The 43,247-nt window shown below is 34.7% G+C and carries 50 protein-coding genes and 1 tRNA gene; 10 read left to right on the top strand and 41 right to left on the bottom strand.

Translation table 11 applies throughout. From position 1 onward, the window contains the following. Positions 1-182 precede the first annotated feature (182 nt). The 17 genes from Q4Q16_RS06930 to cbiM form a co-directional block, all read right to left on the bottom strand. A complete protein-coding gene (locus Q4Q16_RS06930) occupies positions 183-467 on the bottom strand; it encodes a DUF3194 domain-containing protein (protein WP_303346994.1) in 285 nt (94 codons plus the stop codon). A gap of 32 nt (positions 468-499) precedes the next feature. After that, positions 500-847 carry a prefoldin subunit beta gene (locus Q4Q16_RS06935; RefSeq protein WP_303346995.1) on the bottom strand — a complete coding sequence of 116 codons (348 nt, stop codon included), beginning with the start codon at positions 845-847 and terminating at the stop codon, positions 500-502. Between the two features lie 32 nt (positions 848-879). After that, on the bottom strand, positions 880-1,146 hold the full coding sequence (locus Q4Q16_RS06940; RefSeq protein WP_303346996.1) for a KEOPS complex subunit Pcc1: 267 nt from the start codon (positions 1,144-1,146) through the stop codon (positions 880-882). Further along, positions 1,136-1,624, bottom strand: a complete 489-nt coding sequence (locus Q4Q16_RS06945) for a ribonucleotide-diphosphate reductase subunit beta (RefSeq protein ID WP_303346997.1) — start codon at positions 1,622-1,624, stop codon at positions 1,136-1,138. Before Q4Q16_RS06945 ends, Q4Q16_RS06940 begins: the two co-directional genes overlap by 11 nt. 41 nt (positions 1,625-1,665) lie before the next feature. Continuing rightward, on the bottom strand, positions 1,666-1,797 hold the full coding sequence (locus Q4Q16_RS06950) for a DNA-directed RNA polymerase subunit P (RefSeq protein ID WP_303346998.1): 132 nt from the start codon (positions 1,795-1,797) through the stop codon (positions 1,666-1,668). A 3-nt stretch (positions 1,798-1,800) separates the two neighbouring features. Then, positions 1,801-2,070, bottom strand: coding sequence for a 50S ribosomal protein L37Ae (gene rpl37A, locus Q4Q16_RS06955; protein WP_303346999.1), 270 nt, complete (start codon positions 2,068-2,070; stop codon positions 1,801-1,803). 260 nt (positions 2,071-2,330) lie between these two features. Continuing rightward, the gene (guaB, locus tag Q4Q16_RS06960; RefSeq protein ID WP_303347000.1) at positions 2,331-3,815 is read right to left on the bottom strand and encodes an IMP dehydrogenase; all 1,485 of its coding nucleotides are present in this window, start codon (positions 3,813-3,815) and stop codon (positions 2,331-2,333) included. Positions 3,816-3,828: 13 nt separating this feature from the next. Next, entirely contained in the window at positions 3,829-4,542 is a 714-nt protein-coding gene (locus tag Q4Q16_RS06965) for a (5-formylfuran-3-yl)methyl phosphate synthase (RefSeq protein WP_303347001.1), read from the bottom strand. A 113-nt stretch (positions 4,543-4,655) separates the two neighbouring features. After that, a complete protein-coding gene (locus Q4Q16_RS06970) occupies positions 4,656-5,861 on the bottom strand; it encodes an LUD domain-containing protein (RefSeq protein ID WP_303347002.1) in 1,206 nt (401 codons plus the stop codon). Then, positions 5,848-6,519, bottom strand: coding sequence for a (Fe-S)-binding protein (locus tag Q4Q16_RS06975; RefSeq protein WP_303347003.1), 672 nt, complete (start codon positions 6,517-6,519; stop codon positions 5,848-5,850). Before Q4Q16_RS06975 ends, Q4Q16_RS06970 begins: the two co-directional genes overlap by 14 nt. 1 nt (position 6,520) lies before the next feature. Further along, positions 6,521-6,868: a DUF2304 domain-containing protein gene (locus tag Q4Q16_RS06980; RefSeq protein WP_303347004.1), complete on the bottom strand. Its 348-nt coding sequence runs from the start codon at positions 6,866-6,868 to the stop codon at positions 6,521-6,523. Positions 6,869-6,873: 5 nt separating this feature from the next. Then, complete coding sequence (locus Q4Q16_RS06985; RefSeq protein WP_303347005.1) at positions 6,874-7,581, bottom strand: glycosyltransferase family 2 protein; 708 nt, start codon at positions 7,579-7,581, stop codon at positions 6,874-6,876. Between the two features lie 11 nt (positions 7,582-7,592). Next, positions 7,593-8,051, bottom strand: a complete 459-nt coding sequence (ribC, locus tag Q4Q16_RS06990) for a riboflavin synthase (RefSeq protein ID WP_303347006.1) — start codon at positions 8,049-8,051, stop codon at positions 7,593-7,595. A 99-nt stretch (positions 8,052-8,150) separates the two neighbouring features. Then, complete coding sequence (locus Q4Q16_RS06995; protein WP_303347007.1) at positions 8,151-8,984, bottom strand: ATP-binding cassette domain-containing protein; 834 nt, start codon at positions 8,982-8,984, stop codon at positions 8,151-8,153. Continuing rightward, positions 8,985-9,680 (bottom strand): cobalt ECF transporter T component CbiQ, encoded by a 696-nt coding sequence (gene cbiQ, locus Q4Q16_RS07000; RefSeq protein WP_303347008.1) that lies wholly within the window; start codon positions 9,678-9,680, stop codon positions 8,985-8,987. It abuts the gene before it with no gap. 26 nt (positions 9,681-9,706) lie between these two features. Then, entirely contained in the window at positions 9,707-9,991 is a 285-nt protein-coding gene (locus Q4Q16_RS07005; protein WP_303347009.1) for an energy-coupling factor ABC transporter substrate-binding protein, read from the bottom strand. Positions 9,992-10,001: 10 nt separating this feature from the next. Continuing rightward, positions 10,002-10,667, bottom strand: a complete 666-nt coding sequence (gene cbiM / locus Q4Q16_RS07010; protein WP_303347010.1) for a cobalt ECF transporter S component CbiM — start codon at positions 10,665-10,667, stop codon at positions 10,002-10,004. A gap of 311 nt (positions 10,668-10,978) precedes the next feature. Here cbiM and pyrF point away from each other — a divergent pair, with 311 nt between their 5' ends. Next, positions 10,979-11,626, top strand: coding sequence for an orotidine-5'-phosphate decarboxylase (gene pyrF, locus Q4Q16_RS07015; protein WP_303347011.1), 648 nt, complete (start codon positions 10,979-10,981; stop codon positions 11,624-11,626). Between the two features lie 82 nt (positions 11,627-11,708). Then, on the top strand, positions 11,709-11,957 hold the full coding sequence (locus tag Q4Q16_RS07020) for a DUF5654 family protein (protein WP_303347012.1): 249 nt from the start codon (positions 11,709-11,711) through the stop codon (positions 11,955-11,957). Positions 11,958-11,993: 36 nt separating this feature from the next. On the opposite strand, the gene Q4Q16_RS07025 is transcribed toward Q4Q16_RS07020, so the two are convergent. The 9 genes from Q4Q16_RS07025 to Q4Q16_RS07065 all read right to left on the bottom strand — a co-directional run bounded on the left by Q4Q16_RS07025 (position 11,994) and on the right by Q4Q16_RS07065 (position 18,891). Continuing rightward, positions 11,994-12,521, bottom strand: coding sequence for a hypothetical protein (locus tag Q4Q16_RS07025; protein WP_303347013.1), 528 nt, complete (start codon positions 12,519-12,521; stop codon positions 11,994-11,996). Between the two features lie 7 nt (positions 12,522-12,528). Further along, complete coding sequence (locus tag Q4Q16_RS07030; RefSeq protein ID WP_303347014.1) at positions 12,529-13,446, bottom strand: deoxyhypusine synthase; 918 nt, start codon at positions 13,444-13,446, stop codon at positions 12,529-12,531. A 15-nt stretch (positions 13,447-13,461) separates the two neighbouring features. Then, a complete protein-coding gene (locus Q4Q16_RS07035) occupies positions 13,462-14,364 on the bottom strand; it encodes a CBS domain-containing protein (protein WP_303347015.1) in 903 nt (300 codons plus the stop codon). Between the two features lie 350 nt (positions 14,365-14,714). Continuing rightward, on the bottom strand, positions 14,715-15,842 hold the full coding sequence (locus Q4Q16_RS07040) for a TIGR04083 family peptide-modifying radical SAM enzyme (protein ID WP_368660217.1): 1,128 nt from the start codon (positions 15,840-15,842) through the stop codon (positions 14,715-14,717). Between the two features lies 1 nt (position 15,843). Beyond that, a complete protein-coding gene (locus Q4Q16_RS07045) occupies positions 15,844-16,053 on the bottom strand; it encodes a TIGR04165 family Cys-rich peptide (RefSeq protein WP_303347017.1) in 210 nt (69 codons plus the stop codon). A gap of 86 nt (positions 16,054-16,139) precedes the next feature. Beyond that, positions 16,140-17,348 carry an aldo/keto reductase gene (locus Q4Q16_RS07050; RefSeq protein ID WP_303347018.1) on the bottom strand — a complete coding sequence of 403 codons (1,209 nt, stop codon included), beginning with the start codon at positions 17,346-17,348 and terminating at the stop codon, positions 16,140-16,142. Between the two features lie 42 nt (positions 17,349-17,390). Next, entirely contained in the window at positions 17,391-18,242 is an 852-nt protein-coding gene (galU, locus tag Q4Q16_RS07055) for a UTP--glucose-1-phosphate uridylyltransferase GalU (protein ID WP_303347019.1), read from the bottom strand. 92 nt (positions 18,243-18,334) lie between these two features. Continuing rightward, a tRNA-Leu gene (locus tag Q4Q16_RS07060) sits at positions 18,335-18,418 on the bottom strand. 59 nt (positions 18,419-18,477) lie between these two features. Beyond that, positions 18,478-18,891 carry a DUF371 domain-containing protein gene (locus tag Q4Q16_RS07065; protein WP_303347020.1) on the bottom strand — a complete coding sequence of 138 codons (414 nt, stop codon included), beginning with the start codon at positions 18,889-18,891 and terminating at the stop codon, positions 18,478-18,480. Between the two features lie 107 nt (positions 18,892-18,998). On the opposite strand from Q4Q16_RS07065, the gene Q4Q16_RS07070 reads away from it, so the two are divergent. After that, the gene (locus Q4Q16_RS07070) at positions 18,999-19,421 is read left to right on the top strand and encodes a DUF123 domain-containing protein (protein WP_303347041.1); all 423 of its coding nucleotides are present in this window, start codon (positions 18,999-19,001) and stop codon (positions 19,419-19,421) included. Positions 19,422-19,455: 34 nt separating this feature from the next. Here Q4Q16_RS07070 and Q4Q16_RS07075 read toward each other — a convergent pair whose 3' ends face one another. The 4 genes from Q4Q16_RS07075 to Q4Q16_RS07090 all read right to left on the bottom strand — a co-directional run bounded on the left by Q4Q16_RS07075 (position 19,456) and on the right by Q4Q16_RS07090 (position 25,511). After that, positions 19,456-22,047, bottom strand: coding sequence for a DUF5814 domain-containing protein (locus Q4Q16_RS07075; RefSeq protein WP_303347021.1), 2,592 nt, complete (start codon positions 22,045-22,047; stop codon positions 19,456-19,458). 74 nt (positions 22,048-22,121) lie between these two features. Further along, positions 22,122-22,940: a DUF368 domain-containing protein gene (locus tag Q4Q16_RS07080; RefSeq protein WP_303347042.1), complete on the bottom strand. Its 819-nt coding sequence runs from the start codon at positions 22,938-22,940 to the stop codon at positions 22,122-22,124. A 289-nt stretch (positions 22,941-23,229) separates the two neighbouring features. Continuing rightward, the gene (locus Q4Q16_RS07085; protein ID WP_303347022.1) at positions 23,230-24,003 is read right to left on the bottom strand and encodes an MIP/aquaporin family protein; all 774 of its coding nucleotides are present in this window, start codon (positions 24,001-24,003) and stop codon (positions 23,230-23,232) included. Positions 24,004-24,011: 8 nt separating this feature from the next. Beyond that, entirely contained in the window at positions 24,012-25,511 is a 1,500-nt protein-coding gene (locus Q4Q16_RS07090; protein WP_303347023.1) for a DUF2193 domain-containing protein, read from the bottom strand. A gap of 538 nt (positions 25,512-26,049) precedes the next feature. Between Q4Q16_RS07090 and Q4Q16_RS07095 the strand changes: the two genes are divergently transcribed. Beyond that, positions 26,050-26,217 carry a rubredoxin gene (locus Q4Q16_RS07095; RefSeq protein WP_303347024.1) on the top strand — a complete coding sequence of 56 codons (168 nt, stop codon included), beginning with the start codon at positions 26,050-26,052 and terminating at the stop codon, positions 26,215-26,217. Positions 26,218-26,587: 370 nt separating this feature from the next. On the opposite strand, the gene uvrA is transcribed toward Q4Q16_RS07095, so the two are convergent. The 4 genes from uvrA to Q4Q16_RS07115 form a co-directional block, all read right to left on the bottom strand. Then, positions 26,588-29,470: an excinuclease ABC subunit UvrA gene (uvrA, locus tag Q4Q16_RS07100; protein ID WP_303347025.1), complete on the bottom strand. Its 2,883-nt coding sequence runs from the start codon at positions 29,468-29,470 to the stop codon at positions 26,588-26,590. A gap of 154 nt (positions 29,471-29,624) precedes the next feature. Further along, positions 29,625-31,589 carry an excinuclease ABC subunit UvrB gene (gene uvrB / locus Q4Q16_RS07105; RefSeq protein ID WP_303347026.1) on the bottom strand — a complete coding sequence of 655 codons (1,965 nt, stop codon included), beginning with the start codon at positions 31,587-31,589 and terminating at the stop codon, positions 29,625-29,627. 6 nt (positions 31,590-31,595) lie between these two features. Beyond that, on the bottom strand, positions 31,596-31,886 hold the full coding sequence (locus tag Q4Q16_RS07110; RefSeq protein ID WP_303347027.1) for a hypothetical protein: 291 nt from the start codon (positions 31,884-31,886) through the stop codon (positions 31,596-31,598). Positions 31,887-31,888: 2 nt separating this feature from the next. Further along, the gene (locus Q4Q16_RS07115; protein ID WP_303347028.1) at positions 31,889-32,803 is read right to left on the bottom strand and encodes a ribose-phosphate diphosphokinase; all 915 of its coding nucleotides are present in this window, start codon (positions 32,801-32,803) and stop codon (positions 31,889-31,891) included. A 91-nt stretch (positions 32,804-32,894) separates the two neighbouring features. Between Q4Q16_RS07115 and Q4Q16_RS07120 the strand changes: the two genes are divergently transcribed. After that, on the top strand, positions 32,895-33,407 hold the full coding sequence (locus Q4Q16_RS07120) for a hypothetical protein (RefSeq protein WP_303347029.1): 513 nt from the start codon (positions 32,895-32,897) through the stop codon (positions 33,405-33,407). A 19-nt stretch (positions 33,408-33,426) separates the two neighbouring features. On the opposite strand, the gene Q4Q16_RS07125 is transcribed toward Q4Q16_RS07120, so the two are convergent. Next, positions 33,427-33,795 carry a zinc ribbon domain-containing protein gene (locus Q4Q16_RS07125; RefSeq protein WP_303347030.1) on the bottom strand — a complete coding sequence of 123 codons (369 nt, stop codon included), beginning with the start codon at positions 33,793-33,795 and terminating at the stop codon, positions 33,427-33,429. A gap of 106 nt (positions 33,796-33,901) precedes the next feature. On the opposite strand from Q4Q16_RS07125, the gene Q4Q16_RS07130 reads away from it, so the two are divergent. Continuing rightward, on the top strand, positions 33,902-34,810 hold the full coding sequence (locus Q4Q16_RS07130; protein ID WP_303347031.1) for an ADP-ribosylglycohydrolase family protein: 909 nt from the start codon (positions 33,902-33,904) through the stop codon (positions 34,808-34,810). After that, positions 34,797-35,279, top strand: coding sequence for a hypothetical protein (locus Q4Q16_RS07135; RefSeq protein WP_303347032.1), 483 nt, complete (start codon positions 34,797-34,799; stop codon positions 35,277-35,279). The genes Q4Q16_RS07130 and Q4Q16_RS07135 overlap by 14 nt, the downstream gene beginning before the upstream one ends. 6 nt (positions 35,280-35,285) lie before the next feature. Here Q4Q16_RS07135 and lonB read toward each other — a convergent pair whose 3' ends face one another. Next, positions 35,286-37,166 (bottom strand): ATP-dependent protease LonB, encoded by a 1,881-nt coding sequence (gene lonB, locus Q4Q16_RS07140; protein ID WP_303347043.1) that lies wholly within the window; start codon positions 37,164-37,166, stop codon positions 35,286-35,288. 244 nt (positions 37,167-37,410) lie between these two features. Between lonB and Q4Q16_RS07145 the strand changes: the two genes are divergently transcribed. Together Q4Q16_RS07145 and cobQ are read left to right on the top strand one after the other, a co-directional pair. Further along, complete coding sequence (locus Q4Q16_RS07145; protein ID WP_303347033.1) at positions 37,411-37,599, top strand: hypothetical protein; 189 nt, start codon at positions 37,411-37,413, stop codon at positions 37,597-37,599. Between the two features lie 293 nt (positions 37,600-37,892). Further along, on the top strand, positions 37,893-39,419 hold the full coding sequence (gene cobQ, locus Q4Q16_RS07150) for a cobyric acid synthase CobQ (RefSeq protein WP_303347034.1): 1,527 nt from the start codon (positions 37,893-37,895) through the stop codon (positions 39,417-39,419). Between the two features lie 88 nt (positions 39,420-39,507). Here the strand turns inward: cobQ and Q4Q16_RS07155 are convergent, their stop codons facing one another. The 4 genes from Q4Q16_RS07155 to Q4Q16_RS07170 all read right to left on the bottom strand — a co-directional run bounded on the left by Q4Q16_RS07155 (position 39,508) and on the right by Q4Q16_RS07170 (position 41,569). Beyond that, a complete protein-coding gene (locus Q4Q16_RS07155) occupies positions 39,508-39,702 on the bottom strand; it encodes a hypothetical protein (RefSeq protein ID WP_303347035.1) in 195 nt (64 codons plus the stop codon). Positions 39,703-40,066: 364 nt separating this feature from the next. Then, positions 40,067-40,423 carry a zinc ribbon domain-containing protein gene (locus Q4Q16_RS07160; protein ID WP_303347036.1) on the bottom strand — a complete coding sequence of 119 codons (357 nt, stop codon included), beginning with the start codon at positions 40,421-40,423 and terminating at the stop codon, positions 40,067-40,069. 98 nt (positions 40,424-40,521) lie between these two features. Beyond that, on the bottom strand, positions 40,522-41,022 hold the full coding sequence (locus Q4Q16_RS07165) for a hypothetical protein (protein WP_303347037.1): 501 nt from the start codon (positions 41,020-41,022) through the stop codon (positions 40,522-40,524). A 397-nt stretch (positions 41,023-41,419) separates the two neighbouring features. After that, the gene (locus Q4Q16_RS07170) at positions 41,420-41,569 is read right to left on the bottom strand and encodes a hypothetical protein (RefSeq protein WP_303347038.1); all 150 of its coding nucleotides are present in this window, start codon (positions 41,567-41,569) and stop codon (positions 41,420-41,422) included. Positions 41,570-41,786: 217 nt separating this feature from the next. Between Q4Q16_RS07170 and rhuM the strand changes: the two genes are divergently transcribed. Continuing rightward, on the top strand, positions 41,787-42,830 hold the full coding sequence (gene rhuM / locus Q4Q16_RS07175) for a RhuM family protein (RefSeq protein WP_303347039.1): 1,044 nt from the start codon (positions 41,787-41,789) through the stop codon (positions 42,828-42,830). Positions 42,831-42,835: 5 nt separating this feature from the next. On the opposite strand, the gene Q4Q16_RS07180 is transcribed toward rhuM, so the two are convergent. Further along, a complete protein-coding gene (locus tag Q4Q16_RS07180; RefSeq protein WP_303347040.1) occupies positions 42,836-42,991 on the bottom strand; it encodes a hypothetical protein in 156 nt (51 codons plus the stop codon). Positions 42,992-43,247 lie beyond the last annotated feature (256 nt).

The following is a 43,247-nucleotide window of genomic DNA, read 5'->3' on the forward strand; positions in this document are numbered from 1 at the left end:
TTTGAAGTATATAGAAGAGGGAAATTTGAAAGATAATACTAAGTGTTTTTATAGTTATAAGTTTACTTCAAACTTTAAATAATAATTAGTTTTTTTAGTATAAATACTTTTTTATTAAAAAGTATTACACTATATAATAAAAAAAGCATAATTAGTAATACACCAAAAATAAAAAAAAATAATTAAACCCTGTAATTCTCATCAATGTAAGAATCAAACCTTAAATAAGCTTCATCAATAGCCTGCATTATTTGATCTTGAGTAATTTCAGAAAGCTCATCAAATAAAACTCCAACATCAACATCAACATCTAACTGTTCATTTTCATAGTTAAGAACAATGTCCAATTCTAAATCTTCCAATTCCTTCATTGAAATTGATTTGGAAACTTCACTTTCAAGAATCTCACCAAAATCATCTGAAATTGTGGCTAAATCTTCTTCGGATAAAATTTTTAATTTTGACATGAAAATCTAAAAAAAGAAAAAAGTATAAAGGTCTATTGACCCATACCCTGCATAGCTGCTTGAATAGTTGCTTGCATTTCTTCAAGTTTTTTCATTACTCTTTCTTCTTGACGTGACATAGTCTGTTTTCTCAATTCAAGAGTTTCCAATTTATCTTCCATGTCAGCTAATGCATCAGCATATTCAACTTTGATAAGCAAAGTACCAGCTTGTTTGAATACTTCAGTTGTCTCATCTGTTTTTTTAAGTTCTTCTAATGCTTTTTCAGTTTCTTGAATTTGAATTTCAACATTTTGAACTTGCATGGTTACAGCCTGTGCTTGTTGTTGTAATTGTTGAAACTGATTTAATTGTTGTTGAATGTTTTCAGGAATATCCATATTATCACCTTAATAATTATATTTAATAAACATTAATTGGTTAAATTATTTATTTCTAATGCTAACTTAATCCATTTGATAGCCGAGTTTACAGAAGCCCTAAATGAAGTAGAATCTTCTGCATCAATATTGATTATAATATTAGACCCATCTAAATCAATTGTCATAGATGACCTAAAATTAGGAGCAGTATTAAATTCTAAAAGAATAGAATCATAAATTATTTTAGCCTGATTTTCATTTTCAAATTCAATAACTATATTGCTTTTAACACTTTCAAGAGGATTTTTATCCGTCATTTGAAACCTCTAAAAGTTTTTTAATATTAATTTTAAAATTGAGAGTGTCTCCAAACTTGTTAATAAAACTAATTCTAGCTACCGAATCATCACTATCAGATATTAAAATGCAGTTTTCCTCTGCTTTGTCTACTAAATCAAGGTCTAAAATTTCACTTAAGATATTAAGTTTTTTAACTTCACAAACCATTTTTAATTTTGATGGAGCAATATTTGTTTTTTCACGGGATTCTGATGCTCCAATAAGCATTGTCAATAATAATTCTCCCCTATTGGAGTAAAAGGAAATCCTACTGGGATTGCCTTTAATTTCATTTACAACAGCTAAATTATATTCTTCAACTTCCAATGCCTTAAGAAGAAGTTCTCGCATGTTCATTTTACCCCTATTAACAGAAGTAGAACCTGTTGCATGAGCTAAATTCTTACAAAACTTTCTAGTTTTGTTAGAAGGTTTTCTAGAAGTTGAAATTAACATTTAAATCAAAAATAGTGAAAAATTAAGTAAAAGCAGATTACTTATCTTGCTTTTATTATTCTAGTAGTTTCTGGAACGTCCTTAAATAAAATCCTATATCTGCATTTAGGACACTTATTTTCCATATAACTTTTATGATCTACTGGTTCTCCACATCTTGGACATGTATACAAGGCCTACTCCTCCACTTTAATGTCCCTAATACTGCGTGCTGCAGATTTTGCCATTGGAGTTTGTGGAATGTAAGCTCCACCAGTAAATACTGCACCGCATTTTCTGCATTTCCAAATTCCACTAGCTTGTCTTTTAACGTAAGGTCTAGCGCATTTAGGACAAACATGATTTTTTTTCATGTTTTCTTCAATAATCTTTACAGATCTTTTAGCTTTTCTTCCGTATCTTGCACCGAACCTTCCTGTAATACCAACTTTTTTAGTTCTTGCCATTTATATTCTCTCCGTAATAATAAAATTTAATAAAATGTAAATCTATTTAATTTACACCGATTATCTAAAATAACCATAAAATTATCTAATGTAATAATATTATATTAACTAATATTTAAATGTTTGCTTAAAATTAGTAATTTTAAGAAAAAACAAATTTTTAACCATGAAAAATAAAAATTTTGATGAAATAAAACTATTTCCTATAAACCTTTTATGTCATATGCTAATCTCATCAAAAAATATTATATAATATCCAACTAATCGAGAGTTGGATAATTAGGACTTTCATTAGTAATCAGCAAATCATGAGGGTGGGATTCTTTAATTCCACTACTTGTAATTCTAACAAAATTTGCTTTTTCCTGCATGGCTGCAATATCTTTTGCACCGCAATATCCCATGGAAGATTTCAATCCTCCAACTAACTGGAACAGAATTTCAGAAACAGTTCCTTTATACGGCACTGCACCTTCAATTCCTTCAGGGACATATTTAGTGTGGTTCATTTTACTTTTTTGACCTTGGAAGTATCTGTCTGCTCCTCCGTCATATTCACTGGTCATTGCACCCATTGAACCCATACCACGATATTTTTTATATTGTTTGCCGTTCATGACAACAATCTCACCAGGAGCTTCATAGGAAGCTGCAAGCAAATTACCGAGCATTACCGCATCTGCACCTGCACCAATAGCTTTAGCAACATCACCAGAGTATCTTATACCACCATCCGCAATTACAGGAGTTCCTGACTCTGCAGCTGCATCAGCAACATCGGAAATTGCAGTCAATTGAGGTACCCCAACACCTGCTACGATACGAGTAGTACACATTGAACCAGGACCAATACCTACTTTAAGGGCATCTACACCCATAGATATTAAATCTTCCGCAGCTTCGGCAGTAGCAATGTTACCTACGCATAATTCCGCATCAATATTATCCTTAATGGTTTCAGTGAATTTAACAACATTCATATTGTGAGCATGAGCGCAGTCAATAGAAATAATATCTGCTCCAGCCTGATCAAGTGCCATTGCCCTGTCCAAATCAAATGGTCCGCAAGCAGCAGCTACAAGGAAGTTGCCATCTTTGTCACGGGCAGCATTCGGATATTGTGACCTGTTTAAAATATCCTTAATAGTGAGAATTCCAACCAGTTTGCCGTCACGAACAACCGGAAGCCTTTCAATTTTGTTTTCATATGCAATGTTCAATGCTTCTTCAGCAGAAATTCCTTCCTCAACAGTTACAACATCAGAAGTCATAATATCCTTTACAGTTTTATGAGGTTCTGATTTTAAAACTGGTCTGATATCTCTTTTTGAGATAATACCAATGATTTCATCACCATCAACAACCGGAAGACCGCTGATTAGTTCATCCTGCATTTTTGCCTGAACATCAGCAATAGTGGACTCCTGTGTGATGGTTATAACATCACGAATTGTTAAGTCTTCAGCATCTTTAACTATTTTAACTTCAGCAACCTGTCTTTCCTGAGTGATGTTTCTGTGAATTACACCTATTCCACCTTCCTGTGCCATAGCTATTGCAAGATCTGCTTCGGTTACAGTATCCATAGCTGCACTTAAAACCGGAATATTTAATTTAATTCCTTTACCTAATTCAATTTTTGTATCAATGTCTTTCGGTTCAACATAACTTGCATTAGGAGTTAAAAGAAAATCATCGAAAGTATAAGACATCCTTGCTTCTTGAACTTTTTTAGAAAATGACATTATTAACACCTATTTAAAATGAATCACATAATTCCTTAAGTTCGGCAACAGCAGTATGATGTATTTTACCGGTGTTTCTGTCACCACCTACACAAGCAGCTCCCCTGATACCAACAACATCACAACCAATGTCGTTTAATGGTTTTAATTGGTCCTTTTTAATAGAACCTGCAAGTGCAGTTAATAAACCATATCCATGTGCCTCTTCAACAAATTCTTTTAATTGATCTAAATCTAAATAATCAAATAAAGTATGACCGTCTTTAACAGCAGTATCCAACATTGCAAGATCGCATCCTGCATCATGTGCAACTTTTGGAATTTCCATAGGATCAACTGCACCTACACGGTGAGCATCTGCATATCCTGCTGCTACAATAATTGTATCCTCACTAACATCTTTTACAGTTTTAACAACATTTTCCATGACTTCAACAGCTTCATCATGGTTTTCTGTTCCATATAATCCAACTTTAATATAATCTGCTCCAGAAACATGAGCCCCCATTGCTGCAAGAGATACTGTACCTGGCTTGTAAGGTACATCTCCCAAAGTTGCACTTACAAGCTTGTCTTCAGGAGTTAAATTTCTAATTTCCTTAATCACCCACGGGAAATTAGCGCCTAAAGAACCTTCCTTAGGATTTTTCACATCAACAATGTCTGCTCCGCCTTTAATAGATTCAAGAGCTTCTTCACGATTTATAGGACTAATTAATAGAAGCATATATTTCCTCCAATATTATATTATAATATAATAATGTTAGTATTTAATTACTTATAATATTATCGTTTTTTAAGAAAAATTCTATTATAAAAAAAGCAATTGGAAAAATGGAATCATTCATGATATGGAGAGCCGTTATTAGAGACATTATCTTTAATTAACCCGTGAGCTTTGGGATAAAATCCGACATCCGCCGACAATTTCCTCATATTTTCAATAATTTCATTAGTTGGAATAGAAACAGGGCAATTTAAAGTGCACAATCCACATAAAGTGCACATGTAAAGACCGGAATCAAAGCATGTCTCATCATCTTCAATGAATTTAGACATTGCCACTCCACGACCTCCAAGATAGTTGTTAAATCCAAATTCGTTTCCAACAGCATTATAAACAGGACAATGAACGACACAGTTTCCGCAGCCAATACAGTAAAGACATTCTTCAATCGCATGACTTCTTCCATTATCCAATAAGATAACCACTACCTTTTCAGCACCATACATATTTTTTAAGAGTTTTTTCTCAATATCGGCTGTTTTTGATGGTCCTGAAATAATATTGATATATGATGTTACATAGTTTCCGGTGGCAAAAATTGTTTCAAGCTTTACAATTGATATTGCATCCTCAAGAGTAGGCACTATTTTATCGATTCCAGCTACAATTATATGCAAATCCATCAGAGAAACTAATGAAATATTGCCCTCATTGTGAACCATTACAATGGATCCCTCTTCTGATGCAATTGCATTGGCTCCACTTATACCTACATTAGCATTTTTCAAACGATTTAACACATCTTCCCTTACTGTTTCCATGATTTCCCTTGGAACGGGACTGACATCAACATCCAAAGATTCATTTACAATATCTGCAATATTTGATACGTTCAGATGTGAGGCCGGCCCTGTTGGATGAACCGGTTTATTATCGGTTTTTTTAAGCTGTAAAATCCGGTCTCCCAAATCTGTTTCAACAACATCAATGCTGTGTGATAAATGTTTTTTAAGGTTGATTTCTCCTAATGTATTGGACTTGGCTTTTGCAACAGTATTGCAATCATATTCCAAAAGCAAGTCAGATATGATTTTTAAAGCGTCTTGAGTATCTGTGGCGAATTCAAAATCAATACCATTTCGTTTAAATGATTCGCAAACCTGATTGAATAACTCTTCGTTATGTTCAATTGAATATTTTTTAATCTCACGGCCTTTTGAAATCAGCCTTTTGGTGGATGGTGATTCTTTAAGAGAATTGAACCTGTTTTTAACTGTGTCAAATGATTTTCTCATTGTTTCAAGTTCATCTTCTTTCATTTACACCACCATATTTTACTAAAAATTCAGTCAAATCAAGTATTTCCAAATCATCAGCATCCAGATTAAGTTTGCAAAAAGGACATGTGGTTATTAATGTTTTGCAGCCAGTTTTTCTTGCCTGTTCTATTCTTGACTCTGACATCTGATTTGCAATTTCAGGATAAGCCGATTTTACGCCTCCTCCTGCTCCGCAGCATAAACTATATTCGCCAACATTACCCATTTCAACCAGATTTGCAACAGACTTGATTACATCTCTTGGTTCATCAAAAATACGGCAATGCCGTCCCAGATGACAGGAATCGTGATAAGTAACATGCAAGTCAGCTTTAGACAAATTTAACTTTCCTTCCTTAATTAATTGATTTAAAAGCTGGGAAATGTGAATTACATCCAATCCTTCATAATCTTCAGTTAGAGTTTTATAACATCCTGCACAGGAAGTGATTATGGTTTTTCCTTTTAAAATTTCAGTATTCTTTTTTATTTGTTCATGAGCTTCCTTTAAAAAACCTGTTCTAAATAAAACAGATCCGCAGCATTTTTCATCATCTAAAATATGATAATCTACATCGGCCAATCTTAACAATTTTTCTGTTGATGCTTGAATATCCGGCAATTTTTCACGGGCGGTGCAACCTCTAAAATACAGCATGCTATTCCTCTTTATCTTTAAGGGAGATTTCATTATCTAAAGCTACCTCTTTGACAATCTTATTAATATCATCTTCCAACTTGTCAATTTTTTGATATAATTTAAAAATAGTATAAATCAAAACTGCAAAAACAATAATGATTATAAAATCCAGACCACGGGTTATACCAAATAAATTAGCAAAAACATTACTGAAATTAGGAAATATTGCAAATAATGTAACAAAAATCCATAGCAACGTCCATAATATAACAGTAAGCAGCGAATTTTTCTCTTTTAAATATCTGAATAAAAACCATATAATGGCTATTACAGTCATTATTGGGAATATGATTGAGTATAAAAACATTTTAATCACCTGATTTGATGTTTAATCATTTGAATTAATATCTTAAGCGCAACAATTACATTTGTTCCCTTAGCCTGAGTTTCGGGAGTATAAATAGTTTTTATTACAACTTCTTCAAATGGAATTTCATTATCATTAACTTCGCGTATGAATTCAGAAGAGATAAGATATCCTCTAGCATTAATATTTATTTTTCTTAAAGCATCGATGGTTATGGCTCTAAAACCTGTTTGAGAATCACTTACATCCACTTTATAAAAAATTCTTGTAAGAATATTCATGATTGCATTTGCAATATTTCTACTTAATGGCATGTCTTTTAAAGGCCTAACTCCAATTACCGCCTGAGCTCTGCCTGTTATTAGTGGCTCCAATACATTCTCCAAATCATCAACATCATGCTGACCATCAGAATCCATATTGACTATATATTTTGGATTATACTTTAAAACCGCATCAAAACCTGTTTGCATGGCCACTCCAACACCACGATTAACAATATGTGAGTAAATAAAGATATTATCAGGATATTTCCTTTGAGATTCTCTGATAACATTCAAAGTATTATCTGAAGAACCGTCATTAACAATAACCATTTTATATCCCATCTCAGCAATTTTTTCAATTACAGGTGTAATTCTAGTTTCTTCATTGTATGCTGGAAGAATAACATATGTATCTTTTTTGTCTTCGTTTCTAACTTTAAATTCCATTTTACACCTTTTTATAATGGACCTGCATCCTCTTTTCCTTCACGCATTCCCATACCTGCTTCTTTTCTCATTGCTTTTCTGTGATACATCATTTTAATTAAATTTTGTGCATGTTCACGTGCCCTGTTTTCTGCAAGTTTAGCAAGCTCAACTGAATCTTCCTCTTCATCTTCATGTACAAACACTTCCAGAATATGGGTGTTTGTCATGAGCTGTGCGTTAATCAGACCAGTTGAAGCCTCATGAGCGCACATCTTATCTTTTTTCATTGGCCCAGGCATTCCAAGAGCCATCACTATATCGCAGTTTTCTTCTTCAATGAGAATCTTAGCTGTTACCGGCAAATCCTTGATGCCCGGAACTGTTTCACGAATTATTTTTAAATCATAAGCATTATTTTTAAGCTCATCAATAGCTGCTGCAGCCATGTCAAAACGAGCAAATGTTGTATCACAAATTCCAATTCTCATATAATTCACCTTAAAAAAAAATATGTTTTTATTAATATAAATGTTTAATTAATTATAAAAAGAGTGTTGAAAAATTAGTAATGGTAAATTTTAAAAAAATCAGTTCATATTTAACAAATCTAGAAACTTATCCTTAGCTTCATCAATTGTTAACGGATAGTCCCCGTTCATATCCAAACCTTCGTCTTCAAGTTTCTGGAATAGTTCGGTCATAACAGGCACTTTCAAGCAAGCCTGTTCAAGAATTTCTGTTCTTGCAAAAATCTCTTTAGGACTGCCTTCTGCAATTACCACACCATCAGCCAGTACATATACCCTTTGAGCATAATTTGGAACAAAATCAACATTATGTGTTGATATTACAATTGTAATTCCTTCATCATTAAGTTCTCTTAACAATTTGGACAATCCGATAACTCCTTTCGGATCAAGACCTGCTGTCGGTTCATCCAAAACCATTATTTCAGGTTTCATTGCAAGAATTCCTGCAATTGCAACTCTTTTCTTTTGCCCTCCACTTAAATGATGAGGGGCTGTTTTTTCATATCCTGACATTCCAACCCGAGCCAGTGCTTCTTCAACTCTGTCCTGAACTTCTTCCATAGGCAACCCCAGATTGAGAGGTCCGAATGCAACATCTTCTTCAACAGTTGGGGCGAAAATCTGGTCATCGGGATTTTGAAATACAATTCCGACTTTCTGTCTAACTTTAAGTAATGATTTTTTATCATATTTTACTTCTTCACCATCAATAAAAATCTGACCTTCGTCAGGTCTGTAAATTCCATTTAAATGAAGAAACAGTGTAGATTTGCCTGCACCATTTTCACCTAAAAGAGCAACCATCCTGCCTTTTTCGATTTTTAAGTTTACTCCCTTAAGCGCTTGACAAATACCGTCATAGGAATATTTAAGATTTTTTACTTCTAACATTTAATCCTCTCTTTTTCTTGGTTCATAAACCGGAAGGTCACCAGAATATCCTCTTGAGTCCAAAGCATACTGCAATGTTTCGCTTTTATCAAAAGACCTTAAAAATATAATACTTGAAAGAGCACCTAGCGACTTAAATGAAGACCATAAAGAATGATATCCCAGTCTTGAATTCTGTGCTTTCTGCATAGTATCAATTTCATTTAAAAAAATGAATATAACATTATACATTAAGAGTGCAATTTCTATTAAAACTTTGGGAACTTTCAGTGTTCTTAAACAATTTAAAATTTGGGCAATAGGTGTTGTAAGTGCTAAAAACCCCAAACATGGAAAACATCCCAATACGCGCATAAATGTATAGACTCCATAGTGTAAAGAGTCTGTTGTTACAACAATGCCAAAAAGGCCAGTTTCATATATAACATCTCCTTTTCCAAAGAAGAATATTAAGAATATACATGTTATAATAAGAAATGCCATTGGAATGGATAAAAATTTTAAATAAGATTTATAATTAATTTTAGCAATTCCCAAAATGACAGCAGACATTGTAATAAAAACAATAACATCAAAATATAAATTATCCAATGCCAATGTAGCAATTAACAAACCGATTGTTAAAAACAATTTGATATAAGGGTTTGTCTGCGATAACTCATTGTGATGTGCAATATAGTCCATGTCAAATTTCATAAAATCACTAAAATTAATAAATAAACTTATTCTTTACTTTGACCTCTCCAGTAACCGAATGCATAACCAATAATTATTGCACCTATAGCTGCTTGAAGAGCAAATAATAAACTTTCTATTTCACCACTAGGAGGTTCCCAGATGGATGAAAACCAAGGCTCGAAACCAGTTTCCTCAATAGCTTCACCGGCAGCACCGTCTGCTCCACCAAAATATCCGTCATCTTCACCAAGACCATTATACATAATCAGTGGTGCGATAAATAATACTATACAAATAACTGATAAAATAATTAATGTAGATCTATTCATATTAATCACCTTATGCTTCATTAGGAGCTAATGCTCCGAGTTTATCTAATAATTTTGGTTTATAAGCTTTTAATCTATCCCAGATAATTACAGTCAATATACCTTCACCAATAGCTAAAGGAATTTGAGTTACTGCGAAAATAACTAAGAATTTTACTAATGAGTCTGTGAATGTAGGGGTAGGAAAAGCAAGTGCTAATTGGAATGAAGTAGCTACATAGGTTAATAAATCTCCTAAAAATGCTGCAAAGAATATTGCAATGGTAGAAGATACATTAGCCTTAGTTAAACTTTTATATACAATCCAAGCTACAAACGGACCTACAATACCCATTGAGAAGATATTTGCACCAATAGTGGTTAAACCACCGTGAGCAAGTAAAATTGCCTGGAACAATAAAACGACAGTTGCCAATACTGCAGTTACAGCAGGGCCGAATAAAGCTGCACTTAATCCGTTACCACAAGGGTGAGAACAACTTCCAGTAACAGAAGGTAATTTCAAAGATGATAAAACAAACATGAATGCACCGCTTACAGCAATTAAAGCTTTAGATTCAGGTTGATCCTCAATAATTTTCTTAATTTGATAAACACCAAAAGCAACAACGATGAATGATATGACAAGCCATACAATACACCATGTTAATGGTAGATATCCTTCCATAATATGCATAAATAATTTCCTCCAATACTACATTTATCAAAAAGAATTTGATAAAAATACACAATGAAACCAAATTGAAATTAAAATCCATTAAATCTTCATCGACAATGCCCCATATGCAAATTATCATACAATCATTTGGCTTATCAAACAAAATTGACAAAACAGTCAATAAAAACTTAATTAAAATTAAAATAAATTAAAGTTTCCTTGATAATGATATTATATAGGTTATTATATATAAATATTATTAACAATATAGATTACGCAAATTTAAATAAATCTAATAATTTAATTAATAAAAAGATAGAGTAGATAACATGAATATAAAAAATAACTTAATTTTAGCACTTGACGTAATGAGTGAAAGTGAAGCTATTGAAATTTGTGATTCTGTTAAAGAATATATTGATACAATAAAAATCGGTTACCCCTTGGCATTGGCTGAAGGACTTGAAATCATCAACAAATTAAAAGATAAATTTGGCTTTAAAGTAATCTGCGACTTTAAAGTGGCAGATATTGATGCAACAAACTCCAAAATATGCGATGAAACATTCAAAGCAGGGGCAGATGCAATAATATGCCATGGTTTTGTAGGATCAGACAGCGTTCAAGCATGCTTAGATATGGCAAATAAACACAAAAAAGAATTATTTTTACTTACCGAAATGTCACATCCCGGAGCAAAAATGTTTCTGCAGAAAAATGCAGATGCAATAGCTCAGATGGGAGTTGATATGGGAATTACAAACTATGTTGCACCGGCAACAAGACTTGAGAGATTATCCGATATAAGAAATATCGTTGGAAGCAGATCATACATCATATCCCCCGGTGTTGGAAAACAGGGAGGAGACGGTAAAAAAACACTTAAATATTCAAATGCAATTATTGTTGGAAGAAGCATCTATGAAAGTGAAAATCCTGAAAGTGCATGTAAAAATTTAATCGAATCCTTAAAATAATACTAAAGTATTTTAATCAGAATGAATAAATTCAAGTTATGTTTAAAAATCTTTAAACAATAATTTGAATGGAGGAAATAATATGGTAAGTGAAGTTACAAAATTAATAGTGGAAACAATTTTAGGATTAATCACTACCGCATTTGCATTTGTTGCTGGTTTAGCATGGAACGATGCAATTCAAAAACTTATTGAAACTGTTATCGGAACCGGAGATGCGCTTCCCAGTTTATTCATTTATGCAATTACCGTAACTGTTCTTGCAGTTGTCGTTACCGTACTTATTGCAAGAGTTGCTGCTAAAATGGACGTAGAACTTGAAAATAAATAAATTAAAAAAAAAAGAATTTCATTCTTTTTTTGATTTTTAGCCTAACTTTTCAAAAGTAACACCTGCAATTTCATAAGCCATCTCAAAGAATATGAAACATAAAAATATCCACACATCAAAAATGCCGCATAAAGCCAAAAGCAAAATTACAACCTTCATTACAAACCTGTATTCAAAAAACAAATTTAAAAACCTGTTATCAGTAATTTTTGATATTAACTCATGACCCACTTCATCACAAAATGCCGAGAGAATGCAGACCAATAAAATTACAGTATTCAACTCAGGGATTCCTACAACAAGACATATTACCATAAATAAGGCCAATGTTATAATATGGTGAATCCCATCTACTTTTAGAGCTATTAAATTACCAATTAAAATAGCTATGAAAATGTATGCTGCCTGATTAGAGTAGACTGTAGCACATGCTGATGCTATTGCACATAAAACTCCAAATAAACTAGCAAATTTTAAATCCTGCTTATCATCGAATAAATCATCTGAAAGTTTCATGAAAAATCCGGATAGTAAAAATAAAATTGCCAAGATAATGTAACTCATTTAATCACTATTCAAGTTTATCCAATGCAGCTGCATAAATTAAAGGGAAAATAACTGTAACATCCCCAACCACACTGGCCAATTTAGATCCGCATCTTGCCTTTGCCCATGATTTTGCTTCTTCTAAGGGAGCTCCACCTAAACTACCTGCTTCAGGCCTATCCATTGTAATTTGGATAGCGGAATCAAGACCGCCTTTAATAACATTAGAAGCCAAAGTATAATGTTTTGTAAGGCCCCCTCCTAAAAGGATTGCACCTACTTTTGGAGATTCAAATACAATGTCTGAGAGATATGGCATATCACCGGCAGCGCTTATTGTAAAGTCATGGTCCTGTGAAAAAATCCAGAGCTGCAAGCCCATCATTGAATCAATTAACCCCGGTGCAAAAATCGGGACGTTATTCCTTGCAGCACTGGCTACAAAGGAGTTTTCATCTTCAACCAGAAGGCCTATTTCATACAACAATTCCTGAATTGAGATAACATTTCTTTTAGAGGATATTTTCTCAAATATTTTCAGTATTTCACTTTCAAAAATAGTGAAATCATCAGAACCAACATTAATATCTGCAATACGACCTATTCCTTCTTCATTGAGCTCTTCATCATCTTTTCCTTCATGACGATAGTGTGATCCTCCAAAAGCTTCAACAAGATCATGTGTTATATTGGCTCCGCTTGCAACTATTAAATCGACATGTCCCTCTTTAATCATTTTAGTTACAATATTTCTCATGCCTCCAGGTATTAAAGGACCTCCGAGACTCATAAATACGCTCATATCATTATCCTGAATCATATCAACTAAAATATTGGATGCACGGGCAACCTTGCCTGCTCCTAAAACACCTGATTCATCAAATTCATCTATTAAATCTGATATTTTCATACTACTTTCTACATCAATTTGGTTAACTTTCATTAAATCACTTAAAAATTAATTAGTAATTATTGGAAACTGGTCTAAACAGGAAATTGTATTAATTAAATCGGTTCTTGTAACAATACCTAATAAAACGTGGTTGTTATCTGCCACTATTAATCTGGAAATGGACTTTTTAAGCATGACTTCAATGGCATTGGCTATTTTTAAATCTTCATTGACTATTACAACATTTGTTGACATCAGCTCACTAACAGTTAAATTCTCCCTGTCCTCAGCAATTGCGCGGACAAGGTCGGATAATGTGAATACACCGACAACTTTTCCATCCTTCATTACAGGAGCACCGTCAATATCATTGTCAACTAACTTTTTGGCAGCTTCCTTAACAGAAGAATCCATTTTAAAAGATATTACATCACGACTTGCAATTTCACCGACAGTCTGTTTAGGAATGCATCTGATAGTTTTTGTATCAAGCAATAGAATATTATCCATATCATCACGGCCTACAATCGTTCCGAGAATCCCCAGGTTATTTACAGGTGTGGGGCCAATACTTATTGTATCACCTAATGCTATGTCCTTAATACTTCCTAAAACTTTTATGGCTGCTTCGCATTCACTAGGTTGCGGAACACTGGTAAATTCGATTTTAGCAACGGAAATGTCCTTAAGTTTTTTTCCATTTTTATAAATTGGCACTTTAAAATCTTTATCTGAAACAGTAATATTTAACGAATGGTAAGCTTCAATCGTTGGCTTATACCCTCCTCTAGGACCAGGAACTCCTTTAACTAAACCTAAACTTCTTAAAGATTGCATCTGGTTACGGATTGTTCCGGGATTTCTTCCCATAACCTCAGCAATGTCTTCACCCTTAATAGATTTAGCATTAGATGATTGGTATAAATTAATAAGAGTTTGTAAAATTTCCTTTTGAACAGATGTTAACATGTTTAATCCACATCCAATATTATTAATATATAATCTATTGTAACAAATGGTTTATAATATTAATGATTTATAATGACGGTTTTTATAAATCATTTAAAAACAATTAAAAAATGAAAAGGAAGTATTAATGATATCCTTTGCACTTCTCAAAGAGTATGTCGGAGGACATGCATATGTTTAATTCCACTATATCATCAATAAACCCTTTAAAAAAAAGAATTTCAATGAAATAAAATCCTAATTAAAGTAGATATTACTTTTACGTGATAGAAAATTGAGCATATGACTTGATAAAATGCAACTCAGAAGAATTAGATATTAATGAATTGCACTATAATGAAAAATAGAAGCTACGGTTTCATAGCCAAATCCATTATACTGAATGCATCACCTTCTTTTCTTGGTGCTTTGCCACCTAAACCGAATGCAGAACTGGCAAATTCCTTGTTCATTCTTTTTGAAACTTCACCAAAAATTATTTTGTATGCACTGCATTGAGGATCAACTGCCTGAGGTGTTTGGTATGCTACAATTGCATTGTAAGGACATCCTCCTTCACAATATTTAACGTACCTGCATTTTTTACAGTTCTCATCAACATAATCTCTGAATTCCTGAAGTTTTGCCCATGCATCTGAAGTTTTCAAATCATCGAAACTCGGACTGTCAACCACATTGCCTAAAACATAGTCTTCCATTCCAACAAACCGGTAGCAGGGATAAATTGAACCATCAAATCCAACAGCCAGTGTTGTTCCTATGCAGTCTGCAAATGTACAGAGAGTTCCTCTTCTTCTAAGTGCACTCTTACAGATATGGTCCAGATCCATTATTGAAAACTTATCTAAATCGTAAAGGTATTTATCCAGCCAGTCAACTAGGAGTTTTCCATGTTCTTCCTGGTCAAGTGCCCAAGGATCGGCATTATCCCCCCGCAGAGATGGAAGGGCTGCGTGAATCTTCAAATTCATTTTTTCATTTTTAAAGAAATCATATAATTCATCTGAGAAATCTTTGGAGTAATCAGTTACTGTCAAAACAAAGTTAATTATCAATCCTTTGCTTTTAGCAAGTTCATATTTAGACATGGTTTTATCAAAATAACCTTCCCCTCTTTGATAATCATTAATATCTTTAGGCCCGTCAATACTTGTGCTTACAACAACACCATATTCAACGAATAAGTCTATGAGCTCTTCTGTTAAAAGCCAAATATTGCTTTGAAGGGAAAATCCATCTAAATTAGGTAGCCCTGACAGTTTTTCCAAAGCTGTTTTGTAGAAATCATAACCTGCAAGAAGAGGTTCACCGCCATGAAATGTGAAATGAACTTTATCGTCTCTAAAATCCCCTAACCAGGTTATAATCTGGTCTATAACTTCAATATCCATCATTTCTTTTGTGTTTTCAGAACCCCAACAATATTTGCATCTTGATGGACAATTAAGTGTTGGTATAATCATTACATGAAATGTCATATTAACCATAAATCTTATTTAATTCATTTAACAATTTTTTCTTCTCATCTTCATCAATATTGTCGTTTACAAAGAAGATATAACCGCATTCCTCGCATTTCACAGTGTTCATTTCTGCATGAGCCCTATGATTGTCTAGCATTTTCCTGTGAGCTATTTTATCTTTTGAACCGCATTTCGGACATGGAGCTAAAAGTTCTTCAAGTTTCATTTTTTCACCTTACTATTTAATTTATTTAAAAGAATATATAATGATTATAGTTTATAAAAAGTTTAAAATTATTAAAACACATGACATTAGTTTAAAAGCCTTATTATGAATTTGTAAATCGGAAAGCCGATGTGTTTTGCAAATGATAATGTGTATTTAAAGCCAGGAAATTCAAATTCTTTTTTAACCTTTTCCAATTCCTCAACAATGTTTAATTTTTGAGGGCATTTCCTTAAGCATTTACCGCATCCGTTACATTTACCAGCATTACCTACACTGCCCATTATTCCCCCAACATACTGATAATAATCCATAAGAGACTGGCTTACAATGCCTTTTTTGTTGAATAAAAATTTCTCATTGTATATTTTCATGCATTCTGGAATATTCACTCCCTGAGGACATGGCATGCAGTAGCCGCAGGTGGAGCAGTTAATCTTTAGAGAATTTCTGATTACCCTTTTAACAAGCTCAACAGTTTGCAAATCCTCAAAAGTCATTGACATTGGAGAAGTTCTATCAGCAATAGCCAAATTTTCATCAATCTGTTCTAAGCTGTTCATACCGGACAATACGCAGGAAACATTGCGGTTATTTAAAACCCATTCCAATGCCCATTCCGCATTGCTTTTATTTGGATTGGCTTTTCTGAAAACATCTTCAGCTTCTTTAGGCATGTTTCCTGCAAGAATTCCGCCCTTTAACGGTTCCATAACAAGAATACCCAGACCTTTTGATGCGGCATATTCTATTCCCTCAACGCTTGCCTGAACATTTTCATCAAAGTAATTATACTGAACCATTACCATCTCCCAGTCATAGCAATCCACAATAGAGGAAAATTCTTCCTTAGGACCGTGATAGGAAAATCCGATGTGTCTGATTTTTCCGTCTGATTTTGCCTTTTCTATAAATTTAATCAAATCGCGCTTTAGCAAACGATTCATATTTTTTAAATCCACTGCATGGATTAGATAATAATCGACACAGCCAATATTAAGCCTTTTTAATTGCTCATCCAAGATTTTTTCCATGTCCTCATATTTTCTAACATTGATTGCAGGCAGTTTAGTGCAAATCTTTACCTTGGATTTCAACTCATCAGTTAGAATCTCACCTAAAAATGTTTCACTATCACCATACAAATATGCAGTGTCAATAAAATTGACCCCGTTTTCAATTGCATGGAAAATGAGTTTTTTGGCATTTTTTCTATCAATCTTGCCGTTTTTTTGAGGCAATCTCATAGCGCCAAATCCGAGAGCTGAAATCTCATCTCCCGTTTTATTAACCAATCTGTATTGCATAGATAATCTTTAAAAATAAGTTTGGAGCAATTAAACTCCACTGATAATTTCTTTCATATATCCGATTAAATCATTTTTGGATTCCGGATTATCCATAGCAAATTCAATTGAAGTTTTTAACCATTCCAAACGGTTCCCGATATCATAGGTTTTTCCTTCAAAGGTAACTCCGTAAATTGCATCTAATTTTTGAAGTGCATCGGTTAATTGTATTTCTCCACCGACACCAGGTTCTGTTTCATCAATTTTATCAAAAATATCAGATGTCAGTACGTAACGGCCCATAATAGCCAAATTGGAAGGTGCCTGATGCATCAGTGGTTTTTCGACAAGCTGGTCGATTTTATAAATGTTCTTTTCAACTTCCCTACCTTTGATAATACCGTACCTTTCCACCTTTTCTTGCGGAACCTCTTCAAGAGAGATTGCAGAAGCACCATACTTTTCATAAACATCGATTAATTGTTTGGTGCATGGAGTTGGACCTTTTGTAATGGAATCTCCAAGCATTACTGCAAATGCTTCATCACCTACATGCTTTTTAGCACAGTAAATTGCATCACCTAAACCTTTTTGTTCTTTTTGCCTTACATAACAAATATCCGCCAAATCTGTAATGGCACGAACCTGTTTTAATCTGTCGTCCTTGCCGGCGCTTTGTAAAGTTTGTTCAAGTTCAAAGGATTTGTCAAAATGGTCTTCAATAGACCTTTTATTTCTACCGGTAACAATCAAAATATCGTCAATACCTGAAGCTACAGCCTCTTCAATAACGTATTGGATTGTTGGTTTGTCAAAAACAGGAAGCATTTCTTTAGGTTGTGCTTTAGTAGCAGGCAAAAATCTAGTTCCAAAACCTGCTGCCGGAATTACAGCTTTCATAATATATCACCAAATAAGATTTAATTAATAATAATCTTTAATTTGATATATAAATAAGTTGGTAATTTAAAAAAAAGTATTATAACAGATAGTGCGGGGGACGGGACTTGAACCCGCGAAGGGACTGACCCACTAGGCCCTCAACCTAGCGCCTTTGACCGCTCGACCACCCCCGCATAAAACAAAAGTAGATATTAAAAATTATGTTTTTCGCTATATATAAACTTAACTATTTTTATTCTAATTTTATAATAACATCCATCACTTTTTCGTTTTTTAAATCTTCAATAAGATTCAAATCAAGGTCTCTTGCAGCTTTATTTGCCCTAATCATCAAGGTGCGTGAACAGGTATAATCACTAGTTCTTGATACGATGTCTGTTGGATGGGTCAATGTTAAATCCTCATGGCCTGATCCTTCAATTTCATCATGGCCGTTTTCCGTATCTAAAATGACGGTTATTTTTGTATTGGAATCGGCAATTTTGTCCTTAAATTCCTGAGGAAAGTCAAACATTGATTTGTCCATACCTGTTCCAATAATACAATCAGCAGTCGGACCAATCTCTGCATCCTTTGTTATTTCAAAAGTGGATTTATGAAGTGAGGTGATATTTTTGTGACCTTTTGTTTGAAGCTTAAAAATCATAATTAATAAATATGTTTTAAAAATTAATTAAAGTTTCCCAACAAAATCAATAAATGCTTAAGACATCAAATATAATATATCAGACAATACTTAACTTAATGATACAGATGAAGGGATGTTACTGTTTAATAATTAATGTTAATTGTAAAAAAACAATTAAAATCGGCAAACGCTTAAAAATCCCATTTAAGAAAGGTTACTATGTTTATGTAGGCTCGGCCATGAATTCTCTTGATGCAAGGCTTAAAAGACATTTAAGTGATGAAAAAAAGCTTCACTGGCACATAGACTATTTACTGAAAGAGGCAGAAGTTACAGATGCAATCTATAACGAATCCGGCAGAAAAATAGAATGTGCACTATCACAGTCAATAGCCATGAGGAGTTATGGAATTAAAGGCTTCGGCTGTTCTGACTGCAAATGCGAAAGTCACTTATACTATTTTAAAAATAGAAAGGAAGCTATTGAAAGCGTTTTAGATGCATACGATTCAATAGCTGCGAAATGCAGTTTTTATAAAATCAAATAAAAAACATTTAAGAAATCCGAAATGTGAGGATTTATCATCCATTTTCTATCTTTTTAATCAGACTACTGGTTTTTTTAACAATGCTGTTTTTATTGAATGCCTTTGATATTCTTCTGATTGCATCCAAATTCTTTATGAAATTATCCAACCATGAGAAAATGTCTCCAGGATAAACTTGAATCTGATATTTTCTAAATAGCTTGGTTGAAATGTCCTGCGGATCTTTTCCCTTAAGCCTTTCATGAATGATGACCTCAGAAATTCCCCTTTGCATGCATGAACAAAACGGCCTGTCCTGACATCTGCATTGCATAAAATCACTCTGAAGGGCTATCAATGCATCCTGGAATTTTTTATCCACTTTTTCTATAGCTTCACCACTGGAAATAATATCCAAAGTTGATTCTGCAAATAATCTTGTTGAAAATTTAATTTTAAGAGCATTTGCAATTTGATTGTGAATAACACTTGACAGATATGCATTTTCAAACATTTCCAAATCCATTGCCATTGCCAAAATCAATACCTTTAGCTTGTCATACTTTTCCTTTTTCTTATACATTGGAGAGTGGCCGACATATCTTTTCAGATATTCCCTGTCGTTTAAAGTATTTTTAATGAATTCCGCTTCATCAACAGATAAAAATGATACTGAAGTTGCCCTTCCATATTTGGTGGCTTCCAGTCTGTTGTCGGCAGCATACCTGATTAACCCCAAATCCTCCATCTCATCAGTGGCTATTTTAAGTGAAATAGGAACATCAATATCCCTGTAGAAATCATTTAATTGCTTTTTTGATTTAATCGAATTGGAAGAGATATCTGCAAGGATTTGCTCATAGGCAGATTCCTCATCATATTCAATAAACACGTCCTCACTATTGCTTTCCAGCAAATCCAGAGCTTTTGATTCTTCTGATTCGCCTGCAAATTCATTACCGACTTCAGGCAATAGATAGACAATTCCCCTGTCATGATATGACGGTCTTCCCGCACGACCAAGCATCTGTGAGAATTCATTCGGGTTAATCCATTTATTTCCCATTACAAGGGAGTCGAATATTACCTGAGAAGCCGGAAAGTCAACACCTGCTGCAAGAGCTGCTGTTGTTACAACACAGGAAATTTTGCCCTTATCAAAGTCTTTTTCAATTTTTTCCTTTTTGTAATAAGACAATCCTGCATGGTATGCATGAGCATTAATCCTTTTGTTGTTTAAAAAATTAGCTATCTGATGAGTTTTGCGCCTCGAATTTGTAAATATGATAGTTTGTCCTCTGAATCCTTTTTTAGATTTAGTATTGAACTCCTTTAAAACGAGATTTTTCATCAAATGCCTTTTTTGGGATTCGTTTCTAGTATATACAAGGTGTCTTTGTAATGGAACAGGTCTTTGTGAATACTGAACCAGCTTCATATTGAATTCAGACGCTAGAAATTCAGGATTTTTAACGGTAGCTGACAATCCTATAATCTGAGTTTTAGGATATAAATTCTTCAGACGCTTAATCAGACCGTTTAACCTGGTTCCCCTATCCTCATCATCAATCATGTGAATTTCATCAATTAAAACAACACCCAAATCAGATAATGCTTTGGAATTGCCGCTTCTAATCAGATAATCAATTCCCTCATATGTGGCAACAACAATATCTGCTGAAGAAACATCAAAGTCCGGAAAGTTGAGTTCACCTTTTGCCTTTACTCTGTTTCTTCCAACTTTAATAGTGACATTTAAACCTAATTTCGAGTATTTCTTTTTAAAATCTCTGTATTTCTGGTTGGCAAGTGCAACTAAAGGAGTTAAAAAAACGAATTTTTCACCTTTTAGGGCTTTTGTAATACCTGCAAGCTCACCAACCAGAGTTTTTCCTGAACCAGTTGCACTTACGACCAGCAGGTCTTCACCCTTCAGAAGACCATCTTTAATGGCCAAATACTGAACAGGCAATAATTTTGTGTTTCCTGACTCAAGGAGAATATTTTTAAAGTTGGCCGGAATCTTAAGCCTTTTCATGTCAACGGGAGGTATGATATGTTTGGATTTTTTAGTTTTGTCAAATAAGGTTAATTTCGTGTTTTTTAAAGGATCAAAATGAGGATCAAGAACAGCCAGTGTTTTTTCTAAGCTTCCTGTTTTTTCCAGGATTGATTTTAAATTTCTGAAAATCTTTTTGTCAAATCCCTGAAGTTTTATTTCATGTTTTATTGTATCATATGCACAGTCCCTGCAGATTAACTGGTTATTGTGTTTATAAGAGTAAGATGAATCCACAATGGTGATATTTCCCTCATATGCGCAAAACTCACAAACTTGAGTTTTTCTAACTTTGATATTAAGTGATTTCAAGAAATTTTCCACATTTTCATCAGGAGTTGCAAGAAAAACGGCCTGTGAGCGCAAAAGCCTGATTACTTCACCTGGAGGCATTAGTTTTTCATTTAATGTAGAGTTATCATTGAAATTATAATCTGCAACAAACCTTGAAATCGACAGCGAATCGCCTTCATGTGCAAATTTCATATTTCCAACAAATTCAGGTTTTCTTTTACGGTTAAGGGCGCCTTTCGGTGAGCCTATCGGATATAATCTCCACTGTTTTTTAATCTTTTTTAAAACTAGCATTGTTTTTATATTATATCTTTAATTGTTAATAAATTTTTAAAAATAAATGGCAAAATAAGAAAAATTACTAGATTTTACTCAATATAATCAAATCTAGTTTCTAAAAATACAATAACGACAAAACCGATAACTGCAACAATTAAACATGGAAGCAAACCTGCCAAACTCAGTTCTACCGAATTTATAATCTCAACACCTGGAACTCTTAAAGACCCAATCATTACACCAATAAGAAATGCCATGGTTACCTCTTCATGGTTTTTAAGTAAAAAATTTAAGATTTTTGAAAATCCAAGTATCCCAATTAAAGCACCAACAATAAAAACTACGAGTTCACCAATGTGAAATTCATGAAGCGCATTTAACATATATTCATACTGTCCAAGAAGCAGCAATAGGAATGAACCTGAAATACCAGGTAAAATCATTGCGCAAATAGCTATCACTCCGGAGATAAACAAAACCGGCAATGAGTGATTGGCTGCTATTGGATTTAAACTTACAAATATAAATGTTAAGATTCCTCCAATTAATGCAAATAAAATATTTTTTAAGCTGACACGGTTGAGCTTTTTAAATAAGACTACAGAAGATGCTATGATTAATCCAAGGAAAAATGCATAGGTAAATGCGGTGTGCACCTCCATACAATAGGTAACCAGTTTTGCAAGAGTTAAAAATGCAACGCCTATACCTAAAATAAGCGGGATGAAAAATTTAAAGTCAATTTCTTCAAATATTCCCTCTATAAAAGCATGAAAATCCCCTTTTAATAATGGTTTTATAAATCCAAAACGGATTTTACTAATTGATTCAACCAAACGACCATAAATTCCCGTAATTAAGGCTATTGTTCCACCAGAAACTCCCGGAATAATATCGGCCGAACCCATCAATATTCCGCGAATAAATAATAAAAATGATTCCATAAAATTAAAATTCAAATTATCACCTGAAAAGTAATTATTATACTATTGTTTAATTTAACTTAAATAATTAATTACAAAGATATTTTCCCGTTAATAATAAAAAACATTTTCTGTTCAATGATGTCTTAAATCTTTTTAAAACATCACTTTCCCTGATAAAATAAGATTTTTCATTCATCAATTAATCTTTCAACAAATAATTTTTCTTGAAACAAGTTATGAAAAAAAGAAAAAATAGAATAATTCAAAAGAATTATTCGTCTTTAAATGGCTGTGGAAGATCACAAACTCCGCTGCCCTTTGCAAGGTATGCATATGCAACTGCTGCACAAATTGCACCAAGAATAGGTCCAATCAAGTAAATAGGATAGAATGCCCAAAGGTTTTGACCTCCCAGAATCATATCCATTAAATATGGTCCAAATGTACGTGCAGGGTTAATTGAAGCGCCGGTAAATGCTCCTAAAACAACAATTACAGCAGTAACTGTCATACCAATTGACATTCCTGCAAAACCAGGTTCCGCTTTTTTATCAACTGCAACACCCATCACAACCATCATTAAAAAGAATGTCCCTATGAATTCTGCAAACATTGCCTGCATATATCCGACACCAAGTCCCGGAGCGGTAGCTCCTAATCCTCCGATCATAACTGCCTGAGATCCCAAGCATCCGAACAATGCGAGACTTCCAAGAGATGCACCGATTACCTGTGCAACGATATAGTAAATACTGTCAACTAAAGCTATGTTTTTAGTTACAAGAAGTCCGATAGTTACAGCAGGATTAAAGTGTGCGCCTGATATCTTACCAAATACATATATTCCAACCATCACAGTCAGACCAAATGCAAAGGAAATTGCAATCCAGTCACCAAGACCTCCCAAAACACCAATTCCAACATTATCCGGATAGATGGAATTGGACACTAAAAGAGTTATGACCGCCGCACCGGTACCGAAAAATACAAGGAAGAACGTTCCAAGTAATTCTGCGAAGAATTTTTTTCTAATATTGCAAGGCATTCAATCACCTACACAGCTTCTCTCCATTGACAGTACTGATGTTTTACATCCGCCAGTGATGCTGAAGCACATTGCTTACATCCCCTAACAGGAGAACCCGGTGTTTCCTTATCAAGTGCAATAATGTTTGTCATCATTGTTGCAGTAATAGGTTCTGATGTTAAAAGACACGGATAGTCTGCCAGTCTCATGAGTGATGAGAATCTGACTGTAATAGCACATGCAGGATAAGTGTATTTTTGCGGGTTCATCAGCACTTCATTTTCTGCAATGGAAGTTAAATCAACTTCAAGACCTCTAATTCTCGGAACAAGTTCCAAAGCAGGAGCAGAGCTTACCTTTCTTGCATTGCTCAAAGCATTGAATCCTCTATATATCATGTCCATAAAGTCGCAATTGTGTAACTCGGCAGCAGCACCCCTTTTCGGATTCTGTTGAACGAAGTTATGGAATCTTTTATTCAACAAATCAACAACCATCGGAGCAGTAAAACTGTCAAGTTCAAACAATAATTCAGTTGCACATGCAGATGAACCGGTTGAAAGTTTTAACACATCAAATGGAGATTTGAATTTGTCAAGATTGTTTCTTAATGAATTTTCAATAACACCTGCAGTAGCCTGGATAACGGCCATTGTCACATCGTCCTTACACATATTGTAGGTGGACTGGCCGATGTGATGTCCAATATCTCCAACACAGTATGCAGGTACTGTTACGATATTTCCGTAGTGAACACCGTCATCCATTGCCGCTTTAACTACGCTTCTCATCGCTTTTTTGTATTTGCCCATATAATCCCTTACATCAAAGGAAGAGTGGTTTGCATCATCCATTAAGATACCTTGCCCTTCAACCGGAGTCTTATAAATCAATTGCAATGTTTCGATTTCTTTTTCAGTTGCTTGAGCAGCTGTAAAACCGTCCTCGATAGCATTGGCAAATGCATCTCCAATACCATATGAAGTATTCATACCCCAAGATTTTGCAGATAGGATTGCCTGCTTGTGATGAACAGGAATATCCATTTTAGTTAATATCTGGTTTACAACATTGCTTGTACTTCCAGGCATTAAAGCAAAGTCAACTACACAGGTAGGGCCATAAAATCCACCGTATCTTCTAATGGACTCTTTAGCAATTAATGCTTCTGAATCGGCAATAGCCTTGATGAACTCATCTACACTGTCTGCAAATTCCCCATCTTCTTCGCACAATATCTCCAATATAGGCGGTGTTTGGAAATGTTCAATAAAAGGATCATCTTCACATTCCAAAGTGTCTGTAATGGAAGATAAAATCTCAAAATGGTTTTTAACAGATTCCTTGTGCAAATCAATTACAGATTCTGCTTGAGTATCAAGTGCTTTCATATTTGAAACAGCATCAGCATATGGTTTTGCATCAGCTATTTTAAAGTCATTATACCTATTTTCTGATATAACTGCAATGTCTGCATTTTGAGCAGCCATTGACTCGTTAATCATTTTTTCATATAACTCTTTCATATAATCACCTATGCCCATATAAAGTAACATTATTTATATGTCATAACCACATTACAGTGATTATATATTATTCAGCATAATATTTAAATTTAATATAAAAATGGTTAAAATTAAAAAAAATCCGAATAAAAAAAGAATTAAAAAGAAAAATAATAATTAAATATCACACAGTTATGCAAATTCAAATAGGCCTCACCAGACCTCCTTTCATCAGTTGCATCTTCATAAACTCTCCACCATATCATGACACCGTAATTCTGAAAAACCACGTCGCGTTATTCCTATTTAATATATCTGAAAATTGAAAACCTGCCAAACCATGGCCGCATCAGGAAGCATACTTCAGTATTTTATACATCCAAACCATAATAATCACTAAAATTAAATCAAGTTAAAGATATTCTATGAATATATATTCAAAGGAGCATTATTTATAAAAAAAATAGTACAAACAGTCTTAACTTATATATTAGTTTGACTAAAATATTAATACCATATTAGTAATTCTAATATCAAAAAAATCAAAGGAGATAGTAAAATGACTGTATATGTATGTTTACATTGCGAATATAGTTTCGACACAGAAAAAGGTGACCCTTCATACAACATTCCTGCCGGAGCAACCCCTGCAGACATGCCTGATGACTGGGCTTGCCCTGAATGTGCTGCTTTAGGTGTTGAAGCATTTATTGCCGAAGACGAATAATCAAGCACATATATCCATTAAGAGTTTTTGCCAAATAAAAAAAAATTAATTTTAAAAAATGCAAATAATTTCTATTGTAAAATAAATAAAATCTTGCATGAAAAAATTGTCCTGCGGAAATTCTTAAATAAAAATTGAACTTGGCACCTAAATGGTTGGAAGAATTGTTTAGGTGTATTGTATTTTATTTTTGATTCATTGTACTTTTTCAGATAATGCCAGATTACATCGGGATTCAAAATTTAGTTCGTTTATCTGATTTTAATTCAAACTATAAAAGACCATTTATACAGGATATTTTCTAAAATCGCCCTTTCTATCAGCCGATAAAAAAAAAAAAAGATTACAGCTAAAATTTAAAAAAGAGGGCTTATTTTCCCTCTATTAATTGTTTGGCATATGGAGTAATATTCTCATTTAACATTTTCTCCAAGAACTGGCCAGTATAAGTTCCGGCTTTGGCAACCTCTTCGGGAGTTCCTGTAGCTATTACCTGACCTCCACCGTCACCGCCTTCAGGACCCAAGTCAATAATGTGGTCTGCAGTTTTAATAACATCCAGATTATGTTCAATGACAACAACAGTATTGCCCACATCAGTTAATCTGGCCAAAACATCAAGTAATTTCTTAATGTCTTCAAAATGAAGACCAGTGGTCGGTTCATCCAAAATATATAAAGTTTTGCCTGTGCTGGTTCTAGATAACTCTTTAGCCAATTTGATTCTTTGAGCTTCCCCACCAGACAATGTTGTTGCAGATTGGCCGATTTTCATATAGCCCAAACCGACATCATATAAAGTTTGAAGCTTTTTAGTGATTTTTGGAATGTTTTCAAAGAACTCCAAAGCTTCTTCAACAGTCATTTCCAAGACCTCATAGATATTTTTGCCTTTGTATCTGATATCCAAGGTCTCTTCATTGTATCTTTTACCGCTGCAAACTTCACACGGAACATATACATCCGCTAAAAAGTGCATTTCAATCTGAACAATACCGTCACCGGAACATGCTTCACATCTTCCCCCCTTAACATTGAAAGAGAACCTTCCGGGTTTGTAGCCTCTTGCTTTAGCTTCAGGAGTGTTAGCAAATAAATCGCGAATATCGGTAAATACGCCGGTATATGTTGCAGGATTTGAACGTGGAGTTCTGCCGATTGGTTTTTGGTCAATGGCAATAACCTTGTCAATAGCCTCCAATCCTTCAATCTCCTCATATTTACCTGCAAAGGTGAATTTTTTGGCTAATTTTTCTTTAACACCCTTGTATAATATTTCATTGATTAAACTGCTTTTGCCAGAACCGCTGACGCCGGTAACGCAGGTGAATTTACCCAATGGAATTTCAACATCAATTTCTTTAAGGTTGTTTTGAGCAGCTCCGATTATCTTTATAAACTTGCCGTTTCCATCTCTTCTCTTGTCAGGAATATCAATTTTTTTAACCCTTGAGATATACTGGCCGGTGACTGAGTCGGGATTGTCCATAATATCGCCGGGAGTTCCCTGAGCAACAACCTTGCCTCCATATTCACCTGCCCCAGGACCAATATCCACAACATAATCTGCTGCTAAAATAGTTTCTTCATCGTGTTCTACAACAACAAGAGTATTTCCCAAATCCTTAAGTCTTTTGAGAGCCTCAATAAGTTTTTTATTGTCTCTCTGGTGAAGTCCTATACTTGGCTCATCAAGAATGTATAATACACCAACAAGCCCTGATCCGATTTGAGTTGCCAGTCTAATCCTTTGAGCCTCCCCACCGGACAGAGTACCGGAAGATCTTGACATTGATAAATAATCAAGTCCGACCTCAACTAAAAAGCTTAAACGTTCATTGATTTCTTTTAGAATTTCTTTTGCAATGAAATTCTCCCTTTCAGTCAATTCCAGATTCTGGAAAAATTGATATGAATCTTTAATAGCCAGATCGCAGACATCAATGATAGATTTTCCGCCGACAGTAACAGCCAATACCTCAGGCCTAAGTCTTTTGCCTCCGCAAACATGACATTTTCTATCAGACATGAATTTGGACAGGTATTTTCTTGAATAGTTAGACTTGGTTTCTATGTATAGCCTTTCCATTCTTGGAATAACCCCTTCAAATTTACGGTTGACCATGTAGGATTTGTTTCTTCTTTGAAATGAAAACGGAATCTTATCATCACAGCCGTATAAAATAGTATTCTGATGCTGCTTATCCAAATCCCTGAATGGGACATCCATACTGAAATTATAGTATTTGGAAACTGCTTCAAGCATCTGATAGTAATAATTCTCTTTTTTTGAAGATTTTGACCATGGCGCAATAGCTCCTTCATTTAATGTCAATGTCTTGTCAGGAACAATTAAGTCAGGGTCAATTTCCATTTTTGAACCGATACCGTTACATTCAGGGCAAGCCCCCTGAGGAGCGTTAAATGAAAACATTCTTGGAGTCAGCTCTTCAAAGTTAATTCCGCAATCAACACATGCAAAGTGCTCTGAATATTTCTTCTCATAATCACCGTCTTCACCTGTGAATAAAATTGTAATTAACCCATCAGAAAATTCGGCTGCAGTTTCAAGAGAGTCGGCCAGTCTTCTTTTAAAGTCCACATCCCTTCTGATTTTAAGTCTGTCCACTACAACATCAATGCTGTGCCTGTATGTTTTTGCAAGATCAATATCCTCTTCCAAATCTCTGATTTCGCCATCAACACGGACTCTAACAAAACCTTTGTTTCTCAAATCCTGAAAAACATCCTTGTGCTGTCCCTTTTTATCCCTTACTACCGGAGACAATATTTGAATTTTAAGCTCTTCGCCTTCTTCTATAATTGAATCGGCAATCTGGCCAATGGTTTGCTGTGAGATTTCTTCTCCGCATTTTGGACAATGGGGAATACCTATTCTTGCAAACAGTAATCGTAAGTAATCATAAATTTCTGTAATGGTTCCTACAGTTGATCTGGGGTTTTCCCTTGTTGTTTTCTGGTCGATTGAAATGGCAGGGGACAACCCTTCAATAGATTCCATTTCGGGCTTTTTCATCTGACCTAAAAATTGTCTAGCATAAGCTGATAGTGACTCGACATACCTACGCTGTCCTTCAGCATAGAGAGTATCAAATGCTAATGAGGACTTACCAGACCCGCTGATACCTGTAATTACAATAAATTCATCACGAGGAACACTTACATCAATATTTTGCAGATTGTGCTCACGTGCGCCCCTGATGATAATCTCTTTTTTAAAATCTTTTGTCATAATAAACTCCTAAAATTAGCTATATAATCATTGGAACTAACTTACATATAAACACTTTCAGAGAGCATCTGAAAAGTAAAAAAATAGTGCACAAAATCACAAAAGCATTATCATTTGATGGTGATTTGATGGAATTATAAGAATTATCCAATCCTTATTTATCCATCCCTTTTAATGCATAAAGCTTGTTTCTTAAATCAGCCGCCCTTTCAAAGTCAAGTCTTGCAGCCGCCTCTTTCATATCTTTTTCCAAATCTTTGATAAGGAGGCGAAGTTCATCTTTAGGCATTTTTTCAATTTTTGCACCGGTGACTTTGTATTTCTCATCTTCTTCGGCTAATTTTTCTTTTAATGTTCTTTGAGTGGATTTTGGAGTGATTCCATTGACTTCATTATATTTCATTTGAATTTTACGCCTTTTAACAGTAGTATCATAGGCATTTTTAACAGAATCAGTCATTTCATCTGCATACATAACCACCCGGCCGTTAACATTTCTTGCCGCCCGTCCGATAGTCTGTATTAATGAAGTTTCGTTTCTTAAAAATCCTTCCTTATCGGCATCCAAAATGGCCACTAGAGAAACTTCAGGCAAATCCAAACCTTCCCTTAAAAGGTTAACACCAACCAATACATCAAATTTGCCTCTCCTCAAATCATCGACAATCTCAATTCTTTCCAATGTGTCGATTTCCGAGTGCATATACCTTACTTTAACACCAATTCTTGCATAATAATCTGTTAAATCTTCAGCCATTCTCTTGGTTAAAGTAGTAACCAGAATTCTTTCATCCTTTTCGACTGTTTTTCTGACTTCCTTAAGCAAATCGTCAACCTGACCTTTGGCGGGCCTGATTAACACTTCCGGATCAACAAGTCCTGTTGGCCGTATAATCTGCTCAACGACATTTTTTGATTTTGCAATTTCATACTGGGAAGGTGTTGCTGAGACATATAAAACCTGACTGACAGTAGATTCAAATTCGTCAAATCTTAAAGGACGGTTTTCTTTAGCTGAAGGCAGTCTGAAACCGTATTCCACCAAAGTTTCCTTACGTGCACGGTCGCCGTTATACATTCCTCTAATCTGAGGTACGGTAACGTGAGATTCATCAATGATTGTTAAAAAATCATCAGGGAAATATTCCAAAAGGGAATAAGGCTTATCTCCCCATTTACGTCCTGACAGATGCATGGAATAATTTTCTATTCCTGAACAGTATCCCATTTCCTTAAGCATTTCAATATCAAAACGGGTTCTTTGCTCAAGTCTTTGAGCTTCCAATAGCTTACCCATTGAGTTCAGCTCAGAAAGCCTGTCGTCAAGTTCGCTTGTAATATTCGAAATAGCCACATCCATCTTATCCTGACCAACTACAAAGTGTTTTGCAGGGAAAATCATGTACCTGTTAAGCGATTCCTGTTTTTTTCCTGTGACCTTGTCGATTATGCTGATGGCATCTATTTCATCCCCAAATAGCTCAATTCTAATTGGCGGAGTTCCATGAACAGGGTTTATTTCAATTACGTCTCCGCGAACCCTGAACTGACCACGGGCAAATTCAATATCATTGCGTTCATATTGCATAAAAACAAGACGTGCCAGAATTTCAGATCGGTCATAAATATCCCCAACAGATATGCCGAAAGCGAATTCCCCATAATCTTCAGGCGAACCGATGCCGTAAATACAGCTCACACTGCTTACAACAATAACATCATCTCTTGACAGCAATGACTGAGTGGCTGAGTGCCTCATAATATCAATATCATCGTTTATTGAGGCTTCCTTATCAATAAAGGTGTCTGTTCTTGGCACATAAGCTTCAGGCTGATAATAATCGTAATAGCTGACAAAGTACTCTACTGCATTATCAGGAAAAAATTCTTTAAATTCCTCATAGAGCTGAGCGGCCAGGGTTTTGTTATGTGAAATAACAAGAGTGGGTTTTTGAACCTTTTCAATAACATTTGCCATTGTAAAGGTTTTGCCTGAACCCGTTACTCCCAGAAGTGTCTGTTCCTTTACTCCGTTATTTATGCCTTCAACTAATGAATTAATGGCTTTTGGTTGATCACCTAATGGCTTGTAAGGTGATTTTAACTTGAATTCCTTCATAAATATCTATTTGTCAATGGAAATATTAAAGCTAATATGAATATAGCTTGGAGCGCAGCACGGAACTACTTTTTCAACCCTTATTGACAATTCACCATAGCTTTTAATTTCATTTTCCAGATCCTTTTTGACATCCCCTGCACGTTCTTCGTTGTAAACTCTAAGAGACCCTAAAAAGACTGTTTTATCAGCCATATTCATTATGGAAACACTATCAACAATTTCGGGTTCGGCATATTTGGCCAGGATATTATTAGACCTGTCGATTAATTCGCCCCTTATTTTCTGTTTATCCATTTTTAATCCCTCAATGCATCCGCTATACTTTTAGCAAGTGACACACGTGAAGTGTCAGAAGACAAGGAATTTGTTCCAATTATTTTACCTGCTCCGGCAGCATAAATCCTGGTAGCTCCATTATTGGCCAATATTGGATGCACGCAGCACACGTCAACTGATTCTGCCCCATATTGCTTCAAGATTTTAATTGCATTAACAATTGTTCCGCCGGTGGCAATAATATCATCAACGATAATGGCATGCATGCCTTTTACAGAGTCAACGTTAACAGTATTATCACTTTCACTATCGCATCTCACATCAACAATTTTAGTTTCAACCTTATCAGGTCCTAAACGGACTTTTGTCAAATATGTGCAGTCGCATCCGATAATTTCTGATATTTCCTGTGCAAATCCATAAGCTCCCTTATCCGGTGCGATGATAAAGGGTTTATCATCTCCTTTCTTAAAGAATTTCTTATCCAAATATTCGGCAATGGCAGGCATTGCAGATACGTTCCTTGCAGGAATGTCAAAAAAGTCCAAAACACATTCTTCATGAATATTGAATGTGATAAACTCATCGGCACCTGCTGATTGGATTAGTTCACAGACAATTTTTGCCGAAACTGTTTCACCGGGATTGAAACGCTTTTCCTGTCTTGCATAACCCATGTATGGAACCACTACCCTTATTTTTTTAGCACCTAAATCCTTAAGATTGGCTATCATAAACAGCAATTCCATCAGATTTTCGTCCTGAGGATATCCTGTTGACTGAATAACAGTAACTTCCTCATCAATCGGACCGTCAACTCTCAAATATCTTTCACCATCTGGAAACTTTTTAGTTTCTACATAACATAATTCTTCTCCAAGTTCACATGCAACATGTGCAGCTAAATCTTGTGAAGATGAACCGCCTATAATCACAATATCACCAAAATTTTATATGAGATTATCTTTGTCTTTTGTAATTAAAAAGGTTAAGTATTAATATTTAAAAGTAGTATAAAACTTAATCATGAAAAAATTAAATGCAATACTAATAGCAATTGTATTGATTGTTGTTGTATTTTTAGCATCAACCATAGTTAGTCCGGTTCTTATGGTGGCTGAAGACTCAACAGAAGATGCCAGTATCGACATGGCAGCCACATTCAGTTTATCCGGCATTGAATGGGTTTATCCAGGAAATTCCATTAATGCAGAAGGGCAAACCCTGCACAATGTCCACATAAACCATCCGGAAGATCCCTACGGCGCTGCCCGTGACATAATGACATATTCCTACGGCGTTACTCCCCACATCATTTGCAGCATAAACAATGATGCTGCACAGGCCATTTTCGGCAGCAGTATCGTAGATGATATCCGCGCAAATGACGGATACAACGGTTATGCCGGCAATAGCCATGTTCAAGGAAGCATGTCCAGAGGAGATGCTATTGGAACAGCAATAATGCAAGACGGAATAAACGTATTTCAAATCCCACTGCAAGTATTAATGGGGAACATTAAAATATTTATTGTTTAATCCCCACTTTCTGTTTTTTTTAATTCATCATTATATAAAATGAAAGAGAAACACCCGCAAGAGATATAGCCATCAAAATTAGTCCATGTTTTCTAAGGGCGGGATGCCTTGATTGTACTAAGAAAAAGGGCATGAAAAATCCGAAAAATGTAAACGTTGAAAAAATGGTGTTTTTATAAAATAAACCGAAAACAGCTCCGCTCCAGGACAGAAATATGGTGGTGATATAAGCTGCAATCAATGCTTTTTTATTAACCTCTAACTCCTGAGGGGCGCAGACATAAATTTGTCTAGGCTCAAGACCTTCAACTAAAGCAGTGCCGCATTTGGCACAAAAATCGTACTCATCCTGATTTTCAAAACCGCAATTTTTACATAATCTTGTCATTATTATAAAGTTAATATTTCTTTATATAAATTATTTTTCAACAGGCACATGATGCTTATTTAAAACAATATAAACATTTTAAATATAACACCACATAATACTAAATATGAAAGTTAAGGATGGAATTATCGGTCTGGTTGTAGGTGATGCGTTAGGAGTTCCGGTGGAGTTTGTATCAAGGCACATGCTTGAAAAAAACCCGGTATTTACAATGATTGGCGGAGGAATTCATAACCAGCCACCCGGAACATGGTCGGATGACACTTCAATGACGATAGCTACAATGACAAGCATCATCAATAAAAAATCCATTGACTATACAGACATTATGGATGAGTTTATCGAATGGTTCAGAAATGACAAATACACTCAGGATGAACTTTTCGATATAGGAAACGGAACATTAGAAGCTCTGGAGAGATATGAATCCGGAATTCCTGCTGTTAGATGCGGCCCTGCAGGTGAGAGAAAAAACGGTAACGGCTCATTAATGAGAATTTTGCCTCTGGCCTATATTGACGGCATTGATTATGAAACTGTTGAAAATCTCTCTTGTCTGACTCACGCACATAAAAGATCAAGAATTGCCTGTGCGTTATACGTTGAAATTGCAAAATCCATAATCAATAAGGATGATTTGACTATAAGGGAACATGTGAAAAATGCATGTGCTGAAATCACTGACCATTACAAAGACAATGAGGAACTCGCCCACTTCAAGAGAATTTTCGATGATGATTTCTCGTCAGGCGTTTCATCCAAAGGTTATGTAGTCTCCACTCTCGAAGCGGCCATATACTGTCTTGAAAGCACATCCAATTATAGGGATGCTGTTCTTAAAGCCGTGAATCTGGGTGAGGACAGCGATACTGTAGGTGCTGTATGCGGAGGACTTGCCGGAATTTATTACGGTTTTGATGATATCCCTATAGACTGGATTGGAAAAATCCGAAAGGTTGAAGAGATTGTTGAATTATGTGAAAAATACGAGGTCGTATGTGATGAATATTTATGAAACTATTAAAAATATCAGGGCTTCCTGCAATAATTATGCAGACCCAAATCTGCTATCATTTATCATCGGCGATGACAGCCGCATGGGGACAAACAGCATATTAGAAATTAGGGGTTACGGTATTGAAGATGATGACAGTTATGAAGAAAGGCTTTTGAAAATCAGCAGACATGAAAACATATTTCTTCCTGTTGGAATGGTGGTATTTTTACCTATTTTAAATGAGTGCGATATTTTCTCAACAGAAGATTATCATTTAAAGCTTACAGATGAAGAATTCGATGCATACCATGATTTGGAGGAAAAATTATTCGGCATTTTAATTAAAAAAGATTCAGATGAGTACGTCATCGGAAAAACAGACATCTGCAGCTGCAGTGTCGACGCATCATTTGAAAAACTGGACAAAAGAGACTCTGAGTTTTACAATACAATAGAAAAAATAGTAAGAGAAAAAATAATAGATTAATCCGACTTAATGTGTAGCCGGATTATTTAAAGAGGTCTGAGGAACTTTTTCAACAACTTTAGAACCGATATTCCTCATTTTTTCGATTAGTTTGTCTTTGGAAGAACCGCTGATTAAAATGTTTTCCAGAACATCACTTAAGGTTTCGGTTGGAATGATTTGAATCATGCCCTCATATTTTTTCTCAATCATGACATCTTTTAAGTTAGATTTTGGAATCAGTACTTTTTTCATTCCGGCTTCAGCAGCAGCTTCGATTTTGGCGGTTGCCCCTCCAATAGGCATTACATCACCACGGACATTAAGTGAACCTGTCAGCGCAACGGTCTGATCGATTGGAATCTCTTCAATAGCAGAAATAACTGCAGTTGCAATACTTACACTAGCAGAATCACCTTCCACACCGTCATAGGTCTGGATAAACTGAACGTGGATGTCATAATTTGAAATATCCTTATTGGTGTATTTTTTGATTAATGCACTTACATTCTGCACAGATTCGCTTGCGATTTCGCCTAACTTACCGGTAGCAATAATCTGTCCGCCTGTTTTAGATTGGGTAGGAGCAGCTTCTGCAGCGATAGGTGATACAATACCGCTTCTATCTCCGATAACGGCAAGACCATTGATAAGACCAATCCTTCCTCCTTTGGCAGAAACCATACTGTAATCTTTTCTCTGCATGATTGACCTGTCGGCTATTTGCTGTTCAAGTGTTCTTGCGAATTTTTTGGCTTCGAAAACATGTTCGGCAGTTACAAGATTATCACCCTTTTCAATAGCCACATCACCTGCAGACCTGACAAGTCCACCGAGATCCCTTAATCTTAATGTCAGAGCATCCTGTTTTCCAGATCTTCTTTTTGCTTCCATGATGATTTCATCCAATGCATCAGGAGCAAAATGAGGGATTCTGCCATCGTTTTTAACTTCCTGAGCTACAAACTGAACTAGCTTTTCCCTATTTTCAGTAGTGTCCTCCATGTAATCTTTCATGAACACCTCATACCCGTATCCTCTGATTCTGGACCTCATTGCAATGTGCATTCCCTCTAAAACCTGAAGGTTACCGGATGCTACAAGTACAAAATCACATGGCGCTGCCTGAGACCTTACCATTGCACCGCTTGAGTTTTCGCTTTGACCTGTAATTGCATACTGCTTTTCCTGCATTGCAGAGAGCAGTTCCTGCTGGGTTTTCATTGACATTGTACCGATTTCGTCAATGTATAAAACTCCCCGGTTAGCTTTGTGAATCATTCCTGCCTCTACACGTTCGTGTGCAGGAGTTCCAAGCCCTCCAGACTGGTATGGATCGTGGCGCACATCACCTAAAAGAGCACCTGCGTGGGCTCCTGTTGCATCCATAAACGGTGCAAATCTGGATTCCTGATTGTTGACCAAAAGCTTTGGAGACATTGAATTGGATTTCGGTTTAATCTGAAGTGTTATAAGCAATATCAATGCAGCTGCAATAATGGATTCAAGGACTCTTCCATACATAAATCCGATTACAAGAACACCACCAATTGCAAACATGGTAATTATTGTTTTTTTCTCTTCCTGACCTTTAGCAGAGCCTTTAGTGGCTTTTACTATCTTTTTACCTTCACCTGCAGGCACTGTTCTTATCAATGGGTGATTGTTGTCCTCCATGTTTGGGTATACGAGGATATCCTGCAGAGTTTCATGAGGCAGAATCTGCGCCATTCCCTTAGCAAGCATGGATTTTCCAACACCAGGATCCCCAATAAGCAAAACATTTCTTCTCTGTTTTGCCGCTTTTTTAATTGTTTCTATGGACTCCTCATGTCCGATAACCTGGTCGATTAGTAAAGGCGGAACATCAATATCCTGTGAACTTTTAATATTATCATAATTTAACATTGGTTTAGTTTCTTCGCCGTCATCTGATTTTTCTACAACAGGCTCATCAACTACATTTTTAGGAGAATCATCTATTATGTTCTGTTCTTCAAGTTTCATTAAACAAACCTCCCTTTCATAAATAAATTCATCATTAAAAAGTTAAGTCAAATATACTATTTAAATATTATTTAAATCTACAAAATATATAAAGGTTTCTATTTTAGTAAACAAAGGTTAGTAAAAGATTCGTGTTTTTGAATTCATGCACCTTAACAGCACAACAATTCAAAAATGTAATTCTTTAGTTACTTTAATAATCAAAAATATTGGCAGTTTATCTTCAACATCAAAAATCACCAAACCTACCATTATCCCCTGTCAGTTCAGACCAATAATCATACAGGTTCACATCAAAAATTTTAAAATCATACAATACAAATCCAAATCATAATATTTTTAATATACAAACTAAAATTCACTGAAATAAAAATTTAAATGAAAAAAAAGATAAGATATATATTTATTATTAAATATATAATCAAATGCAATGTTAATCTTCAATGATTAAATATTGCCAATCGATTTGAATGCATGGTCGCCATATCAGTCAATTTTATATTAGAATAATATTTCCATATTATTGAAAACCCCAAATTAACGAGATATTCCGAATCCATGCTTCAAATCAAATTAAGAAAATCTCATTTTAAAATTATTTATAATATTAACTAGATATATTCACCTATGACAAATTGTATCATGGTTCAGGGAACATCCTCAAATGCTGGAAAGAGCATGCTTGTAGCGGCTTTATGTAGAATATATAAAAACAGAGGGTATAAAGTAGCCCCATTTAAATCTCAAAACATGTCTTTAAACTCATACACCACAAAGGAAAACGGTGAAATTGGAATAGCGCAGATGCTGCAGGCGGAAGCTGCGATGGTTGAACCGAGCATACACATGAATCCTGTTTTGCTCAAGCCGAAGGGAGATTTCACTTCAAACGTGATCATTCAGGGAAAATCCATCGGAGATATGGACTTCTACGATTATCAGCACAAATACCATGATGATGCTCTGAAAGCCATAAAAGAAAGCTTCAATATTTTAAAAGAAGAATATGACGTCATAATCATTGAGGGGGCAGGGTCACCTGCCGAAATCAATATGCGCCGCCAGGACATTGCAAATATGGAAATTGCACACCTTGCAGATGCAAATGTTATCCTGATAGCAGACATTGAAATGGGAGGTGTTTTTGCAGCTATTGCAGGAACTTACGTCTTGCTTGACGATTATGACAGGTCACGGCTTAAGGCAACTGTAATCAACAAGTTCAGAGGAAATCTGGACATTCTAAAACCCGGACTTGATAGAATCGAAGAGATTACCGGAGAACCTGTTTTAGGAGTTCTCCCATATGACGAAACCCTGAAATTGCCCGAAGAAGATTCTGCATCCCTGACCACACACGAATTTGCAGAAAATAAAGACATCACAATAGGAGTCATAAGGCTTCCAAAAATAGCCAATTTCACAGACATCGACCCCTTTGAATACGAAGATGACGTTGCAGTTAAAATGATCGGAATCAATGATGATATCGGAGACGTCGATGCTATTTTAATTCCGGGAACCCGAAACTCTACAGACGACATGTACGAACTGGAAAAAAGCGGCCTTGGAGACAAGATAATTGAAAAATCAAAAGACATACCGGTTATCGGAATATGCGGAGGTCTGCAAATCCTTGGAAAAATCATACATGATGAAGAAAAAAAAGAATCAAAGCACGGAACAGTCAGAGGCCTCGGACTTTTGGACATCGAATCCAAATTTGCAAGGTCAGATAAAATAGTAACACAGTCAGAGGCAAGAATCTCTCAAAATCTCAAAGGCCTGGCCGGTGAAATATTTAAAGAAATTGCAGGTGAAACCGTTACAGGTTATGAGATTCATGAAGGTACAAGCGAACTTTTAAATTCCGAAGCATTGCTGAACATTTCCAAAGGACAGGGAAACAACGACGAAGGCCTAATCGACGGTGCATGCAACGGCAACGTGTTTGCAACATATTTCCATGGAATATTCCACAACTATAATTTCAGAAGAGAATTGCTGAACTATCTAAGGGTCAAAAAAGGCCTTGAAGCCAGATACGGTCCGGATCCTTATGAAACCCAAAAGGATTACTCCTTAAACAAGCTGGCAGAAATAGTTGAAGAAAATTTGGATATGAAAATCATTGACGAATTGTTATTTCCATGACATATAACCTACATGTCATCTCTTTAACTTTAAATCATCACCAGCCGGCATACCTTAGTCATTTACCCTCTCAGACTATTTTTTGAAGCTATTCATTATCCATTTCATCAAGTTCCCTTTGCAAGTCGGCAATCTGCATTTCCTTATAGAACCTTTCAAACCTTCCTGTTTCAATAAGAAACGCTGAAACCTCAAGAGCATCCCTGTAGGTATAATTTGACTCTTTGATAATCTGCTTTTTATCCTCATCCATGTAGGATGATGTATTATTTATATTAGCCATAGCTATTACAACCTGTATATATTAATTAATATAATATTTTATTATTTCAATTATATAAAATTATCATGTCAAAATGACAGCGAGTTTACACTCCACTTTCATGAATTAAGGAATATATCAGAATAATCAATGGCTTTTGCACAGCAATGGACTCATCTTGTTATGCACATTCCATCATTTTTATTTTGATTTTAAATACCTGTTTTCTGATTTGCTTTTCAGATTAAATTTCTGCAGCATATTCTCTTTAAAACTCTCCGTCTGATATTATGTTCAGGTTTGGCATTGGTTGTAAAATGAAATGTTGCTTTAAATCCCATATTTACTTGTCGGCAAGCATTATTCATTTTAGACACTGAAAAAACTAAACAATTATGCGCCCGTCATTATGAATATCGATGATCACTCCGAAAATGTCTGAGATGCCAACCCAATTGCGAATACCTTCATATTCATAGAGTTCACCGTTTTTCACATAAGTTCCATTTACGTTATCACTAATTTTTAAATCATATGAAAATTTTATAAATTCTTCAATTTCATTGTTAAGTTTATCAATATGCTTATTTCCAAAAAATGACTTAACTTTTTGTGTGAAAGTTTTATCTAATTTTTTTGATTCAATATAATCTGCTAAATCTAAATGTGATCCACACTCTTGGCAAAAATTATCATCATTTCCATTTTCAAAATTACAGTTCGGACAAAATTTTTCTGACATTGAATCAAACTTCCCTATTAATTCTCATGGGCATTAAGTTATGTTTAACAAAGTTAAAATAATTATGGTAAAATTATGAAGAAATATTGAAACATAAATTACCTATTATTTCTCCAATGATATAATTTATTGGCAGTATCCCTCCTTGTCTCATCGAATTGATATTGGCCTTCATCGCCATAGCTTGCAAAATGATGTGACTGGATAAAATCACTGCAGGAATCACCAGGACCGGATGTCGGATAACCTCTACGGCAAACCATTCCATAAGATGCACCATATGGACTTACACTCCAATAAGTACAATTTAAACAAATATTTTCCCCATTATCGATCATGGAATCATAATCCGGTTCTCCGAAATCATAATCATCATCAGAACCTATATTTCTACTGCAAACAGCATCCTCTTTACCTACAGCCCTATTACATTCATAACAATAGTATTCATCACACAAATCTCCCAGTTCATTATTACATGTAGGGCATCTGGCAACAATAACTTCATCTTCACTAAACATTCCACCACCACATTCATTACACAAATAACCTCCAATTACTTCAGATAAATTAGCGCCGCACTTTGGACATAACTTCATACTGTCACCACCAAATTATTTTTTTTAATAAGCTCGTCTAGATTTCAACTTTTGTATGTTGATCTATTGCATCAATATTCCATGAAATAATTTTACTAAAATCACCCATAGTAATATGTTATTAATAAATTATGTTAGTTGATAAATTTATAATTAATGTGCAATTATCATCAGCACCATAGCCGCCAACTTAATGATTTTAAATTTTTTATTAAGTTTTCATTTCAACATTTTTCATATTCAATATAATTCTTGATTTTAATCATATTGAATAACTCATTGCAACAATCATTAAATAGCTATTCAAGCCATATCTTTTGGACATTTATCCAAAACATTAAATAACAACCAGATAAATTTTATAACAAAGTTGATTGAAAATTACCTGTAAGTGGCACTACATTTTCGCGAGTTTAAATATGACGAGGTCCCTAACATCCATTACAACATCACCATCATTAACATTTCCCATCAATAGCGAAGAATTGGGATTGTGAAGCTTGAAATTCCTTTTAACAGGATTATTCGAGAAATTTGCATAATACACTCAGAAATCTACTACTTTTAGTGAAATTTGTTCAATACAATACGAACAAAAATTGGCCAAAAGTTGGAGAATTATGTACTACTTTTTGGTCAAACTTGTTTCATATTTAACAAACAAATATTATTCATCAAATGCTCTTGCAAAAATTGGATATAATAATCATTAACAAATATAAAACCAATTATATAATTTTTAGATTAAAGCAAGGAGGAAACGTATGCCAGAATTTAAACTTATTGAAAAGTTATTATACAAAAGCGAACAGAATGACATCGAAGCTGAATTTTTAATAGGCAATGATACATTATGGGCAAGTAGAAAAGTTGTTGCAGAAATTTTTGGAACATCTCCTCAAACTATATCCTACCATTTTAAAAATATCATATCTGAAGATGAACTTGAAGAAAATGAAGTAAGTATATCATCAGATAAACTATTTAAAGAGAATATAGAGTTTAGCAAAGAATATTTGCAAAACTCCAAAAAAGGAGGACGCCCTCAAATATGGTTTAATCTTGATGCAATCATATCAATAGGATATAGAATAAACAGTAAAGAAGCAACACAGTTCAGAAAATGGTCCAATAAAATTTTAAAAGAATATATGGTAAAAGGATTTGTCATAGACAAAGAACTTCTAAAAAAAGGTGGAAGATTCACAGAAGACTATTTCGATGAATTATTAGAAACCATTCGAGAAATAAGGGCTTCAGAGAGAAGATTCAATCAAAAAATCACAGACATTTATGCAACAAGTTTCGATTATGACAAAGATGCAGACATCACAAAGGAATTCTTTGCAACAGTACAGAACAAACTGATATATGCAATAAGCAACCATACTGCCGCCGAGATTATAGAAACACGAAGTGATATTGGAAAAACCCGTATGGGATTGACAACATGGAAAAAAGCACCGAATGGAAAAATACTCCAAAGTGATGTAGTCATATCAAAAAATTATTTAAATCAGAATGAATTATCCAGATTAAACAGTTTAGTGGAAGGTTTTTTGAATTTAGCTGAATCCCGTGCAGAAGACAGAATTCCAATGGGTATGAAGGACTGGAAGGAACTGCTGGATGATTACCTCAAACTTCGAAGACTGCCAATTCTAGTTGGAAAAGGTAAAATATCTGCTGAAGAGGCTAGAAAACATGTTCTTGAAAAATATGAAAAATTCAGAGTCATGCAAGATGAAAACTTCATTTCCGACTTTGATCAAATGATTTTGGATATAAAACGATTAGAAGGAAAATAATATGATTAAAATAGTTTTTGCTGTGAATCAATATAACTAGGCTCCCTAACTTCCTTTACAACCTCACCCTCTTTAACATTACCAATCAATAGCAGAGAATCCTGGTCATGAAGCCTGAAATTCCTTTTAACAAGCTTAGTCGAAAAATTTGCATAATCCATATCAAATTATCTACTACTTTTTGTGAAATTTGTTCGTGATAATACGAAAAATAAAGTCAAAAAGTACCTGAATTATGTACTACTTTTTAGTTAAACTTTTTTCATACCTAACGAACTAACATTGCCTATCAAATGCTCACTCCATAACAGCATGCCAGTGGAATACTAAAGTAATACCTAGGATAACATACGATTAATATTAATTGCAAAATCCTACAATAAAAATATCAAAAAGTATATAATAAAAAATATCAAA

The organism is Methanobrevibacter sp. (assembly GCF_030539875.1).
Classification (GTDB): domain Archaea; phylum Methanobacteriota; class Methanobacteria; order Methanobacteriales; family Methanobacteriaceae; genus Methanocatella.

Coding starts and splice junctions, on each gene's coding strand:
- Q4Q16_RS07165 (WP_303347037.1), bottom strand. CDS start 41,022: ATGAAGTTATGTCCAAAGTGCGGCGCTAATTTATCTGAAGTAATTGGA.
- Q4Q16_RS06935 (WP_303346995.1), bottom strand. CDS start 847: ATGGATATTCCTGAAAACATTCAACAACAATTAAATCAGTTTCAACAA.
- pyrF (WP_303347011.1), top strand. CDS start 10,979: ATGAATATAAAAAATAACTTAATTTTAGCACTTGACGTAATGAGTGAA.
- Q4Q16_RS06930 (WP_303346994.1), bottom strand. CDS start 467: ATGTCAAAATTAAAAATTTTATCCGAAGAAGATTTAGCCACAATTTCA.
- Q4Q16_RS06985 (WP_303347005.1), bottom strand. CDS start 7,581: ATGGAATTTAAAGTTAGAAACGAAGACAAAAAAGATACATATGTTATT.
- Q4Q16_RS07160 (WP_303347036.1), bottom strand. CDS start 40,423: ATGTCAGAAAAATTTTGTCCGAACTGTAATTTTGAAAATGGAAATGAT.
- Q4Q16_RS07065 (WP_303347020.1), bottom strand. CDS start 18,891: ATGATTTTTAAGCTTCAAACAAAAGGTCACAAAAATATCACCTCACTT.
- Q4Q16_RS07040 (WP_368660217.1), bottom strand. CDS start 15,842: ATGACATTTCATGTAATGATTATACCAACACTTAATTGTCCATCAAGA.
- Q4Q16_RS07020 (WP_303347012.1), top strand. CDS start 11,709: ATGGTAAGTGAAGTTACAAAATTAATAGTGGAAACAATTTTAGGATTA.
- Q4Q16_RS07095 (WP_303347024.1), top strand. CDS start 26,050: ATGACTGTATATGTATGTTTACATTGCGAATATAGTTTCGACACAGAA.
- Q4Q16_RS07135 (WP_303347032.1), top strand. CDS start 34,797: ATGAATATTTATGAAACTATTAAAAATATCAGGGCTTCCTGCAATAAT.
- ribC (WP_303347006.1), bottom strand. CDS start 8,051: ATGAGAATTGGAATTTGTGATACAACATTTGCTCGTTTTGACATGGCT.
- Q4Q16_RS07090 (WP_303347023.1), bottom strand. CDS start 25,511: ATGAAAGAGTTATATGAAAAAATGATTAACGAGTCAATGGCTGCTCAA.
- Q4Q16_RS07120 (WP_303347029.1), top strand. CDS start 32,895: ATGAAAAAATTAAATGCAATACTAATAGCAATTGTATTGATTGTTGTT.
- Q4Q16_RS07005 (WP_303347009.1), bottom strand. CDS start 9,991: ATGAATAGATCTACATTAATTATTTTATCAGTTATTTGTATAGTATTA.
- uvrB (WP_303347026.1), bottom strand. CDS start 31,589: ATGAAGGAATTCAAGTTAAAATCACCTTACAAGCCATTAGGTGATCAA.
- uvrA (WP_303347025.1), bottom strand. CDS start 29,470: ATGACAAAAGATTTTAAAAAAGAGATTATCATCAGGGGCGCACGTGAG.
- Q4Q16_RS06965 (WP_303347001.1), bottom strand. CDS start 4,542: ATGCTTCTATTAATTAGTCCTATAAATCGTGAAGAAGCTCTTGAATCT.
- Q4Q16_RS07035 (WP_303347015.1), bottom strand. CDS start 14,364: ATGTTAACATCTGTTCAAAAGGAAATTTTACAAACTCTTATTAATTTA.
- Q4Q16_RS07155 (WP_303347035.1), bottom strand. CDS start 39,702: ATGGCTAATATAAATAATACATCATCCTACATGGATGAGGATAAAAAG.
- rhuM (WP_303347039.1), top strand. CDS start 41,787: ATGCCAGAATTTAAACTTATTGAAAAGTTATTATACAAAAGCGAACAG.
- Q4Q16_RS07110 (WP_303347027.1), bottom strand. CDS start 31,886: ATGGATAAACAGAAAATAAGGGGCGAATTAATCGACAGGTCTAATAAT.
- Q4Q16_RS06975 (WP_303347003.1), bottom strand. CDS start 6,519: ATGCTGTATTTTAGAGGTTGCACCGCCCGTGAAAAATTGCCGGATATT.
- Q4Q16_RS07080 (WP_303347042.1), bottom strand. CDS start 22,940: ATGGGTTCGGCCGATATTATTCCGGGAGTTTCTGGTGGAACAATAGCC.
- cbiM (WP_303347010.1), bottom strand. CDS start 10,667: ATGCATATTATGGAAGGATATCTACCATTAACATGGTGTATTGTATGG.
- Q4Q16_RS07180 (WP_303347040.1), bottom strand. CDS start 42,991: ATGGATTATGCAAATTTTTCGACTAAGCTTGTTAAAAGGAATTTCAGG.
- Q4Q16_RS07045 (WP_303347017.1), bottom strand. CDS start 16,053: ATGAAACTTGAAGAACTTTTAGCTCCATGTCCGAAATGCGGTTCAAAA.
- Q4Q16_RS07075 (WP_303347021.1), bottom strand. CDS start 22,047: ATGCTAGTTTTAAAAAAGATTAAAAAACAGTGGAGATTATATCCGATA.
- Q4Q16_RS07025 (WP_303347013.1), bottom strand. CDS start 12,521: ATGAGTTACATTATCTTGGCAATTTTATTTTTACTATCCGGATTTTTC.
- cobQ (WP_303347034.1), top strand. CDS start 37,893: ATGACAAATTGTATCATGGTTCAGGGAACATCCTCAAATGCTGGAAAG.
- cbiQ (WP_303347008.1), bottom strand. CDS start 9,680: ATGAAATTTGACATGGACTATATTGCACATCACAATGAGTTATCGCAG.
- galU (WP_303347019.1), bottom strand. CDS start 18,242: ATGAAAGCTGTAATTCCGGCAGCAGGTTTTGGAACTAGATTTTTGCCT.
- Q4Q16_RS06995 (WP_303347007.1), bottom strand. CDS start 8,984: ATGTTAGAAGTAAAAAATCTTAAATATTCCTATGACGGTATTTGTCAA.
- Q4Q16_RS06940 (WP_303346996.1), bottom strand. CDS start 1,146: ATGACGGATAAAAATCCTCTTGAAAGTGTTAAAAGCAATATAGTTATT.
- lonB (WP_303347043.1), bottom strand. CDS start 37,166: ATGTTAAATTATGATAATATTAAAAGTTCACAGGATATTGATGTTCCG.
- Q4Q16_RS07125 (WP_303347030.1), bottom strand. CDS start 33,795: ATGACAAGATTATGTAAAAATTGCGGTTTTGAAAATCAGGATGAGTAC.
- Q4Q16_RS07145 (WP_303347033.1), top strand. CDS start 37,411: ATGCACCTTAACAGCACAACAATTCAAAAATGTAATTCTTTAGTTACT.
- guaB (WP_303347000.1), bottom strand. CDS start 3,815: ATGTCATTTTCTAAAAAAGTTCAAGAAGCAAGGATGTCTTATACTTTC.
- rpl37A (WP_303346999.1), bottom strand. CDS start 2,070: ATGGCAAGAACTAAAAAAGTTGGTATTACAGGAAGGTTCGGTGCAAGA.
- Q4Q16_RS06980 (WP_303347004.1), bottom strand. CDS start 6,868: ATGTTTTTATACTCAATCATATTCCCAATAATGACTGTAATAGCCATT.
- Q4Q16_RS06970 (WP_303347002.1), bottom strand. CDS start 5,861: ATGAAAGAAGATGAACTTGAAACAATGAGAAAATCATTTGACACAGTT.
- Q4Q16_RS07085 (WP_303347022.1), bottom strand. CDS start 24,003: ATGCCTTGCAATATTAGAAAAAAATTCTTCGCAGAATTACTTGGAACG.
- Q4Q16_RS07030 (WP_303347014.1), bottom strand. CDS start 13,446: ATGAAAGTTAACCAAATTGATGTAGAAAGTAGTATGAAAATATCAGAT.
- Q4Q16_RS07130 (WP_303347031.1), top strand. CDS start 33,902: ATGAAAGTTAAGGATGGAATTATCGGTCTGGTTGTAGGTGATGCGTTA.
- Q4Q16_RS07070 (WP_303347041.1), top strand. CDS start 18,999: ATGAAGGGATGTTACTGTTTAATAATTAATGTTAATTGTAAAAAAACA.
- Q4Q16_RS06945 (WP_303346997.1), bottom strand. CDS start 1,624: ATGTTAATTTCAACTTCTAGAAAACCTTCTAACAAAACTAGAAAGTTT.